Here is a 56,153-nt window from a genome sequence, read left to right as displayed (position 1 = left end):
TTCCGCGACCACGGTCTGCCAGCCACTGACGTCTATGCCATGGCGCAGGTCGAAGGCGCCGGCAAACCATTAAGCACCTTGCAAAGTGGACAAACGGTGCAAATTCGCCAGAACGCCAACGGCGTCGTCACCGGCCTCACTATCGATACCGGCAACGGCCAGCAGGTGCTGTTCACCCGCCAGTCGAACGGCAGCTTCGTGCGCGCGCGATAAACACTTCGCTTAGGTCGGGTCGAACACCCGGCCTAACGCGCCTGGTTTTTGTTCACCCAGCGGATCCCTACGCATACCAACACCAGTGCGATCGCGTACTTCCACTCAAAAATATTCTCGCCAAGAAAGATCGCCGACAGCACCGTCCCGGCCACCGGGATAACAAAGTTAAACGGCGCAATCATACTGACGCGGTTGTGCTTGAGCAGCACGCTCCATAGTGCGAAAGCTATCGACGACAGCAGAGTTAAATAGCCAAGGATCATCGCTGCGGTCAGGCTGTGCATCCGTAGCTCCCCGCCGGTCAAATACCCGCCCGCCACCAGCACCAGGCCGCCGAAGGCCAGTTGCCAGCCGGTCATCACCGTTGGGTCGACGGTTTGCGAGATGCGTTTGCCGTAGAGCGTCGCCGCCGAGAGGATGAACGCCGCCAGCACGACAAATCCATCCCCCTGCCAGACAAAATTAAAATCGCCCAATGAGGTGTTGAAGTTCACCAACATCACGCCGACGAAGCCCAGCACACAGCCGATAGTTTTGTTATAGCTGAGCCGGTCATTCTGGTAGATAAAATGCGCCAGCAGAACGCTGAAGAACGTCCCGGTGGCATTCATAATCGATCCCTTCACTCCGGTGGTGAATGCCAGGCCAACGTAGAAGAAGGCGTACTGGATAGCGGTCTGCGTCAGCCCCAGCATCGCCAGCTGCCCGCACTGGCGGCCATTGAGCCGGGCGATGGGTTTGCGCTGCGCGAGCGCAAACAGCAGCAACAATAAGCCCGCAAACAGGAAGCGATATCCGGCAAAAACAATTTTTGAGGGAACATCATCGGTGGCGATGTGCAGAAGCTCATAGCCGTTTTTAATCGCCGGATAAGAACTGCCCCACAGCAGACAGCATAGGGTCGCGCAGACATAAGCTACTTTTTTATTGGCAAAAATCGAGGGGGTCGGAAAGGAAGCGTCCATTAACTTTACCGGAAATAAAATCGTGTTTTATTTTATCATCCAGAAAGTGGAGAGAATAGCTACCATACCAGATAAAAATCAGGCTGGCGCTAAAAAGCAAAACGCCGGCACAAGGCCGGCGCATCGACGTGAGTTGAGTAAAAAATTACTCAGCTACAACGTTAACAACCAGTTTAGCGAAGACTTCGCTGTGAACCTGGAAGTCTACTTCGTGCTCACCGGTGGTGCGCAGAACGCCGTTCGGCAGGCGAACTTCGCTCTTCGCAACGGCAACGCCAGCTGCAGAAACAGCGTCAGCGATGTCGCGAGTACCGATGGAACCGAACAGTTTACCTTCGTCGCCAGATTTGGACGCGATGGTAACGGTGCCCAGTGCGTTGATTGCTTCAGCACGTGCGTTAGCAGCGGCCAGAACGTCAGCCAGTTTGGCTTCCAGTTCAGCGCGGCGCGCTTCGAAGAACTCAACATTTTTCTTGGTAGCTGGAACAGCTTTACCCTGTGGTACCAGGAAGTTACGAGCATAGCCCGCTTTAACGTTTACCTGATCACCCAGGCTACCCAGGTTTGCTACTTTATCAAGCAGAATAACTTGCATTACCTTATCCTCTCAAAGTCGTATTAATGGACCGTGACCGATTACTGATGACGATCAGTGTACGGCAGCAGGGACAGGTAGCGTGCGCGTTTGATAGCGCGAGCCAGCTGACGCTGATATTTTGCACGGGTACCGGTGATACGGCTTGGGACAATCTTACCGCTTTCGGTGATGTAGTTTTTCAGCGTAGCGATATCTTTATAGTCGATCTCTTGAACGCCTTCCGCGGTGAAACGGCAGAACTTGCGACGACGGAAATAACGTGCCATATGGCTAGTCTCCAGAATCTATCAATTCAATCTGCTCGGCATGCAGAACCATTTTACTCAAGCCGTTCTTTGCCTTATGGCAACTAATGAACCCTTGAACGGTGACTGCGCTACCGACCGTTATACTGTGAGTAATGGCCTGGTTCTCGTGTCCGCTAATAATAACGGGCATTTGGCACCACGCCTGCCGGTGAAAACCGGCTTCCTCCTGCACAGAACGATGCTCAAGCACGAACTGGCAATGAGGAATTCCTGACGGGCTGACCTTTCGAAGGGGCATCCTGCACACGGTGCCGGACAACACCAGACGGTTGGTCATCAGGATTACTCTTCAGAATCCCCAGCTTCAGAATCATCTGCGGTTTCGTTAGCGAAATCTTCACGACGCTCACGGCGCTCGTCTTTCGCTTTAACCATCGGAGATGCTTCGGTAACAGCGTGCTTAGTACGCATTACCATGCTGCGGATAACGGCGTCGTTGAAGCGGAAGTTAGTTTCCAGCTCATCGATCGCTTCCTGCGGCGCTTCAACGTTCAGCAGAACGTAGTGAGCTTTGTGCAGTTTGTTGATCGGATAAGCCAGCTGACGGCGGCCCCAGTCTTCCAGACGGTGGATCGTACCTTCTGCTGCAGTGATTGCACCAGTGTAACGTTCGATCATGCCCGGAACCTGTTCGCTCTGGTCAGGATGGACCATAAAAACGATTTCGTAATGACGCATCGAATTGCTCCTTACGGATTATTCAGCCTCCTGTCTGGGTCAGCCGCGGCCCATGGAGGCAAGGAACGTGTTAAAGGGCGGCTGAAAAATTGACGCGTCATTCTAATTGCGCCCCCCCAGGAACACAAGCGCATTTGCACAAATAATTCGCACTAAGCGCCAAGCTGGGCTAAGTGGGTGATTTAAAATTAACCAATAACGAACGCGGCATTTTTTTGAACAACTGCATCAGAAAAGGTCGCTATCAGGCGACGCGCCAGCGATTACAATTTAATCAATGGCCAGACACCAGCAAGAGGAGTCCAGCGTTTTACCCGTACTGTCAGTAAGGAGCGTTCTATGAAAAGCATTATCATCGCCGTTATGGCTGCGCTACTCCTTAGCGCCAACGCGCTGGCAGCCATCAAAATCGATGGGCGTCAGGCTCGCAACATGGACGATGTGCAGAGTCTGGGCGTAATTTATATCAACCATAATATGGCTAGCGAGCAAGAGGCCGACCAGGCCCTGAACCAGGAAAGTGATGCCCTGGGAGCGAAGTACTTCCAGCCAATCCTGATTCACGAACCGCAGAGCAATGGCCTTATTCATGCCAGCGCCGCTATTTACCGCTAACCCAGGTCGATGCTTCGCCTCTCCTCACGAGGGGCGAAGCGATAGCCGATGTAAACGCAATTGAGAATTATTTTCCAAACTGACTTACCAGCGTCATCGCAACCTGATTTAATCATCAATTCACCGTTTGTTAATCAGGAGTGATTGATGGTCCCGCGTTTCGCGACGTTAGGTCGCATCCCGAAAGGAGTTTGGGTGCTCGGCGGCGTCAGCCTGCTAATGGATGTCTCATCCGAGATGATCCACAGCCTGCTCCCGCTGTTTATGGCCACCACGCTCGGCGCCAGCGTCATTATTATCGGTCTTATCGAAGGGCTGGCCGAAGCCACTGCCTTAATTCTCAAAGTCTTCTCCGGCGTCATTAGCGACTACGTTGGCAAACGCAAAGGGCTGGCGCTGCTTGGCTACGGGCTGGGGGCGCTGAGTAAACCGCTGTTTGCCCTCGCGCCGAGCGCCGGGGTGGTATTTAGCGCCCGCATGATCGACCGCGTCGGAAAAGGTATCCGCGGAGCGCCGCGCGATGCGCTGGTCGCCGACGTAACACCGCCGGAGATCCGTGGCGCTGCCTACGGGTTACGCCAGGCGCTGGATACCGTCGGCGCCTTTCTCGGCCCGCTGCTGGCGGTGCTGCTGATGTTCATCTGGGCCAACGATTTTCACGCTATCTTCTGGGTGGCGGTCATTCCCGCCGTGCTATCCATTGCTCTACTGGGCTTTGGCTTGCAGGAGCCGAAATCCGCCATCGCGCACAAACGTAGCAACCCGCTGAAGCGCGAAAACCTGAAAAAGCTCTCCGCCGCCTACTGGTGGGTGGTGGCGATCGGCAGTATTTTCACCCTCGCCCGCTTCAGCGAAGCCTTTTTGGTACTGCGCGCCCAGCAGATGGAGATCCCGCTGTTTACTATTCCGCTGGTCATGGTCGCGATGAACCTGGTCTACAGCCTCACGGCTTACCCGTTCGGTAAGCTCTCTGACAGCATGAGCCACAGTAAACTGCTGCAATGGGGGCTGCTGGTGCTGATCCTCGCCGATATCGTGCTGGCGCTCAGCGGCCACTGGAGCACGCTGCTGATCGGCGTCGCGCTGTGGGGGATTCACATGGGGATGACTCAAGGCCTACTGGCGGCCATGGTTGCGCATACCGCGCCTCCGGAACTACGCGGTACGGCATTCGGCATGTTCAACCTGATGAGCGGGCTGGCGCTGCTGCTGGCCAGTACCGGCGCGGGGATACTCTGGGAAAGCTTCGGCGCCGCATCGACGTTTTACGCCGGCGCGGTTATCTGTCTGCTGACGCTCATCGGCATGCGCTGTATGCCATCGGCCTATCGTCAGGGTTAAAAACGGCTCCGGGGCCAGACCAGTTGCTTCACCCTGAGGTGAAAGCCCCGGAGCGCGTAACTTACTTCTGCCCGTAGTAGGCGTCAGGCCCGTGTTTACGCAGAAAATGTTTCTCCATTAGCCAGCTGTCGATGGGCTGTAGCTGCGGATTAATGCCGCGGGCGATCCACGCCATTCGCGCCACTTCTTCCATCACCACCGCATTGTGCACCGCCTCGTGGGCATCTTTCCCCCAGGAGAAGGGACCGTGCTGGTAGACAACGATTCCTGGCGTATGTAACGGGTTAGCCTCGCCCAGCGTTTCGATAATCACCTTCCCGGTGTTCAGCTCATAGGCCTCTTTCACTTCCTGTGCGCTGAGCGCCCGGGTGCAGGGGATATCGCCGAAGAAGTAGTCCGCGTGGGTGGTGCCGAGCGCCGGGATTGCCAGCCCCGCCTGCGCCCAGGCGGTAGCGTGCGTCGAGTGGGTATGCACCACCCCGCCAAGGCCGGAATAACGGCGGTATAACGCAAGGTGGGTAGCGGTATCAGAAGAGGGACGCCAGCGCCCTTCCACCACGTTGCCCTGCAAATCGACCACCACCATATCATCGACGGTCATTGACTCGTAGGCTACGCCGCTGGGCTTAATCACCACCAGCCCACGCTGCCGGTCGATTGCGCTGACGTTGCCCCAGGTAAAGGTCACCAGCCCGTAGCGCGGCAGATCCATATTAGCTGCAAATACCTGCTGTTTAAGCTGCTGCATTATGCCGCCTCCGTCAGGCCTGCGCGGGCCATCCGCGCCTTCACCCAGTCACGGGCTTTCGCGACTTCCGCCGCCGGGTCATCGGTGGTTTCGCTCCACATCTCAATCAGATACGGACCGCAGTAGCCCGTCTGCTTGAGCGTTTTGAAGCAACGTTCAAAATCGACGACCCCTTCACCAAACGGCACGTTTTTAAAGACGCCGGGCTTCGTATCTTTGACATGTACCGCCACGATATGCCCCATGCCGGCCTGCAATTCCATCTGTACGTCGTTATCCCACGCCGATAAATTGCCAATATCCGGATAAAGCTGGAACCACGGATTGTTCAGGTAGTGGGCATAACCCAGCGCCTTACTGATCGAGTTCATCAGCGGATAGTCCATGATTTCCATCGCCAGCGTGACCTGGGCCCGGCTGGCCATCTCGACGCTCTCTTTCAGGCCTTCACGAAAACGGCGGCGCGTTTCATCATTTGCCTGCTGGTAATAAACATCGTAGCCCGCCAGTTGGATCACCCGAATCCCCACATCCTGCGCCAGCTGAATGGCTTTACGCATGATATCCAGCCCCTGCTTGCGCACCGCGTCATCTTCGCTGCCGAGCGGAAAACGACGATGGGCGCTAAGGCACATCGATGGTACCCGGACGCCGGTTTCGGCTACCGCCTTGACCAGCGCGAGGCGCTGCTCCTGGCTCCAGTCCAGCCGGGCGAGACGGGCATCGGTTTCATCAAGCGACATTTCAACAAAATCAAAACCCAGCGCTTTCGCAAGCTGTAACCGCTCCAGCCAGCACTCCCCGGCGGGGAGCGCTTTTTCATAGATACCGAGCGGAATTTGTTTCGACAACATAACCGCTCCTTAACCCCACAGCTGGGCGATAGAGCGTTTAAACTGGCGAGCCGCTTCCACCGGCGAGGCGGCATCGCGGATGCTGCGCCCGGCAATAAAGACGTGAATAGGGATACCGGCGAACAGCGGCAGGTCTTCCAGCGCCAGTCCGCCGGTCACGGTGACTTTGAAGCCCATATCGGAAAGGCGCTTAATCGCGCTGATATCCGCCTCGCTCCACGCCACGCCCGCGGCCTGCGCGTCTCGGCTGCGGTGATAGACCACCTGCTGAATACCCGCATCACGCCACGCCTGCGCCTGCTCCCAGGTCCAGAAGCCGGTCAGTTCAATTTGTACGTCGCCATTGAACTCTTTGGCGACATCCAGCGCCCCTTTGGCGGTGTTGATATCGGCGCAGCAGATCACGGTCACCCAGTCGGCGTTGGCTTCAAAGCACATCCGCGACAGGATTTTACCGGCATCGGCGATTTTGGCATCCGCCAGCACGATTTTATGCGGATACAGCGCTTTCAGATCGCGCACCGCGCGCACCCCTTCGCCGACGCAGAGAATAGTGCCGACTTCAATGATATCCACCTCTTCGGCGATCAGCCGGGTGGTCTCATAGGCGTGAGACAGGGTTTGGTTATCCAGCGCAACCTGCAACATTGGTAACTGAGACATCGTATCAACTCCCTCTTAAACAGCCGCCGCAGTGGCGTTTTCAATTAAATCCAGCACTTCCTGCTCGGTGCGGCAGGCGCGTAAACGGTCGAAATTGGCTTCGTCATCAAACAGGTTAACGATCTGCATGATGCCCACCTCCTGGTGGGTGGTGGCGTCAACTGCCGCCATGGTGATCAGAATGTCGACCGGGTCGTTATCTTCGTGATTGAAAATTAGCGGTTTTTTGAGCGTCACCAGCGCAAAGCCGGTTTTCTTAACGCCCTCTTCCGGACGGCCGTGCGGCATCGCCAGCCCCGGCGCGATAACAAAATAGGGGCCATGCTGCGCGACGCCATCGAGGATCGCCTGGTAGTAACGCGGTTCCACTACGTCGGCGGCCACCAGCAGATCGACGCCGATTTTCACCGCCTCCTGCCAGCTTTCCGCCTCCGCCTGCAGGCGTATGGAGTGGTTCTGCGCCAGAGAATCATGAAGTTTCATGGCGGCTCCTTATTTCACATCCTGCGGGAAGTGGGCTTTGATCACTTCAAGCAGTTTTGGGCCGAAATCCGCAGGCGACAGCATATTACGCACGCCAACCACATATTTATTGCCAGTGACGGTGATTTCGCCTGCGATGTGGGTCGAGGCAATAATGATATCCGCGCCGTTTAGCTCGCTTTTATACTCACCTACCGCGCAGCTGTTCACCGTGTGGTCGATGTTTGATTGCGTCAGGAACTGGTCCACCTTCATTTTCATGATCATGGAACTACCTTGCCCGTTGCCACACACAGCCAGAATACGTACGGTCATAATCAGAACTCCTTATTGAGCAGAGGCTTCTGCCAGTTGTTTTTCCGCGTCTTCCTCGGCGCGCAGCGCGCGGCCGGCGAAGAACATATAAGCCAGTGAAATCAGAATAATGACGGCCATAAACGCCAGCCCTATCGATGCGAAGCCCTGCATCATCGGCGGCGCCAGGATTGACCAATCCGCCATCCCCATCCAGGCGCTCATCCCGGTCAGCTTCACCGCCCACACGCAGCCGAAGATTTCTATCATGCCCATCACCAGACAGATCTTGAGCGCCGCGCGCCAGCCGCCGAAGTGGTTAGCAAAGACGCCAATCGTCGCGTTAGAGAAGAACATTGGGATAAAGCCCGGGATGATCAGGATGGAGGAACCAACGCCGACGAGAATACCCACGGCAATCAGTTGGCCGATGGTGCCCCACATAAAGCCCCAGACCACGGCATTCGGCGCGAAGCTATAGATAGCGGCGCAGTCAATCGCCAGCACAGCGCCGGGGATCAGGCGCTGAGAGATGCCGTTAAAGGCTTCGGACAGCTCGGCGACGAACATACGCACGCCCTGGGTAATGATGAAAATAGCCACGGCGAAGGAGAAACCGGTCTGCAGGATATAGACCGTCCAGTGGGTTTTGCCCGCCATCGCCTGTACAACGTCGATGCCAAAGGAGAGCAGAATGGCGCCAAAGAAAATGGTCATCACAATCGCGGTAGAGACGATGTTGTCGTGGAAGATATTGAGCCAGCCCGGCAGCTTGAGGTCTTCGACGCTCTCCTCTTTTTTCCCCAGATACGGCGCCACTTTATAGGCAATCCACGAGGCAAACTGCTGTTGGTGTCCGATAGAGAAGCCGCAACCGTCGGTAACCAGTTGAGTCGGCTTGAACATCATGTTGGAGGTGATCCCCCAGTACAGGGAGACCAGTACCGCGGTACAGATAATGGTCGTCCACATGGAGTAGCCGAAGATGAAGAAAGAGACCGCAATCAGCCCCGCCTGCTGAAACATGATATGGCCAGTCAGCATGATAGTGCGGATGCCGGTAATGCGGCGCAGCAGGACGTAACAGATATTTAGCGCCAGCGCCAACAGCACCGCATACCCCACCCAGCTATAGGCTTCACCCATCCGGTCGATGGTCGCCATCATTGAGGCGTAGGTGTCGGAAATCGCGCCATTGATGCCATAAACCTCTGACATTTTCGCCACCACCGGCTTAAAGGTGCTGGTAAGAATGCCGGAGCCGGCTTGTAACAGCATGAAACCTATGATGGTTTTGATCGTGCCTTTGATAATCACGCTGACGCTTTTACGCAACAAGATATAGCCAAGGCAGGTCACGATACCCAGCAGCAGCGGGGCATTAGTCATTACCTGATTAAAGAAGACGGTAAAGATGTTGTAGAGGATCTCCATAACACACTCCAGAAGAGGAAGGCTTTGAACGCGCATGACGCTCAGCAGTTGTCGTCGCCCTCACTCTAATAATCAAAAACAATCACAACAAGATTGAATTTGATTAAATGTGACGCATCACGCAAATAATCACATTTTTTATGCGTGTATTTTCCACTACGTCATATCACAACCAAACAAACCACTAATATCAACAATATACATACATCCATGATATTAAATTCAGGGTTTATCAGCGCGTTAGCGCAACGATATCAGCGCTTTTTATCGAAAATAGCCGATTGCATTCCTGAAAAAACAGTGACAATATCAATCAAAACAAATCACCAATTGATTATTTTTGAAATAAAAGAGGAAGAGATAGATGAGTAAAGTGCAAACCATCACCCGTGAATCCTGGATTTTGAGCACTTTCCCGGAATGGGGCAGCTGGCTGAATGAAGAGATCGAACAAGAGCAGGTTGCGCCGGGCACCTTTGCCATGTGGTGGCTGGGATGCACCGGTATTTGGCTTAAATCGGAAGGCGGCGCTAATATTTGCGTCGATTTCTGGTGCGGCACCGGTAAGCAGAGCCACGGTAATCCGCTGATGAAAACCGGCCACCAGATGCAGCGCATGGCCGGGGTGAAAAAACTACAGCCGAACCTGCGCACTACGCCATTCGTGCTCGATCCTTTCGCCATCCGCCAAATTGACGCCGTGCTGGCGACGCACGATCACAACGATCATATCGACGTTAACGTCGCCGCCGCGGTGATGCAAAACTGCGCCGCCGATGTGCCGTTTATCGGGCCAAAAACCTGCGTTGACCTGTGGATTGGTTGGGGCGTGCCGGCAGAACGCTGCATCGTCATGAAACCGGGCGATGTGGTGAAGATCAAAGACATTGAGATCCACGCGCTCGACGCATTCGATCGTACTGCGCTCATTACCCTGCCAGCCGAGCAAAAAGCCGCCGGCGTGCTGCCGGACGGAATGGACCAGCGCGCGGTCAACTATCTGTTTAAAACGCCGGGCGGCAACCTGTACCACAGCGGCGACTCCCATTATTCCAACTACTACGCGAAGCACGGCAACGAGCATCAGATTGACGTCGCCCTCGGTTCCTACGGGGAAAACCCGCGCGGCATCACCGACAAAATGACCAGCGCCGATATCCTGCGCATGGCGGAATCGCTGAATACCAAAGTGGTTATCCCGTTCCATCACGATATCTGGTCCAACTTCCAGGCCGATCCGCAAGAGATCCGCGTACTGTGGGAGATGAAAAAAGATCGTCTGAAATACGGCTTCAAGCCGTTTATCTGGCAGGTCGGCGGTAAATTTACCTGGCCGCTGGATAAAGACAATTTCGAGTACCACTACCCACGCGGGTTCGACGACTGCTTTACCATTGAGCCGGACCTGCCGTTCAAATCTTTCTTTTAACCGTATTCGGGCGGGCGCGCCCGCCGGAATTCCCTTTCCGCATTAGTATTTAGCGTTGATTTCAAATATCATCTTTGCTTGTCACTTTTAATCGGATTCGCTCATGACTGAAGCGCAAAGACATCAAATTTTACTGGATTTGCTGGCGCAAACGGGATTCGTTACCGTTGAACAGGTAATCTCCCGCCTCGGCATCTCTCCGGCGACGGCAAGACGCGATATCAATAAGCTGGATGAAAACGGCAAGCTGAAAAAAGTTCGTAACGGCGCGGAAGCCATCAGCGAACAGCGCCCGCGATGGTCGCCAATGAACATTCATCAGGCGCAAAACCATGATGAGAAAGTGCGGATTGCCCACGCCGCCTCGCAGCTGGTGTCGCCGGGCGAAAGCATTGTTATCAACTGTGGCTCCACCGCCTTCCTGCTCGGCCGCGAATTATGCGGCAAACCGGTGCAGATCATCACCAACTACCTGCCGCTGGCCAACTACCTGATTGACCAGGAGCATGACAGCGTGATCATTATGGGTGGGCAATATAACCACAGCCACTTCATCACCCTCAGCCCGCAGGGCAGCGAAAACAGCCTGTATGCCGGGCACTGGATGTTCACCAGCGGCAAAGGGTTAACCGCCGAGGGATTGTACAAAACCGATATGTTGACCGCGATGGCTGAACAGAAAATGCTTAACGTCGTTGGCAAACTGGCGGTACTGGTCGATAGCAGCAAAGTCGGCGAACGCGCCGGGATGCTGTTCAGCCAGGCCAGCCAAATCGACCTGGTCATTACCGGCAAGCAGGCCGATGAAACGATCCTCAAGCAGCTTGAGGATCAGGGCGTGCAGGTTATCCGTGTTTAAAGGTGCTGTAGAAAAAAGGCGGTGGTCGCGTCCAGCGCTTCCGGGGTGATGCGGTGACGCACGCCCTTTTGCCAGTGGCAGGTCAGGTTAGTTGCCAGACCGCTCTGCGTTAACGCCTGCTGCAGGCGAAATGTGTCGCCGGGCGGAACCACGTCGTCTGCGTCGCCGTGCCACAGCAGCAGCGGCTTGTCGGCTAGCGCCGCTAACTGATGAGTCACGTCCCACTCCGCCAGGCTTGCCGTATCAAATCCGGGCGACGGAAACAGCGTCTGTGCGAGGGTGCTGAAATAGCCCGAGCCCATCAGACAGGCGACACATTTAAGCTCAGGATGATGAGTCATGATGCCGAGCGCGGTCATGCCGCCCATTGATGCGCCGGCCACCGCCAGCCGCTCGTCTTCCAGCCACCCCTCAGCGATAATCGCTTCCCGCAGTGCGGCAAACTCAACAAAGTTTTGTCGCAGGATCGGCCAAAAGCGCTGCATTCGCCCGGCATCATCGCCGTGAAAACGCGCGCCATGTTCGGCGGCATCCGGCATAATCACCCGGAAGCCGGCTTCGGCCAGCGCGACGGCAAAGTAGCTGTAGACCAGTTTGGAAGAGGTAAAACCGTGATAGAAGACGATAATCGGCAGCGGTTTCTCCGCCATCCCAGCCGGACAGGCGTGAATCACTTCACCGCCCGCCAGATTGCGCATTTCGAGTGTTATCATTTATCGTCTCCTTCTTTATAGTGGCATCACGCAATGCGCAAAAAGCAACCACCAAAATTCTGCTTTTGCCGTGAATTATAATGTTGAGAGCTCGGTTACGCTTTCATAACATTTTCATTCGAAAATCGCGCGATAGATAACAATTCGGGAACATTCCCCAGAAATGATGTTCAGGCTACCACTACACTATCACTATCAGGAAACGAGATATGGTCATGCGTAGGTTTACACCGTGGTTACTGGCTCTCGCCTTAAGCGGATGTAGCGTCCTGCAGGGTACGCCGGAGGCGCCGCCGCCGGCAAGCGATCATCCGCAGGAGATTCGTCGCAATCAGACTGAGGGCCTGCAAAAGATAGGTACCGTCAGCGTGCTGATGTACGGTTCGCCGATGGATGTCGAGACCGCGTTGAAAGCCAAAGCAGAAGCCGCCAAAGCGGATTACTACGTCATCGTCATGATCGATGACACCATGGTTCCCGGCCAGTGGTATTCGCAAGCGATTCTGTATCATAAATAGCAGCGTGATGCGTTTTTAATCAGCTTTACACTGCTTTGCGTCCATTCACGTTCTCCTGCGCATAATAACGTTCGGCCAGCCTTTTTGGCAGAACGTTAGCAAACGGACTGCCCTCGGGATTACGTGAAATGGAGCTGACGATGAAACGATCACTGACCTTACCCAGCCTGTTGCTGACCACCGCGACGGCCAATACTTCCGCTCAGTCAGCCGAATTCGCCAGTGCGGATTGCGTCACCGGCCTGAACGAAATTGGTCTGATTTCCGTCAATAATATCTCCGGCAGTCAGCAGGATGTCGAGCACGCCATTGCTGTAAAAGCCGATGAGCAGGGCGCTTCCTGGTATCGAATCGTTCAAATGTATGAAGAGCCGCAGCCGGATAGCTGGCGAGTGCAGGCCATTCTTTACGCCTGAGACGGCTGTCGTCCGCGCCCCATTGCTCGCAGCAGCGCATCGTCAAGCAGTTGAGCGTCCAGGCGGACACTTCCTCGCGTATCCAGCATCATTCGGCACCATGCCTGGGCCAGCGGCGGCGACGCAAAGCGCAGCATCTGCGCACCCGCCCCCAGGCAATACACCAGACGCGCTATTTCTCGTCCCTGCGCCTCAACCGGCCGCCGTAAAAGTTGCTGAAGCTGTCGCCACGCGCGATCGTAATGGCGATTTTGCCCTTTGACTTCCGCACACTCCGCCGCCAGCATTTCTAGCGCCGCAGGCTGCTTGCTAAGTACCCGCATCACGTCGAGACACATAATATTGCCGGAGCCTTCCCAGATACTATTAACCGGCATCTCACGGTATAAACGCGGGAGTTCGCTCTCTTCGCAATAACCGATACCGCCCAGCGCTTCCATCGCCTCGGCGACAAACGGTATACCGGCGCGACAGATAGCAAACTTGGCGGCTGGGGTAAATAACCGGGCCCATAGCACTTCATGTGCATCGTCGCGCCGATCCCAGGCGCGAGCCAGACGGAACAGAAAAGCGGTTTGTCCTTCAAGACGCAGCGCCATCTGTCCCAGCACCTGACGCATCATCGGCTGATCGGCCAGATTCTTGCCGAACGCCTGGCGCTGCAGCGCGTGGTACAGCGCCACCGAGTATGCGCGGCGCATCAGAGCATGGCTACCGGCCGCGCAGTCAAAGCGGGTCAGCGCGCCCATCTTGAGAATTTGCCGCACGCCGTCACCTTCTTCGCCCACCAGCCATCCGCAGGCGTCAAAGAACTCCACTTCGCTGCTGGCGTTGGAGCGATTGCCTAATTTATCTTTCAGCCTCTCCAGGCGCACGCCATTACGCTGGCCATCGGGCAGAAAGCGCGGCACAAAGAAGCAGGAGAGCCCACCCGACGCCTGGGCCAGGACCAGATGCGCATCGCTCTGCGGCACCGAGAAGAACCATTTATGGCCCACCAGCCGATAGAATCCTTCCGCCGTTTTTTCCGCCCGGGTGGTATTACTGAGCACATCGGAACCGCCCTGTTTTTCGGTCATTCCCATACCAATCAGCAACCCACGCTTCTGATCGCCGGGCGCCAGATGCGGGTCATAGCGGTCGCTGAGCAACGGCGGCAGCCAGTCGCTAAAGCCGGTAGGCAGCGCGCGCTGCAGCAGCGGCGTAGCGGCGAAGGTCATAGTTATCGGGCATAACGTTCCCGCCTCCACCTGAGCATGCAGCATAAAGCGGGCAGTACGGGCAACAAATGAACCCGCGCGGGCATCCTCCTGCCAGGCAAGATTATGCACCCGGTTGGCGCATAGTCCCTGCATTAGCAAATGCCAGGCGGGATGAAACCGGACGTCATCCAACCGGGCGCCGGTGGCGTCGTAGCGTAGCAGTTCCGGCGGATTACTATTGGCCAGACGCCCCAACTCCAGCGATTCCGCCGTGCCTAACTGCTGGCCGATGCTGGCGAGCAGATCGCTATCCCAGCCGGCGCCTTCACGCGTCACTGCCTCACAAAGCGCGGTATCGGACAAAAACAGATTGCTGTTACACAGCGGCGTCGGTTGATTGAATACGGTATGCGTTTGCCAGTGCATGATGTCTCCCTCCGTCAATGGCTCTGACAGTAAGTATGGTCGGCCGCTTAGACGCTCACAAAAAAACCGCTCCGCCTTCGTGAAGCCCATCACAGGCATAAGAATTTAAAATTTTCTCATTAAAAATGTATGGAATAATTTATTCATTCGTTACTGTTTTGTATCAGTCGGGGCTTCCTATGCACACCGCCAGCACAACATTGGCAGCGCAAAAACGCGCGCTGATCGCCGGTTCTATCGGTAACTTTATTGAATGGTACGAGTTTGCGGTCTATGGCTTTCTGGCGACCGTGATTGCGAAAAACTTCTTCCAGTTGAATGGGGAAGCGCCGCTGACCGGGCTGATTCTGACTTACGCCTCTTTCGCGATTGCGTTTTTCTTTCGCCCGCTGGGCGCCATCGTGTTTGGCCGCCTCGGCGACCGCATCGGCCGCAAGCCGACGCTGATTATCGTATTGGTGCTGATGACGCTCGCCACCACGGCAATCGGACTGGTGCCGGTTTACGCCAGCATCGGTATTGCCGCGCCGCTGATTCTGACCGGATTACGTATTCTTCAGGGATTGTTTGCCGGCGGCGAATACGGAGGTGCGGTATCGCTGATGACCGAGTTCGCCCCTAAAGGGAAGCGTGGTCTGTATGGCGCATGGCAATCTTTTACCGTCGCGCTGGGGCTGCTGGCAGGCGCAGGCGTGGTCGCGCTGATTTCCGCCGTACTGAGCCCCGAAGCGCTGCATGACTGGGGCTGGCGCATCCCCTTCTTCCTCGCCATACCGATGGGCATCGTCGCGCTGTGGCTACGCGTTAAAATGGAAGAGACGCCGGGCTTTTTACGCCAGCAGCAGGCTACGCCGCCCGCGGAAACCCGCGCCAGTTTGCGCCAGACGCTCAAAGCGATTCTCACCGGTATTGGCCGGCTGATGGTATGGTCGGCGGCGGGTTATACCTACCTGGTGATCATGCCCTCATACCTTCAGTCCGCGCTGCACACCGGTTTTAATCAGGCGCTGCTGATTGCGGTGATCTCCAACATTGGCTTCGCCATCACCATCTTGCCTGCCGGGATGCTCAGCGATAAGTGGGGGCGTCGGCGGGTGATGGTCGCGGCTGCGGTATTGCTGCTGGTACTGGCGCTACCGCTGCTGAAAATATTGCAGGCGGAAAGCAGTACGCTGCTGGTGAAAGGTATCGTGGTGCTGATTGCGGGTGGCCTGGTGGGGATTCTGGCCGGGCCTGGGCCGGCGATGCTGGCGGAGATGTTCCCAACCAGAGTGCGTTATACCGGGCTGGGTTTAGCCTATTCGCTTTCGAATGCTGTCTTCTCCGGCTGTGCCGGGTTGATTATTACCGGCCTGATTAAACAGACCGGTAATCTGGATATTCCGGCGTACTACGTGATGGCGACGGCCGTCGTCAGTATTGCCGCGCTGATGACGCTCAATAAGAACGATCATTTGCGGGCGCTGGACGACTAACCTACCGCGCCCGCGGCGGCTTAGCTGCGCTGGCGCACCGCTTCAAACAGGCAAATACCGGTGGCGACGGAGACGTTCAGCGAAGAGACGCTACCTGCCATCGGGATACTGATCAGTTCATCACAATGTTCGCGGGTCAGACGACGCATACCTTCGCCTTCCGCGCCCATCACCAGCGCCATCGGGCCGGTCATTTTGCTCTGGAACAGCGTATGGTCGGCTTCGCCGGCGGTACCAACGATCCACACGTTTTCTTCCTGCAGCAGACGCATGGTCCGCGCCAGGTTAGTGACGCGGATCAGCGGCACGCTTTCCGCCGCGCCGCAGGCGACTTTCTTCGCCGTAGCGTTGAGCTGAGCGGAACGATCGCGCGGCACGATCACCGCATGCACGCCGGCGGCGTCGGCGCTACGCAGGCAGGCGCCGAGGTTGTGCGGATCGGTGACGCCGTCGAGGATCAGCAGGAACGGTTGATCGAACTGCGCCAGCAGATCCGGCAGATCGTTTTCCTGATACTGACGTCCCGGCTTCACTCGAGCAATAATGCCCTGGTGCACCGCGCCTTCGCTTTTCTCATCGAGAAACTGGCGGCTGGCAACCTGAATCACCACGCCCTGCGCTTCAAGGGCATGAATCAGCGGCAGCAGACGCTTATCCTCACGGCCTTTCAGAATAAAAACTTCCTGAAAACGCTCAGGTGCGCGTTCCAGCAGTGCCTGCACCGCATGGATGCCGTAAATCATTTCACTCATTGATGTACTCGTTTTAGGTTCTGTTATCCGTCCCCATCACCCCGCCCCGCGCCAGCAGGCTTCAGGGTAAAGGGACGTCAATCACTCGGCGTTCTTCTTTTTCGCCGCGCGCTTGGCTTTGGTTGCCGCGGCGATTTTCTGCGTTTTCGCCGACGGCTTTTTCGCTTTCTTCTCGCCTTTCGGTTTGGCTTTAGCTTTCTCTTTTTCCTTGCGGAAGGCGCTATCCGGCTCGAAGTTTACCTGCTTGCCAACCTGGCGACGACGGCCGCCGCCGTTTTTACCCGGCGCGCCCTTCTTCGCTTTTTCGCGTGCAGTTTTGCCGACATTACGCGGGCCGCGTTCACTGGAAATCAGGCTGAAATCAATCTTACGCTCATCCATATTGACCGCTTCGACGCGCACTTCCACGCGGTCGCCCAGGCGGTAAGTCTGGCCGCCGGACTCGCCGATCAGGCGCTGCCCGACCTGGTCGAAGCGATAGTAGTCATTATCCAGCGAGGAGACATGTACCAGACCATCGATAAACAGATCGTTCAGGCGGACGAAGAAGCCAAAGCCGGTGACGCTGGCGATCACGCCGGAGAAGGTGTTGCCCACCTGATCCTGCATGAAGTCGCACTTCAGCCAGTCTGACACTTCGCGCGTTGCTTCATCGGCGCGGCGCTCGGTCATCGAGCAGTGCTCGCCCAGCTGCAGCATCTCTTCCATGCTGTAGTGCCAGCCGCCGGTCTCGGTGCTATTGCCTTTATGTCCCTGCTCTTTCGCCAGTAAATACTTAATAGCGCGATGCAGCGACAGGTCAGGATAACGACGGATCGGCGAGGTGAAGTGGGCGTATGACTGCAGCGCCAGGCCGAAGTGGCCGCGGTTTTCCGGATCGTAGACCGCCTGCTTCATGGAGCGCAGCAGCATCGTTTGCAGCATTTCCGCATCCGGGCGATCGGCGATGGAAGTCAGCAGCTCGGCGTAATCGCGCGGCTCCGGCTTGTTGCCGCCCGGTAGTTCCAGCCCCAGCTCCGCCAGCACGGTACGGAAAGCGGTAATCGCTTCGGTACTTGGCTTATCGTGAATACGGAACAGCGCAGGCTCTTGCGCTTTCTCAACGAAACGCGCCGCGGAGATGTTCGCCAGGATCATGCACTCTTCAATCAGCTTGTGCGCATCGTTACGCTGAGTCTGTTCAATACGCTCGATACGGCGCTCGGCGTTGAAGATGAATTTAGCTTCTTCACTTTCAAATGAGATACCGCCGCGCTCTTCACGGGCGCCATCCAGCACCTTGTAGAGGTTATGCAGCTCTTCAATATGCTTCACCAACGGCGCATAGTGCTCGCGTAGCTCCTGATCGCCCTGCAGCATATGCCATACCTTGGTGTAGGTCAGACGGGCGTGAGAGCTCATCACCGCTTCATAGAATTTAAAGCCGGTCAGCCGGCCTTTTGACGAGATCGTCATTTCGCAGACCATACACAGGCGATCGACCTGTGGGTTCAGCGAACACAGGCCGTTGGACAGCACCTCTGGCAGCATCGGTACGACCTGCGAAGGGAAATAGACTGACGTCCCGCGGCTGCGCGCTTCGCCGTCCAGCGGTGTACCGGGGCGCACGTAGTAGCTCACGTCGGCGATAGCCACCCACAGTCGCCAACCGCCACCGCGTTTTTTCTCGCAATACACCGCGTCATCGAAGTCGCGGGCATCTTCGCCGTCAATAGTGACCAGCGGCAGAGAGCGCAAATCGACGCGCCCGGCTTTTGCTTCTTCGGGCACCTGCTCTTTGAGGCCGGAAACCTGTTTTTCCACCGCCGGCGGCCAGACGTAAGGGATCTCATGGGTACGCAGCGCCATATCAACGGCCATGCCGGTGCCCATGTTGTCGCCCAGCACTTCAACTATTTTGCCGACCGCTTTGGTACGGCGGGTTGGACGCTGGGTCAGCTCGACCACCACCACGTAGCCCATACGCGCGCCCATGATCTCTTCAGGCGGGATCAGGATATCGAAGCTAAGACGGCTGTCATCCGGCACCACGAAGCCTACACCGGCATCGGTGAAATAACGGCCGACGATCTGGCTGGTTTTCGGCACCAGCACGCGAACGATGCGCGCTTCGCGACGCCCCTTACGATCGGCGCCCAACGGCTGGGCCAGCACCTGATCGCCATGGATACACATTTTCATCTGCTCAGATGAAAGATACAGGTCGTCTTTGCGCCCTTCGACGCGTAAAAAGCCGTAGCCGTCGCGGTGGCCAATAACGACGCCTTTGACTAAATCGAGACGTTCCGGCAGCGCATAGCACTGACGACGAGTGAAGACCAACTGGCCATCGCGTTCCATTGCACGCAGGCGACGACGCAGCGCTTCGGTTTGTTCTTCGCCCTCGATATTTAACTCAATCGCCAGCTCATCACGGCTGGCCGGTTTTTCGCGTTTGGTTAAATGTTCGAGGATAAATTCCCGGCTCGGGATTGGATTCGCGTACTTCTCAGCTTCGCGTTCCTGGAATGGATCTTGTGACATATCGGTTCCTCCGTTGTCATCTCCGATGAAAGTCTCTGGGTGGCGCACGCCGCCGCTTTGTGAGTTCTCTTTACGCTGCGGCGCGAATCACTCAGCGCTTTTCTTCCACCAGTAATAATTTATATAGCGGTTGATTCTTTTCAACCAAATCGGCCAGCGTGTAGTTATCCAGTTCCTTCAGGAAACTTTGCGCGGCTTCGGCAAGTGCCTGTTTCAGGCGGCAAGCGGGAGTAATGTGGCAAAATTCGCTGCTGCAATTCACCAGCGATAGCGGCTCAAGATCGCGCACAACATCACCCACGCGAATCATTTTAGCTGGCTTGCCAAGGCGAATCCCCCCATTCTTTCCCCGCACGGCCGTCACGTAGCCAGCACGGCTTAACTGATTGATTATTTTGACCATATGATTACGGGAAACGCCATAGACATCCGTCACCTCGGAAATACTGGTCATTCGGTCATCCGGCAACGACGCCATATAAATCAGCGCACGTAATCCATAATCGGTGAAACTCGTTAACTGCACATCAACCTCAGGGTAAGGGGAAAGCGGTGAATCCGCGGGTATTAACTCTATTGATGATAAACCAGCCAGCGCTCAGGCCGCTAATTTATTTGAAATGGGGCGGGCGAACTGCAAAAACAAGGGCGCCCGAACGGCGCCCCTGGATGATGATTACGCGTCGAACGGGTCGCGCAGAATCATAGTCTCAGTACGGTCAGGACCGGTAGAGATGATATCAACCGGCACGCCGGTCAGCTCTTCAATACGCTGGATATAGTTCAGCGCTGCCTGCGGCAGACCGCTGCGCTCTTTCACGCCGAAGGTGGTTTCGGACCAACCCGGCATGGTTTCGTAGATAGGCTCGATACCTTCCCAGTTGTCGGCAGCCAGCGGAGTGGTGGTCACTTCACGGCCGTCCGGCATACGGTAGCCGACGCAGATTTTCACTTCTTTCAGGCCGTCCAGGACGTCCAGTTTGGTCAGGCAGAAGCCGGACAGGGAGTTAATCTGCACCGCGCGGCGTACCGCGACAGCGTCCAGCCAGCCGGTACGACGACGACGGCCGGTAGTGGCGCCGAATTCGTTACCCTGCTTGCACAGGAACTCGCCGGTTTCATCAAACAGCTCGGTCGGGAACGGACCCGCGCCTACACGAGTAGAGTAAGCTTTGATGATACCCAGAACGTAATCCACATAACGCGGGCCCAGGCCGGAGCCGGTCGCCACGCCACCAGCAGTGGTGTTGGAGGAAGTTACATACGGATAGGTACCGTGGTCGATATCCAGCAGCGTGCCCTGCGCGCCTTCGAACATCACGAAGTCGCCGCGCTGACGCGCCTGATCCAGCAGATCGGAGACGTCAACGACCATGCTGGTCAGGATGTCGGCAATCGCCATCACATCGTCCAGCACTTTTTGGTAGTCGACCGCTTCTGCTTTATAGAAGTTCACCAACTGGAAGTTGTGATATTCCATCACTTCTTTCAGTTTGTCAGCGAAGGTGGCTTTATCAAACAGGTCGCCAACGCGCAGGCCGCGACGGGCGACTTTATCTTCGTAAGCCGGGCCGATACCGCGACCGGTTGTACCGATAGCTTTCGCACCGCGTGCTTTCTCACGCGCAACATCCAGCGCAACGTGATAGTCGAGAATAAGCGGACAGGCTTCGGACAGCAGCAGACGCTCACGAACAGGGATACCACGGTCTTCCAGACCTTTCATCTCTTTCATCAGCGCAGCCGGAGACAGCACAACACCGTTACCGATGATGCTGGTTACATTCTCACGGAGAATACCTGATGGAATAAGATGGAGGACGGTTTTTTCACCGTTGATTACGAGAGTATGGCCTGCGTTATGGCCACCCTGGTAGCGCACAACATATTTAGCCCGTTCAGTCAGGAGATCGACGATCTTCCCTTTACCTTCGTCACCCCATTGGGTGCCCAGTACGACGACGTTGTTACCCATTTTTTCAAAATCACCGTTTGCTTAAAAATGGATTCTACCATCGCTTTTTCAGAGTTACAGCACTTTTTGCACTCAAAATGAGGGTAATACGATTGTTTTTTGATCAGCCAATCGATTTCCTCAACATGTAGTAGATGACGATACCAGCTACCACAAGACCGCCGCCAAAGCGACGCAATAAATTGTCCGGCAGTTGGCTCATAGTCGCTACCATCTTGCGCCAGGCGCGGGGATAAAGCAGTGGGCCAAGACCTTCGAGAACTAAAACCAGCGCCAGTGCCAGCCAAATTGTTGCATTCATTATTGATGACCCTTATAGAAAAACAAAACCGCCGCCAGTTTGGCGCCGGTGAGTATTACCGCAAAACCCTTTTCTTTCTTCACATTCTCCGGCATTTCACAGGCAATATGAAACCACTAGCTGAGAGAAAAATCACAATCTATGGCATGAAAAAAGGCGCCTCTTGCAAGGCGCCTTCTGATTTCACACTGACCCGGCTTATTTACGCACAGAATCCGGTGACTTCATGTAACGGAAGAAATCGCTATCCGGGCTGAGGACCATCACGTCCTGGTTGCTCTGGAAGCTCTTCTCATAGGCGCGCAGGCTACGGATAAAGGCATAGAAGCCCGGATCCTGACTGAATGCATCGGCAAACAGTTTTGCCGACTCGGCATCGCCTTCACCGCGCAGAATACGCCCTTGACGCTCGGCTTCCGCCAGGGTCTTGGTCACTTCATAGTCCGCGGTCGCGCGCAGTTTTTCCGCTTCTTCCTGACCTTGTGAACGATGGCGACGAGCAACCGCTTCACGCTCGGCGCGCATACGGTTGTAAATCGCTTCAGACACTTCAGCCGGCAGGTTGATCTGCTTGATACGTACGTCAACGACTTCAATACCCAGCGCCGCCATACTGTTCGGGTTGATTACCTGAACCTTACCGTTAGTTTCAGCTTCTACCCGTTCTGCCGCTTTAGCGATAGCGTCATCGGCTGCCGGCGTCGAGACTTCATCTTCTGTACCTGCAGAACCGGAGTTCAGCGCATCACGCACTTCCAGGGTCAAACGACCGCGGGAATCAGTCACGATGTCTTTCACGTCCAGACGACCAATCTCAGAGCGCAGACGGTCAGAGAACTTACGCTTCAGCAGAACTTCGGCCTGGGAGACGTCGCCGCCGCCGGTCGCCAGATAGTAACGACTGAAGTCACTGATGCGCCACTTGATATAGGAGTCGACGATCAGGTCTTTCTTCTCTTTGGTAACAAAGCGGTCAGCCTGGTTGTCCATGGTCTGGATACGCGCATCCAGCATTTTCACGGATTCAATGAACGGGATCTTGAAGTGCAGACCCGGCGCATACACCAGCGGCTTGTTCTCATCGTCGCGCAGAACTTTGCCAAAGCGCAGCGTAATGCCACGCTCGCCTTCTTTCACCACGAAGACAGACATGTAGAGCACTACCAGCACGACGACAATGATCGCGATAACAGATTTACGCATCGTTATTCCCCCTGACGCTGGTAGTCGTTACGCTGCGCGTTGGCGCGGCGTTGGTCCATAATGGTACCCCCGGTTGAACTCGAGGTTGATGAGGTGCTGGCGCTGCTTGAGCTGGACGCAGGCGGCAGGCGCAGCAGATCGCTTGCGCCACTACTATCGCTCTTTGCCGGCGCACCAGTGGCGCCTTTCAGCATCTGATCCAACGGCAGAACCATCAGGTTGCCGCCCTTGCTGTCATTAACCAGCACTTTGCGGGTATGGCTCAGCACTTTTTCCATGGTTTCGATATACAGACGCTCGCGGGTAATTTCCGGCGCGGCTTTATATTCCGGCAGGATCTTCGCAAAGCGAGCGACTTCACCCTGTGCTTCCAGTACGGTCTGGGTTTTATACGCACGCGCCTCTTCGAGGATACGCTGCGCCTGACCGTTCGCACGCGGCTGAACTTCGTTGGTATAAGCTTCCGCTTCGCGGATGTACTGCTGCTCGTTCTCACGCGCGGCAATGGCATCATCAAACGCGGCCTTCACCTCTTCCGGCGGACGCGCCGTCTGGAAGTTGACGTCCAGCAGGGTAATACCCATGTTGTACGGACGAATGGTCTCTTCCAGCTCGCGCTGGGTATCGCTACGGATAACGGTACGACCTTCGGTCAGGATACGGTCCATGGTGTACTTACCGATGACGCCGCGCAGGGCGCTGTCGGTGGCCTGACGCAGACTATCGTCGGCGCTGGTCACGCTAAACAGGTAGCGCTCCGGATCGGTCACCCGGTACTGTACGTTCATCTCAACGCGCACGACGTTCTCATCGGAAGTCAGCATCACACCAGATGCGGCCAGTTCGCGAACCGACTCGACGTTCACCGCTTGCACATTATCGACAAAGGTTGGCTTCCAGTTCAGACCTGGCTCAACCAGATGGCTGAACTTGCCAAAGCGTGTCACCACACCACGTTCCGCTTCCTTGATGGTATAGAAACCGCTGGCTGCCCAGATAATCACCGCCGCTGCAGCAACGATGCCGACAATGCGCCCGCCCATCGGGCCACGCGGCCCCTGCGTCACATTACCGCCACCCTGGCCGCCTTTACCGCCGCCGAGACCGCCAAGTTTTTTGCTTAACTTGCGGAAGATATCATCCAGATCGGGCGGCCCCTGATCGCGACCGCCTTTGTTGCCATTTCCCTCAGAGTTGCCGCCATTCTTGCTGCTTCCCCACGGGTCGCGGTCCTGTCCGTTATTACCGGGCTGATTCCACGCCATGTATATGCTCCATATTTGTTTTTGATATCCCCACAGGGGTTAATATCTTCAGGCCAGGTCAAACCACGTAGTCGACCAACGCAGGCTCTTGTTTGCAGAGGCGACGCCAGTCCACGATGGGCATGCGCACTTGCAGGCTTACGCTGCCGTCATCCTCCATCCACTCTTTTTCTATCGCCTGAAGCTGATAGAACCGGCTTCTCAGACGACCTTCCTGCGGCGGTAAACGCAGCGTATGCTGAGCCACTTCGCCGGAAAGACGTTCTGTTAACGCCTGAAAAAGCAGTGGTACGCCAACTCCGGTCTGGGCGGAGAGCCAGACCCGAATCGGTTTATTCTCTTCGTCCCGATCGATGCGCGGTTCAAAATCGTCAAGCACATCGATTTTGTTCATCACCAGCAATGACGGGATTTCATCGGCCTCGATTTCAGCAAGGACCGTATTTACTGCATCAATATTTTCCTGCACGCGGACATCCGCCGCGTCGATAACGTGCAGCAGCAGCGTCGCCTGACGCGTCTCCTGCAGCGTCGCTTTAAACGCCGCCACCAAATCGTGCGGCAGATGACGAATAAAGCCTACGGTATCAGCCAGTACCGTTTCGCCGACGTCGGTGACGTTAATACGGCGCAGCGTTGGGTCCAGGGTGGCGAACAGTTGGTCCGCGGCATAGACTTCCGCTTCGGTTATCTGGTTGAACAGCGTTGATTTTCCGGCGTTGGTATATCCCACCAGCGAGACGGTAGGGATATCGGCCTTAGCGCGTGACCGCCGACCTTGCTCGCGCTGCTTTTCTACTTTTTCCAGTCGCGACAGGATCTGCATAATACGGTTACGCAGCAATCGACGGTCGGTTTCGAGCTGGGTTTCACCCGGTCCGCGCAAACCAATCCCGCCCTTCTGCCTTTCAAGGTGGGTCCAGCCGCGTACCAGACGGGTGGCCAGATGGCGCAGCTGCGCCAGCTCAACCTGCAGTTTCCCTTCGTGGGTACGCGCTCGCTGGGCAAAAATATCTAAAATCAGACCGGTGCGATCGATAACCCGGCATTCGCAAAGCTGCTCCAGGTTACGTTCCTGGGCCGGACTCAAGGCATGATCGAACAGCACGACCGAGGCGCCGGTCGCTTTTACGGCTTCCGCAATTTCAACAGCCTTACCTTCACCAACAAAATACTTCGGGTGCGGTGCTTTACGGCTACCGGTAATCACCTGCATTGCTTCGACACCGGCGGAAGAGACCAGGGATTCAAACTCCTGGAGATCCTCCATATCTTTGTCTTGCGAAAAATAGATGTGTACCAGTACCGCCTGCTCACCGGCATCATAACGGTCAAACAAGCGTAAACCCCTTATAAAATACCAGCGGGGAACGCAGAAAACCTGGCTCCCCGACGTGGAAAAACAGCATTAGCCTTATTCGGCGTCGTCGCTGTCTTGCTGCGGCGCAGAAGAACCTTGCGCGCTACCACCGTGGTGATAGTTGTTTGCACCGCCGCCAGCATTATTGCTGTGGTGAGACACCGGACGGGACGGAACAACAGTAGAAATTGCGTGCTTATAGACCATCTGGCTGACCGTGTTCTTCAACAGGATCACGAACTGATCGAAAGACTCAATTTGCCCTTGCAGCTTAATACCATTCACCAAATAAATAGAAACCGGAACACGTTCCCGACGCAAAGCGTTCAGGAACGGATCTTGTAAAGATTGCCCCTTAGCCATTCTCTCTTTTCCTTATATGTATGCTTGTTTTGTACTCAGAACCTTACGATTCTTAAAAAAAATTACGCACGATACCATTCAATTGTACACGTTCAGTTCTGGCTAGCACCAACAACCTGTAATACTTTGTTGAGCGCTTGTTCAGGTTGCTCACTGTCTAACCAGTGAACATCTTCCCAACCACGCAGCCAGGTGACCTGACGTTTAGCTAACTGTCTCGTCGCGCAAACACCTCGATAAACCATTTCATCATACGGGACCTCGCCTTCAAGGTATGACCACATCTGGCGGTATCCGACACAACGAATGGAAGGCATATCCGTATGCAAATCTCCACGGGCAAATAGCGCCCGCACTTCTGCTTCAAAACCTGAAGCCAACATCTGATGAAAACGCTGCTCAATGCGTTGATGTAGCAGTTCACGGCTCGCCGGGGCGATGGCGAACTGATGCACCTGATACGGCAGAGCCTCTCCTGACGTTTGCGTCATTTCCGTTAAAGTTTTACCCGAAATGAAAAAAACTTCCAGTGCTCGGGAAAGTCTTTGCGGATCATTTGGATGAATACGCGCGGCGGCCACGGGATCGATGTCCTGTAACTGCCGGTGCAATGCGTGCCACCCCTGCTCTGCTGCTTGTTGCTCAATTCTGGCCCTGACTGCGGGATCCGCCGAAGGCAGCGGCGATAACCCTTCCAACAACGCTTTGAAGTACAACATTGTTCCGCCGACCAGCAGCGGGATGCGCCCGGCGGCGACGATATCCGCCATTTCCGCCAACGCATCGCGGCGAAAATCCGCCGCCGAGTACGACTCTGCCGGATCAAGGATATCCAGCAACCGATGCGGCGCAGCGCTAAGCTCCGCGGCATCGGGTTTGGCCGTGCCGATATCCATTCCTCGATAGATGAGGGCGGAATCGACGCTAATCAACTCTACGGGCAAAACTTTACGCAAGGCGATAGCTAATGCGGTTTTACCGGAGGCCGTCGGCCCCATTAAAAAAATTGCCTTAGGCAGGCTCGCCTCAGTTACATCACTCATCTTTCAGGGCTGTCATCGCCGAATGTAAATCAACAGGTTGTAACAGACCACCCGGCGGCGCTTTAATCAGCTGCGGACATAAACGCTCAACGTCCGCCAGCACGGAAATCGCCTGCGCCATACTCCACTGCGCGTGCTCGCTCGTCAGATTACGCGCCGTCCACTGGGCAATGTCGCCGACGTCGAATGCCGTTAGCTGCGCCAGGTAGCCTATCAGTTCAGGAATCAAGATTTGTAAATTTTGTTGTCTTAAGGGTAAAGGCACCGCGCGAACCGTCACGTGCTGAGCATCTGCTTGTAAATCGATACCCAATTGCGCCAGCGCCGACTGCGCCTTTTCCAGCGCCTTACGTTCTGCTTCACTCACTTTAAGACGCAGCGGGATCAGCAGCGGCTGCGCGCAAACCGCTTCCGCGCCCGGCGTTAGCTGCGCCTGACGCAGCCAGCGCTCCGCCACCGGCAGCGCCAGCAACGCCAATGTGCCGCCGCGCTCGAGCAGCGCGCAATCGCTGCCGATAATAGTCAGCACCCGGCCAAAGCTTTGGCTATGGGCTGCCAGGCTTTCCGCAGGCGCCGGCGCAACGGGTGGCTTTTCCGCCGCCGGGGTTTGCAGCAGTTGACGGTAAAGCGCCCCCTGCTGTTTTTGATAGCCTGGCTGCGCGTGGGGCCAGTTGGCGCCGCCTGCGCTATAGCCGCCGCCGGCGGCGGCAGGTTCCCGCGGCGCGCGGGTATCATAACCCGCCGCCGGTTCCCGGGCAGGCGATGGGCGAGCGAAATGGTTAGCGCCCGCCGCTACGCGATTTTCCGGCACCGGCCGCGACGCGGGCGCTTCGTCTTCTTCCGCCAACGGCGCATCCAGTTGCTGCTGCAGCACGCTCAGTACGCCTTGATAGATAAAATCATGCACCAGCCGCGATTGATGGAAACGTACTTCGTGCTTCGCCGGATGCACGTTGACATCAACCTGATGCGGGTCAATCTCCAGATACAGCACAAACGCCGGCTGCTGGTCAGCGCCCAGCTTGTCTTCACAGGCCTGGCGAATGGCATGGTTGATCAGCCGGTCGCGCATCATACGCCCGTTGACGTAGCAGTACTGGATTTCCGCTAATGCCGGATTGGTATGCAACGGATCGGCAACCCAGCCGCGCAGCGCCAGATCGCCATGCTGCCACTCAATGGCCAACGCGTGTTCCAGAAACGCCGCGCCGCAAATCGAGCCGAGGCGGCGTTCACGCGGGCCGCCTTCCGCCACTGCGCGATACTGGCGCATCATTTTGCCGTTATGGCTGAGATTAATCGTTACATCGAAACGCGCCAGCGCGATGCGGCGGACGATTTCATCAATATGATTAAACTCGGTTTTTTCGGTACGCATGAACTTGCGCCGCGCGGGGGTGTTGTAAAACAGATCCAGGACTTCCAGCGTGGTGCCTATCGGATGCGCCGCCGGTTTCACCGTCACTGCCTGGTCGCGCCCTTCAGCATAAGCCTGCCATGCCTCGTGCTGCTCCGCGGTACGCGAAGTCAGCGTCAGGCGGGCGACGGAACTGATACTGGCCAACGCTTCGCCGCGAAAGCCAAGGCTGATGATCGCCTCAAGGTCATCCAGCGAGGCGATTTTACTGGTGGCGTGACGAGCCAGCGCCAGCGCCAGCTCATCTTTTTTGATCCCACAGCCGTTATCGCGAATACGGATAAGCTTCGCGCCCCCGCGTTCGATATCAATGTCGATACGGGTTGCGCCGGCATCAAGGCTGTTCTCAACCAGCTCCTTCACTACCGACGCCGGACGTTCCACCACCTCGCCAGCGGCAATCTGGTTGGCGAGCTGCGGCGGTAGAACCTGAATCGGCATGACCTTCTCCTTAGTTAATCAACGTCCCGCCAGGCGAACTGGCGCTGGCGGTTTGCGCGGCCGTGCCGCGCGGCGCTGATTGCAGCGGGTGCTGCATATAATAGTTACGCAGCCCTTTATAAATCGCCTCTGCAATCTGCTGTTGGTAATCATCACTACCCAGCAGGCGCTCTTCGCCGTTATTACTGATAAAGCCGGTTTCGACGAGGATCGACGGAATATCCGGCGAGCGCAGAACGCCAAGGCTGGCATGCTCCGGGCGGCGTTTATGGAGATTACCGACCCGCTGCAGCTGGCTTAGTACATCCGTCGCCACATCATAACCGACGCGCTGGGAATGGCCGAACTGTAAATCCAGCACCGCCTGGCTCAGATAAGGATCCGACTGGCTATTTGCCAGCACGTCGCCCGCTCCGCCCAAAAGTTCGGATTGTTTCTCATGCTGTTCTAGCCAGCCGGCCATCTCACTATTCGCGCGGCGGTTAGAGAGCACCCACACCGATGCGCCGGTCGCGTCGCGGTTCGGAGCCGCATCGGCATGGATAGAGACAAGGAAATTGGCGTTTTGTTTGCGCGCCACGTCCGAACGCCCCATAACCGAGATGAAGTAGTCGCCGTTGCGGGTTAGCACCGGTTTAAACTGCGGATCGTCGTTGAGCAACGCCCGTAGTTTATGGGCGATAGCAATCGTGACGTTTTTCTCTTTGGTGCCGCCCGGTCCGATGGCGCCAGGATCCTGGCCGCCGTGACCGGCATCAATGGCGATAATAATTTTATCGTCAGAAGAGACGGTACGCGCCGCCGGACGGCTGATGGTCTGGTTGTTGGTCATCGCCGGCTGACTGCTGGTCACCACCGTGGTTCTGTCGCTGCCAGAGTTTTTAAACGGATTGCGCGGCGGCGTGCTCGGACGCGACGCCACTACCGGCGCTTCGACCCGTTTCGCTATCACTGGCGGCGGCGGAGGTGGCGGCGGCACATCGGCGTTAATGGTAAAGACGACGGTATAGTTGGCGCCATTTTGCTGCTTCACCGCCCGCGTTTTACCATCTTCCGTCAGATCGACCAACAGACGCAGCGATTGCGTATCCTGAGGCGAGCCGGAACGAATGCTCTTGACCAGATTATTACCGCTAAACTGCAGCGGCAGCCCCTGAAGTACGCCGGTTTGTTTGATATCCAACGCCACCGCCCGCTTACCTTGCGGGGTGAAAGAATATTCAGGATCGCCGACAAAACTTAGCGTGATGCGGGCCTGCCGATCGCCGTTTGAGACCTGGATATCGGATAAACTTGCCGCGGATGCCTGAGTGCCGAGCAGCATCAGAGCGGCGGCCAGCCAACTGGTTATACGATACTTCATCCCGTCATCCTTTAGGCTAAATGGCTAAACGCGCCAATAAAGACTCACCCAATGAAGAGACCGCCGTTACGCGCGCCTCACGCCCTTGCGCCTGATAATCCAGGTGAATTTCGACATCCGGGTCAGGCAGTACACCCGCGCCTTGTTGCGGCCATTCTACCAGGCAGATGGCATCGTTAGCGAAGTAATCGCGGATCCCCATAAATTCGAGCTCCTCAGGATCCGCCAGCCGGTAGAGGTCGAAGTGATACACCATCAGATTGTCGAGGGTGTAAGGCTCCACCAGCGTATACGTTGGGCTTTTGACATTGCCGCGGTGGCCAAGGGCCTGCAGAAAACCGCGGCTGAAGGTGGTTTTACCCGCGCCTAAATCGCCATACAGATAGATAACCGTCGCGCCGCTACAGGCCTGCGCTACGCGGTTGCCAAGGTCTAATGTCGCCTGCTCGTCGGGTAAAGGAATCACACGGTTAATCATGGTCTAGGTCAATCACATCCGGGTTAACAACACGCCTCAGCGTGCAAAAAAGATCGGTCGCCAGCATCCCGCGGGCGCCATCTCTGGCGGCCAGCCGGTCTGCGGCTTCGCCGTGCGCCACGCAGCCTGCGCAAGCGGCATCATACTGGGTCAGCCCCTGTCCCAACAGCGCGGCGATAATGCCGGTGAGCACATCGCCCATCCCGCCGCTGGCCATTCCGGGATTACCGGCATCAATGATACCGATTTCGCCCGCGTCATTCGCCACTACGGTTCCTGCGCCTTTTAGCACCACCACGCCGCCATACCGTTTTACCAGACGCTGTACAGAATGTAAGCGATCGCTTTCAACTTCTGCCACGCTGATATTCAATAAACGGGCGGCTTCGCCAGGATGAGGGGTTAACACGCGATTGTGACGTTTATCGGGATTGATTGCCAGCAGGTTCAACGCGTCGGCATCCCAGACCATCGGTTTGCGAAAATTCTCTACCTGCCGCAGCGCCGCTTTACCCCACTCGCTTAGCCCAAGACCGGGACCAATCGCTACGACATCTGCCCACTCCAGGCTTTCGGTAAGAGAGTCACCGTTCAGCTCATGGACCATCAATTCCGGTCTGGCAGTCACAATGCCCGCGATATTTTCCGCCCTGGTCAGCACGCGTACTAAACCCGCGCCGGCACGCAGCGCGGCCTCACCTGCCATACGAATGGCGCCAGCGGTGCCGCGATCGCCGCCGATAATCACCAGCCGACCATGCGAGCCTTTATGCGACGTCGGGCGACGCGGCGGCAACCAGCCTGCCAGTTGCGCTGCGAAAAAACGGCGAATAGCGGTGTTTTGCCCGGCAAGCCAGCGCTCCAGCCCGAGCGCATGATGATGTAAGCGCCCAACGACGTCGCGGGCGTTGCCGGTCAGTAGTCCGGGTTTTAGCGCGATAAACGTCAGGGTATGGGCGGCGTGGATTACCGCGCCAGGCGTCGCGCCGGTTTGCGCGTTCAACCCGGAGGGGATATCAAGCGCAATAACCGGCGCGGGATAGGCATTCGCCAGTTCAATCAGCCCGGCGACGTTAGCGCGCGGCGCGCTATGCAGGCCGGTGCCGAGCAGCCCGTCAATAATCAATGAGATATCATCCGGCCAGCCGCTATCGGCGGCGTGGATGACGCCGCCGGCATTGAGCCACTCTTCCCGCGCGGCCTGCGCCTCTTCCGGCAGCGGCTTATCGCTTTCCAACGCCAGTAGCGTTACCGCGATGCCCTGCGCCTGCGCCAGTCGCGCGACGACATAGCCGTCGCCGCCGTTATTGCCGTGGCCGCAAAGAATCAACCAGTGCTGGCTGGCGGGATAAAGGCTTCGGGCCAGTTGAAACGCCGCCTCGCCGGCACGCCGCATCAATTCAAAAAGCGTCAGCCCGAGACTATCCGCCGCCTCTCTTTCCGCCTGGCGCAGCGTCTCCGCTGGCCACACGATGTGTGGTATACTGTCAGGGTTTTTCGTCATTGTATGGTCCATCATGTCACAGCCCCTCGATCTCAATCATTTAGCGCAACAAATCAAACAATGGGGCACCGAGCTTGGCTTCCAGCAGGTCGGTATTACCGATACCGATCTCAGCGCCAGCGAACCTAAACTACAGGCATGGCTGGATAAACAATACCATGGCGAAATGGAATGGATGGCTCGCCACGGCATGATGCGCGCCCGGCCGCATGAACTGCTGCCCGGTACGCTACGCGTGATTAGCGTGCGCATGAACTACCTGCCCGCCAATGCTGCTTTCGCCAGCACTCTGAAAGATCCCACGCTGGGTTACGTCAGCCGTTATGCCCTGGGGCGTGATTATCATAAGCTGCTACGTAACCGACTGAAAAAACTCGGCGAGATGATTCAGGAACAGTGTGCTTCGCTCAATTTTAGACCGTTTGTCGATTCCGCGCCTATCCTGGAGCGGCCAATCGCTGAAAAAGCGGGGCTTGGCTGGACAGGTAAGCACTCACTTATCTTAAGCCGCGACGCCGGATCGTTTTTCTTCCTCGGCGAGTTGCTTATCGATCTGCCACTGCCTGTAGACCAGCCGGTTGCCGAAGAGTGCGGACGTTGTGTCGCCTGTATGACTATCTGCCCCACCGGCGCCATCGTCGAGCCCTATACCGTCGACGCGCGACGCTGCATCTCCTATCTGACCATCGAGCTGGAAGGCGCCATCCCGGAAGAATTTCGTCCGCTTATCGGCAACCGTATTTACGGCTGCGATGATTGCCAGTTGATATGTCCGTGGAACCGTTTTTCGCAGCTCACCGATGAAGAGGACTTCAGCCCGCGTAAAACGCTACATGCACCGCAGCTGATTGAGCTGTTCGCCTGGAGCGAAGCCTGGTTCCTGAAAGTCACTGAGGGATCGGCGATACGCCGTATCGGTCACTTACGCTGGTTACGCAATATCGCCGTCGCGCTCGGTAATGCCCCGTGGAATGAAGCCAATCTGGTCGCGCTGGAAAGTCGCCGAGGTGAGCACCCACTTCTCGATGAACACATTGAATGGGCGGTTGCGCAGCAGATCGAAAAGCGAAACGCCAACGTTGTCGAAGTGCAGTTGCCGCAGAAATTACGCCTGGTCAGGGTGGTCGAGAAAGGATTACCGCGCGACGCCTGATTCATTCACAGGCTGTGAATAAAAACAAAAACACATTGCGTTTCAACGGGCAGACGTACGTCAAGTGATCGAATTAACAGTTTGAAATGAAATTTAAATGTTAAATTTCAATCAGATACGACAATACTATTTACAAAGTGAAGCATTTATCGCGCCGTCAGCCAAACGACAGCCTGTGGATAACTCTGTTTACAGTATTTTTGGATAGGCAATGAAAATCATCCCCGGCGCGATTTCGCACTGTGGATAAACTAGATAAAGGAAGAAATTTGGAGCGGGAAACGAGACTCGAACTCGCGACCCCGACCTTGGCAAGGTCGTGCTCTACCAACTGAGCTATTCCCGCTTACATTGGTTTTCAATCTACCTTCCGGCAACCTGAAAACTATGTTTTGGTATGGTGCTGCTTTCAAATTTTGGAGCGGGAAACGAGACTCGAACTCGCGACCCCGACCTTGGCAAGGTCGTGCTCTACCAACTGAGCTATTCCCGCGTTACTGCTTTTTTGCCATATTTCGATGGCGTCGTAATTTGCATTTCTGCGTCGTTACGGGAGGCGCATTATACGAGAATTCGATTCACCTGCAACCCCCTGGCGAGCACTTTTTTTCGTTTTTTGTTTGAATGGACATTTTCTCGCCACACAGCCCTCTAAATTGTATAAATAACCGCCATAATTAGCAAAATATCTTTTTACCCCCGCGCGAATGGCGCAAAATCGCCCGCATGACACCGCGGAGGTTATCCGCGAAAAGGTCCACCATGACGACAATCAGGGATTCAGAATGAAAAAAGCGCTTACCGTCCTGCTGCTGACCACATCCTTCATCGGAACGGCTTCTGCCGAGGCTCTCCATTTTGGCACCACAACCGCCAATCCGCCGTTTGAGACCGTCAAAGGCAAAGGCCAGGCAACGGGTTTCGACATTGATTTGGCCAATGCGCTGTGTAAGCAGATGCAAGCGGAATGCAAATTCACGCCGCAGCGCTTTGATACCCTCATTCCGGCGCTGCGCTTTAAAAAGTTCGACGCCATAATCGCCGGCATTGAAGTGTTGCCGATGCGTGAAAAGCAGGTCGCCTTCAGCCAACCTTATCGCCAGGAGCTATCCGGCGTGGTAGTCACGGCAAAAGACGCCGCTCACGGGTTTGCCGACCTGCAGGGTAAAAAGCTCGCCGTGGTCAAAGGCAGCGTTCATCAGCGTTATCTACGCGATAAACAAAAAGGCATTCAAGCCGTCGCCTTTGACAGCGATAGCGACGCGCTGGCGGCGTTGAAAAGCGGCGAAGTCGACGGCGCGATCGGCGATTTAGCGACGATGGACAAGTGGCTGGCGGAGAATCCTGATTACGCCGAGATGAAAGAACGCGCCACCGACCCGGCCTACTACGGCAAACAATATGCCATCGCGGTACGCAAAGACGATCCGGAGTTGCTTAAGCAGATTAACGACGCGCTGGAGGTGGTAAAAGCGTCGCCGGAGTTCCAGCAGATGGAACAAAAGTGGTTTAAGTAACGAGGCAAAAAGAACGGGGCCATGTCGGCCCCGTTGACGCTTCAGAGCTTAATAAAATGCTCGCGATAATAGGCTAACTCGGCGACGGATTCGCGGATATCGTCCATGGCCTGGTGAGTGCCCTGCTTTTTAAACCCATCAAGGATTTCCGGCTTCCAGCGGCGCGCCAGCTCTTTTAGGGTGCTGACGTCGAGATAGCGATAATGGAAGTAAGCTTCCAGTTCCGGCATATATTTGAACAGGAAGCGGCGGTCCTGACCGATGCTGTTGCCACAAATTGGCGATTTCCCTGCCGGCACCCACTGCTTGAGAAACTCAATAGTGGCCAGTTCCGCTTCGCGGTCGCCCACGGTACTGGCCTTCACGCGATCGACCAGCCCGCTGCCGGTATGAGTACGCACGTTCCATTCGTCCATCAGAGCCAGCTGAGCATCAGACTGGTGCACGGCAATGGTTGGGCCTTCTGCCAGAATATTCAGATTCGCGTCGGTGACCAGGGTGGCGATTTCGATAATGCGATCGCGCTCGGGATCCAGCCCCGTCATCTCAAGATCGATCCAAATCAGGTTGTTTTCATCTGCACTCATGCTATTTTCCACCCTTCTTGCGTGACTATATTCATCTAAAATAGCGTGTATCATAGAGGTTTTGCCCCATCAGGGCGACCAGGAGCCAGTTCGATTGAGTAAAAATAAGCTCTCCAAAGGCCAGCAGCGCCGCGTCAAGGCCAACCACCAGCGCCGCCTGAAAACGACTTCGGAGAAGGCCGACTACGATGACAACCTGTTTGGCGAGCCTTCAGAAGGCATCGTCATCAGCCGTTTTGGTATGCATGCCGATGTCGAATCCGCGGATGGCACGACCCACCGCTGCAACATTCGCCGGACCATTCGTTCCCTGGTGACCGGCGACCGCGTGGTCTGGCGGCCAGGTAAAGACGCAGCCGACGGGGTCAACGTCAAAGGTATCGTCGAAGCGGTACATGAACGCGCCTCGGTGCTGACACGCCCGGACTTTTACGACGGCGTGAAGCCTATCGCGGCAAATATCGACCAAATCGTGGTGGTTTCGGCCATTTTACCCGAACTGTCGCTCAATATTATCGACCGCTATCTGGTGGCCTGCGAAGCGCAGAATATCGAACCGCTGTTGGTACTGAATAAGATAGACCTGCTGGACGATGACGGCATGGCCTTCGTCAACGAGCAGATGGATATCTATCGCCAGATCGGTTATCCGGTATTGATGGTGTCCAGCCATACTCAGGACGGCCTGAAGCCGCTTGAAGAGGCGCTGACCGGGCGCATCAGTATTTTTGCCGGCCAGTCCGGGGTGGGTAAATCCAGCCTGCTGAACACGCTGCTGGGACTGCGGGATGAGCAAATCCTGACGAACGACGTCTCCGATGTGTCAGGGCTCGGCCAGCACACCACCACCGCCGCTCGTCTTTATCACTTCCCGCACGGCGGCGATGTGATCGACTCCCCGGGCGTCCGCGAGTTTGGCCTGTGGCATCTTGATGCGGAACAAATCACCAACGGCTTTGTCGAATTCCATGATTATTTAGGCCATTGCAAGTATCGCGACTGCAAGCACGACACCGATCCAGGCTGCGCCATTCGCGAAGCGGTAGAAAAAGGCGCTATCGCCGAAAGCCGTTTCGCCAACTATCACCGCATCCTGGAAAGTATGGAACAGGTGCAGGTAAAAACGCGTAAAAGCTTTTCATCAACCGACGACTGACATTTAAGCTGTCGTCGCTATACGTACTCGCTTTGCCAGCACAACGGCGCGGATACAATTCGCTGAAGTTTACGTATAGAATCGTCCCCCTTTTCAGTACCCCGCGCCAAAGCGGGGTCAGGAACGACAATTAACGGCCTGGAGGCTACCTTGTTAAACTCGTTTAAACTCTCGCTACAATATATTCTGCCTAAACTGTGGCTCACCCGCCTCGCAGGCTGGGGGGCAAGTAAACGAGCAGGCTGGCTGACTAAACTGGTTATCGATCTGTTCGTCAAATACTACAAGGTCGATATGAAAGAGGCGCAGAAGCCAGATACCGCCGCTTACCGCACCTTTAACGACTTCTTCGTTCGCCCGCTGCGTGACGATGTTCGCCCGCTCAACACCGATCCTAACGTGCTGGTGATGCCGGCTGACGGCGTTATCAGCCAGCTTGGCGCTATCGAAGATGACAAAATTCTGCAGGCCAAAGGCCACAATTACACCCTGGAAGCCCTGCTGGCGGGTAACTACCTGATGGCTGACCTGTTCCGTAACGGTAGCTTCGCCACCACCTACCTGTCACCGCGCGACTATCACCGCGTGCATATGCCGTGCAACGGTATCCTGCGTGAGATGATCTATGTCCCGGGCGATCTGTTCTCGGTAAACCACCTGACCGCGCAAAACGTACCGAACCTGTTTGCTCGCAACGAGCGCGTCATCTGCCTGTTCGATACTGAATTCGGCCCGATGGCGCAGATTCTGGTCGGCGCAACGATTGTTGGCAGCATCGAGACCGTCTGGTCCGGCACCGTGACGCCGCCGCGCGAAGGCATTATCAAGCGCTGGACCTGGCCTGCAGGCGAAAGCGAAGGCTCCGTTGCGCTGCTGAAGGGCCAGGAGATGGGTCGCTTTAAACTGGGCTCAACGGTGATTAACCTGTTTGCGCCGGGCCAGGTGAAGCTGGTTGAACAACTGCAAAGCCTGTCAGTCACCAAAATCGGCGAACCGCTGGCCACGGCCGTAGAAACGGATATCTCCGTGGAACCTGCGCCGTTGCCGGAAGAAGAGATCCGCGCCGAACACCGCGCCAGCCCGCTGGTTGACGATAAACAAGACGAAGGTTAATTCCTGACGACAAAGGGTTACTCCGTGCGCCTGATATACACTTTTCTGTTGGCCTTGAGCCTCAGCTTCGGGGCGTACGCAGCGACGGCCCCGGACGTCAAGCAAATTACCCAGGAACTGGAACAGGCGAAGGCGGCGAAACCCGCCCAGCCTGAAACCGTCGAAGTCCTGCAAGCCGCGCTGAATGCGCTTGAGGAGCGCAATGCCTCCGTTGAGCGTGCTCGCCAGTACCAGGATGTCATCGATAATTTTCCCAAACTGTTTCAAACTCTCCGCGCCCAGTTAGCGAATGTCAGCGAAACGCCGCACCAGGTGCCTACCGCCCTCACCGCCGACGCGCTGAATCAGGAGATCCTGCAGGTCAGCAGCCAACTGCTGGAAGCCAGCCGCCAGGCGCAGCAGGAGCAGGATCGGGCGCGGGAAATCGCCGACTCCCTTAATCAATTACCGCAGCAGCAAACCGACGCCCGCCGCAAGCTTAATGAGATTGAACGTCGCGTCGGCGCGCAGCCCGGCAATACGCCGCTGGCGCAGGCGCAAAATCTCGGTCTGCAGGCGGAATCCGCGCGTCTGAAAGCGCTGGTCGACGAGTTGGATCTGGCCCAACTCTCCGCTAACAACCGCCAGGAACTGTCGCGCATCCGCTCTGAGCTGGCGCAGAAACAGAGCGAACAACTCGATGCCTACCTGCAGGCGCTGCGCAATCAGCAGAACAGCCAGCGCCAACGTGAAGCGGAAAAGGCGCTGGAGAGTACCGAGCTGTTGGCGGAAAACAGCGAAAACCTGCCGCCGGGGATCATCGACCAGTTCAAAATTAACCGCGAGCTGTCGCAGGCGCTCAACCAGCAGGTCCAGCGCCTTGATCTGGTTGCCTCGCAGCAGCGACAAGCCACCAATCAAACGCTCCAGGTGCGCCAGGCGCTGAACACCCTGCGCGAACAGTCGCAGTGGCTGGGATCATCGAATCTACTGGGCGAAGCGCTGCGCGCTCAGGTCGCCCGTCTGCCCGAGCGCCCGCGCCCACAGCAGTTAGATACTGAAACGGCCCAGTTGCGCGTGCAGCGCTTGCATTACGAAGACCTGCTCAGCAAGCAGGCGCAGCTACGGCTGATTCGCCAGGCCGACGGCGAACCGCTCACCGCGGAACAAAACCGCATCCTGCAGGCGCAACTGCGCACCCAGAGCGAGCTGCTTAACTCGCTGCTGCGCGGCGGCGATACCTTGCTGCTCGAACTGACGAAACTGAAAGTCGCCAACGGCCAGTTAGAAGACGCGCTGAAAGAGATTAACGAAGCAACCCACCGCTATCTGTTCTGGACCTCGGACGTCAGCCCAATTGGCTTCTCCTGGCCGCTGGAAGTGGTGCAGGATCTGCGTCGTCTGATCTCGCTTGATACCATCAACCAGCTCGGCAAGGCCAGCGTCATGATGCTGACCAGCAAAGAGACGCTGTTCCCGCTGTTTGGCGCGCTGGTGCTGGTGGGCTTCAGTATCTATTCGCGCCGCCACTTTACCCGCTTCCTTGAGCGCTCCAGCGCGCGGATTGGCAAGGTGACTCAGGATCATTTCTGGCTGACGCTGCGTACCGTGTTCTGGTCAATTCTGGTGGCTTCGCCGCTGCCGGTATTGTGGATGACGCTCGGCTACGGATTGCAGGCGGCCTGGCCCTTCCCGCTGGCGGTCGCCATTGGCGACGGCGTGACCGCCACCGTGCCGCTGCTGTGGGTAGTGATGATTTGCGCTACCTTCGCCCGGCCAAATGGATTGTTCATCGCCCACTTCGGTTGGCCGCGTAACCGCGTCGCCAAAGCCATGCGCTACTACCTGATGAGCATTGGCCTGATCGTGCCGCTGATAATGGCGCTGATCATGTTTGATAACCTCAACGACCGCGAATTCTCCGCTTCGCTGGGCCGCTTGTGCTTCATGCTGATATGCGGCGCGCTGGCGCTGGTTACGCTGAGCCTGAAACACGCCGGGATCCCGCTGTATCTTGATAAAGCGGGCGACGGCGAGAACATGGTGAACCGTCTGCTGTGGAACCTGCTGCTCGGCGCGCCGCTAATCGCGATGCTGGCGGCGGCGGTGGGCTATCTTGCCACCTCGCAGGCGCTACTGGCGCGACTGGAAACCTCGGTCGCCATCTGGTTCCTGCTGTTGGTGGTTTACCATATTATTCGCCGTTGGATGTTGATTCAGCGTCGGCGTCTGGCCTTCGATCGCGCCAAACACCGCCGTGCGGAAATCCTCGCCCAGCGCGCCCGCGGCGAAGAAGATACCGCCCACTCCACCAGCACCGAAGGCTCGGTCGAAGCGGAAGTCAGCGAAGTCGACCTCGACGCCATCAGTACCCAGTCCCTGCGCCTGGTCCGCTCGCTGCTGATGCTGATAGCCCTGCTGTCGGTGATTATTCTGTGGTCGGAAATTCACTCGGCATTCGGCTTCCTCGAAAATATCTCGCTATGGGATGTGACCTCCACGGTACAGGGCGTCGAAAGTCTTGAGCCTATTACCCTCGGCGCCGTACTGATTGCCATTCTGGTGCTGATTATCACCACCCAACTGGTGCGCAATCTCCCGGCACTGCTGGAGCTGGCGATTCTGCAACATCTGGATTTGACGCCGGGTACCGGCTACGCCATCACCACCATCACCAAATATCTGTTGATGCTAATTGGCGGGCTGGTCGGCTTCTCGATGATTGGTATTGAGTGGTCGAAACTGCAGTGGCTGGTGGCGGCGCTCAGCGTCGGTCTTGGTTTTGGTCTACAGGAAATTTTCGCCAACTTTATCTCCGGCCTGATCATCCTGTTTGAGAAACCGATCCGTATCGGCGATACGGTCACTATCCGCAGCCTGACCGGTAGCGTGACGAAAATAAATACCCGCGCCACCACCATCAGCGACTGGGACCGCAAAGAGATCATTGTGCCGAACAAAGCGTTCATCACCGAACAGTTCATCAACTGGTCGCTGTCGGATTCGGTCACTCGTGTGGTGTTGACTATCCCGGCACCCGCGGAGGCCAACACGGAAGAGGTCACGCAGATTCTGTTGACCGCCGCTCATCGCTGCTCGCTAGTGATTGATACCCCGGCGCCGGAAGCGTTTCTCGTTGACCTGCAGCAGGGGATTCAGATTTTCGAGCTGCGTATTTACGCCGCCGAGATGGGACACCGTATGCCGCTGCGTCATGAGCTACATCAGCTGATTCTGGCGGGTTACCGCGCGCATGGCATCGACATGCCGTTCCCGCCGTTCCAGATGCGTCTGGAAAGCCTGGATGGCCTACGCAGCAGCCAGCCGCTGAACTCAGCGGGTAAAAGCAGCCGTACGCCAGGAAGTTTGTAAGCACTAACTAGCCCGGTGAGCGCTTCACCGGGCATTCTCTTTCTTAACCCTCCGCCAGCGCTACCTGTACCGCCGTTCTCTGACGATAGTTCTCGTAGATCCCTAGCGCCAGTAGCGAGAAGAAAATCGGCCCGCCGACCATCCACAGCGTACTGTTCCAGTCGCCGGAATCCATCACCGGCTGAATAACGGTGAAGATATTGGCGAACGCTACCACCAATACCACTATCGTCGTCGCCAGCAGCGTACTTATGCGGCTTTTGAACATCACAAATGGACGATCGAGATCGGCTTTGGCCTTAAAGAACGGGAAAGCGATCGCCAGGAACAGATACGGCAAGGTCATCGAGACGTTCGCCATCAGCGTCAGCTTGTTATAAAACGCCGAGGCGGTATCGCCGCCGAAGGAGACCAGCAGAATAAACAGACTCACCAGCAGACACTGCAGCCACATGGCGTTAGCCGGCATGCCGTTGGCGTTGACTTTGGTCATCATCGTCGGCCACAGCGCTTTCGGCGTCCCCTGAATAATCGCCTTCAGCGGCGAATAGCTCAGGGTGAAGAATGCGCCGGTATAGGCCAGGAACATCGACAGCCCGGTAATGCGTGCAAACCATACGCCGGTCAGCGCCGCCGCCTGCGGCGACAGATGAAGCGCTTGCCCAAGCGTTGCGCCAAGGCTGGTCATCAACACATAGGTGATATTGCCGAGGTTGGTACTGTGGTTGCTCAATACCTTCTGCCAGTTGGCGCTGACGCCCCACAGCACGATGGCCAGCGAGTAGCCGATCGAAATCACCAGCGCGGCGATAATAATACCTTTGGCAAAGTTCTTTTCCGGCTTCTCGGTTTTATCCACCAGCCCGCCGACCGCTTCAATTCCGCCGTAGGCGAAAATGGCGAACACCACGAAAGAGAGCATCGCCAGCCCGGATTGATATCCTGGGTTCGGCGACGCCGTGAAATCCAGCGGTTGTGCGAAATGGCCGCCGTTCAGCAACAGAATCGCCCCGCTCACCAGCAGCAGTACCAGATTCAGGCACATCACCGCGATACCGCCGACGGCGGTAATTTTGGCAATCTTATTTATCCCTTTCGCCGCTACCAGCGTCACCAGCACCATCCAGCAGGCGGCCAGCACGCCGACGGTTTGCGTCGAGGTTAAGCTGGCAAAAGCCCAGCTCTGGGTTTTATCCGCGCCGAAGAGAAAGGTCGAAAAAGGGACCCAAATTTTCGCCGCGGTGCTGACCATCCACACCACATAAGAGGAAAACCACATAAAGGTGCCGATAAACGCAAAGCGCGGCCCGACGCTGCGGTTCATCCACGAATAGATCCCGCCCTCTTCCTTCCGATAGGCCGAACCCATCTCCGCCATCATTAAGGCGAAAGGAATAAAGAAAAACAGCGCCGAGAAAAGATAAAACGGCATCGCGCTATAACCCATCAGATAAAACGCCGAAGGGCTGTTGGCAAAGCCAAACACCGAAGTAAAGATCATTAATATCAGCCCAATCAGGCTCATCTTCTTGATTTGTTGAGGCATAAATCGATCCAAACGTGAGCGTCGCCGAACGGCGTCGCCAGGTAAGCAGAAATTGAACGCGGATCCTAGCAATAATCCAGTTTGAAATTGTGGTTATTAGGGCTAATGCAGCGGGGAGAACTGTAAAAATCTTTGAATGAAGGGGAAAACGCTAACGGCGGGAAACGGCTTCCCTCTCCTCATGAAAGGGAAGCGCAGTTAATCAGGCGCGATCGACGGTGAATGAGATCACTTCGCCGATGGTCTCTACACCTAACGCCAGCATCACCAGGCGATCGACGCCCAGCGCGACGCCGGAACAATCCGGCAGGCCGGCTTCCAGCGCAGCCAGCAGATTATAGTCGATGGGCTGCTCCGGCAGGCCGCGGGCCGCACGTTTGCGGTTGTCCTGCTCAAAACGCTGCTGCTGTTCGCGCGCGTCGGTCAATTCATGGAAACCGTTCGCCAGCTCCATCCCCTTATAGTAGACCTCGAAGCGCTCGGCGACGCGGTGATCTTCGGTGCTGATCTGCGCCAGCGAAGCCTGGCTTGCCGGGAAGTGATAGACGAACGTCGGGCGTTCTTTACCGATGTGCGGCTCTACGCCCATGGCGAACAGCAACTGCAGCAGCGTATCGCGATCTTCTTCCGTATCAGCGATATTACTGAGATCGAGCTTTGCCGCCACTTCGCGCAGCTGGCTTTTATCTGCCGAGAGCGGATCGATCTCCAGATAGCGCTGGAAGGCCTGTTGATAAGAGAGGCTTTCCGCGGGTTGGCACTCAAGCACCTGCTGCAGTAAATCGTCAACTTCGTTAATCAGACGATACATGTCGTAGCACGGACGGTACCACTCCAGCATGGTGAACTCTGGATTGTGGTGACGGCCCATCTCTTCATTACGGAAGCTTCGGCACAGCTGAAATACCGGCCCACACCCGGCGGCCAGCAGCCGCTTCATGTGGTATTCCGGGCTGGTCATCAGATACAGATTCAGACCCTGAGAGTGGCCGGGGCCGACGAAACGGGTTTCAAACGGGAACATGTGGATATCGGTCACCGTTGCCTGACTCATACAAGGCGTTTCCACCTCCAGCACGCCGCGGTCGGTAAAGAAACGGCGAATTTCCGCCATTACAGCCGCACGTTTTAACAGATTTGGAATGGATGCGCTCGGCTGCCAGGTTGCCGTCTCGCTCATGGTACTTTTCTCCGATTTCATACAAGGGCACGAAGTCTACTCGCAACCGTCGAGTGAAACAAATTTTGTGCAATCCGGCGGCGATATTACATCCTGATAATTTATTGCTAACTTAATTGCATAAATAAAATTGATAAATTAGCGCACGGATTGATAAAAAAATCGAACGCGTCAATTTTCCCCACCATCCCTATGGCTATACTCATTTACCTATAAAGGAGCAGTGATACTTTTTCGCCAGCCCGGCGGCGAAATACACAAAAACTGGAGGAATGTCGTGCAAACTTTTCAAGCCGATCTTGTCGTCATTGGCGCAGGCGGAGCAGGTCTTCGCGCAGCCATCGCCGCTGCGCAGGCTAATCCAAAAGCCAAAATCGCACTGATTTCAAAAGTCTATCCAATGCGTAGCCATACCGTCGCCGCCGAAGGCGGTTCCGCGGCGGTCGCGCAGGATCACGATAGCTTTGAATACCATTTTCACGACACCGTCGCCGGCGGCGACTGGCTCTGTGAACAGGATGTTGTAGACTATTTCGTACACCACTGCCCCACGGAAATGACTCAGCTTGAGCTGTGGGGCTGCCCGTGGAGCCGCCGCCCGGACGGCAGCGTCAACGTTCGCCGCTTCGGCGGGATGAAAATCGAACGTACTTGGTTCGCCGCCGATAAAACCGGCTTCCATATGCTGCATACCCTCTTCCAGACCTCCCTCCAGTTCCCGCAAATTCAACGTTTCGACGAGCACTTCGTGCTGGATATTCTCGTCGATGACGGCCAGGCCCGCGGCCTGGTGGCAATGAATATGATGGAAGGCACACTGGTGCAAATTCGCGCCAATGCGGTCGTCATGGCTACCGGCGGCGCTGGCCGCGTCTATCGCTATAACACCAACGGTGGCATCGTCACCGGCGATGGCATGGGCATGGCGCTGGGCCACGGCGTCCCGCTGCGCGACATGGAGTTTGTCCAGTATCACCCAACCGGCCTGCCGGGATCGGGGATCCTGATGACCGAAGGCTGCCGCGGCGAAGGCGGTATTCTGGTGAATAAAAACGGCTATCGCTACCTGCAGGATTACGGTATGGGGCCGGAAACGCCGCTCGGCGAGCCGAAAAACAAATATATGGAACTCGGCCCGCGCGATAAAGTCTCTCAGGCCTTCTGGCACGAGTGGCGCAAAGGCAACACCATTCCGACGCCGCGCGGCGATGTGGTTTATCTCGACCTGCGCCATCTTGGCGAGAAGAAACTGCTTGAACGCCTACCGTTCATCTGCGAGCTGGCGAAAGCCTATGTCGGCGTCGATCCGGTGAAAGAGCCCATTCCGGTGCGCCCGACCGCCCACTACACCATGGGGGGTATCGAGACCGACCAGCAGTGCGAAACCCGCATCAAGGGCCTGTTCGCCGTGGGTGAATGTTCCTCCGTCGGCCTGCACGGCGCCAACCGTCTGGGATCCAACTCGCTCGCCGAGCTGGTGGTCTTTGGCCGCCTTGCCGGTGAGCAAGCTATGCAGCGCGCAATGGCCGCGGGCGAAGCCAACAACGCGGCGCTGGATGCGCAGGTCAACGACGTTGAAAACCGTCTGAAAGACCTCGTCAACCAACAAGGCAATGAGAGCTGGGCCAAAATCCGCGACGAAATGGGTATGTCGATGGAAGAAGGCTGCGGTATTTATCGCACGCCGGAGCTGATGCAAAAAACCATCGATAAGCTGGCCGAGCTGCAGGAGCGCTTTAAGCGCGTGCGTATCACCGACACCTCCAGCGTGTTCAATACCGACCTGCTCTACACCATTGAGCTGGGCCATGGTCTCAACGTCGCCGAATGCATGGCGCACTCCGCTATCGCGCGTAAAGAGTCTCGCGGCGCCCATCAGCGTCTCGATGAAGGCTGCACTGAACGCGACGACGTCAATTTCCTCAAGCATACGCTTGCCTTCCGTGAGGCTGACGGCAGCACGCGCCTGGAGTATGGCGATGTGAAGATCACCACTCTGCCGCCGGCTAAACGCGTGTATGGCGCCGAAGCGGAAGCCGCTGAGAAGAAGGAGACGACCCATGGCTGAGATGAAAAAACTGAAAATTGAAGTGGTGCGCTACAACCCGGAAGTCGACACCGCGCCGCACAGCGCTTTCTATGAGGTCCCTTACGACGAACAAACCTCGCTGCTCGACGCGCTGGGCTATATCAAAGATAACCTCGCGCCGGACTTAAGCTACCGCTGGTCGTGCCGCATGGCGATCTGCGGCTCCTGCGGCATGATGGTCAACAAGGTGCCAAAACTGGCCTGTAAAACCTTCCTGCGCGATTACAGCAAGGGTCTGAAGGTTGAAGCGCTGGCTAACTTCCCGATTGAGCGCGATCTGGTGGTCGATATGACACACTTTATCGAAAGTCTGGAAGCGATTAAGCCGTATATCATCGGAAATAACCGCACGCCGGATCAGGGGCCAAATAAACAGACCCCGGCGCAGATGGCGAAATACCATCAGTTCTCCGGCTGCATCAACTGCGGTCTGTGCTATGCCGCCTGTCCGCAGTTTGGTCTGAACCCGGAGTTCATTGGCCCGGCGGCGATCACCCTCGCCCATCGCTACAACGAAGACAGCCGCGACCACGGCAAAAAGGAACGTATGGCGCAGCTCAATGGCCAGAACGGCGTGTGGAGTTGTACTTTCGTCGGCTTCTGCTCCGAAGTTTGTCCGAAGCATGTCGATCCGGCGGCCGCCATTCAGCAGGGCAAGGTAGAAAGTTCGAAAGACTTCCTGATCGCCACCCTGAAACCACGCTAAGGAGTGCACTATGACAACTAAACGCAAACCCTACGTGCGGCCCATGACCTCAACCTGGTGGAAGAAGCTGCCGTTTTATCGCTTCTATATGCTGCGTGAAGGGACAGCGGTGCCAACGGTCTGGTTCAGCATCGTGCTGATTTACGGCTTGTTCGCCCTCAAGCACGGCGCCGAAAGTTGGGAGGGCTATGTGGCATTCCTGCAAAACCCGATTGTGGTGATCCTCAACCTGATCACTCTTGCAGCGGCGCTGCTGCACACCAAAACCTGGTTTGAGCTGGCGCCGAAAGCCGCCAACATCATTATTAAAGGCGAGAAAATGGGGCCTGAGCCGCTGATTAAAGGGCTGTGGGCGGTTACGGCGCTGGTTAGCATCGTGATCCTGTTTGTCGCGCTGTTCTGGTAAGGAGGCTGATATGATTAATCCCAATCCAAAACGTTCCGATGAACCGGTGTTCTGGGGGCTGTTTGGCGCAGGCGGTATGTGGGGGGCGATTATCGCGCCGGTGATGGTGCTGCTGGTCGGCATTCTACTGCCGCTGGGGCTCGCGCCTGGCGATGCTTTCAGCTACGAACGCGTTTACGCCTTCGCCCATAGCTTCATCGGTCGCCTCTTTATCTTCCTGATGATTGTTTTGCCGCTGTGGTGCGGCCTGCACCGTATCCACCATGCGATGCACGACCTGAAAATCCACGTGCCGAACGGCAAATGGGTCTTCTATGGCCTGGCGGCGATTTTAACCGTCGTCACCCTGGTCGGCGTGTTATTTATCTGATGCAACATCTCGCCCGGTAGCAATCTGTTACCGGGCTCGCTTATCGACAAAATCGCCCTACTTTTTTCCTGCCGCTATCTACACTTAGAGAAAAAGCGGTAAGGAAGATACCTATGCGTCTGCTGCCAGTGTTAACCGTGGTTATCGCGTCATTGCTGAGCGTTGCGTGCAGCAATCCCGTTCCTCCCGCTGGCGTGACCGTCGTCAGCCCATTTGAAAGCCAACGCTTCCTTGGCACCTGGTATGAAATCGCCCGCTTCGATCATCATTTCGAAAGCGGGCTGGAAAAGGTCACCGCGACTTACAGTCTGCGCGGCGATGGCGGCATTGATGTGGTTAATAAAGGTTATAACTCCGAGCGTGGGATCTGGCAGAAAACAGACGGCGTTGCCTGGTTCACCGGCGATCCCAACCGCGCGGCGCTGAAGATCTCTTTCTTCGGCCCCTTCTATGGCGGCTACAACGTGATTGCGCTGGATAAAGAGTACCGCCATGCGCTGGTTTGCGGGCCGGATCGCGATTACCTGTGGCTACTGGCGCGCACGCCGAAGATTTCGCCGCAGGTGAAACAGCAGATGCTGGATATCGCCACCCGGCAGGGCTTCGACGTAAGCAAACTGATTTGGGTTAACCAGCGCTATTAATGCGCGCTGATTTTCAGCCCGATAATGCCGATCACAATACAGGCGAGGCTCGCGATACGCATCGGGCTTGCGGATTCGCCCAGCAGTACGATGCCGGTTATCGCTGCGCCAACGGCGCCGATCCCGGTCCACACCGCATAGGCGGTACCCACCGGCAGTGATTTCATCGCCCACGATAACAGCGCCATACTGATGACCATAGCGGCTATGGTAATCACACTTGGCAGCAGGCGGCTAAATCCATGGGTATATTTGAGGCCGACGGCCCACACGACTTCCAGCAAACCGGCGATAAAGAGAATGATCCAGGACATAAGGCTCCAGTAATGGGGCCGTCCCCGGATGAGATACGCTCACGGGTCGTCCCGCAAGGTGGTTGAAAACGTCGGGATTATAAACAACGGCGCCGGCAATGTGAAGACCGGTACGGCGTGAGGCCGTACCGGTAATGTTTAATTCTGAGCTTTGGTCGCCGCACCAGAGATAGCGCTGCCGCCGTCAGAAATGTCTTCACCGATACCACGCGTGGTGTTACATGCGGTGAGCACAGAAGAAAGGACCAAAACAGTAAAGAACGCCGCAATCGTTTTTTTCACCATAATATCATCCTTATAAACAGTTTTTGTTTTCTTGCCCTATAAGCATAGCCAAACTGATTCAGAATGAAGGGATAGTCGCGTTTTTTAAGAGAAAAAGAGGTTCAGGCGAAACTTAGCAAGATGAATTCAGAGAATGAGAATGATCTAATGAAATGAGATTAGCTAACGGCGTGAGAAATGGCATGCCCCAACCCCTGGATATCTTCGCCAAAACCGCGGGCGGTATTGCATCCAGTAAGCAACGCGCCGCTGAGCAGCAGCAAGGCAAGAAGTTTGAGCGTCTGGTTCATGTTAGTCCCGGCGTGAAACTGAAGGCGCAGCAACCAGGCTGCGCCCACCGTCTCAAAGCATGAATTACTTCACGCGAGATACGTATTCGCCGGAGCGGGTATCTACTTTGATGACTTCGCCGATCTGAACGAACAGCGGAACTTTAACCACTGCGCCAGTGGACAGAGTCGCCGGCTTGCCGCCAGTACCTGCGGTATCGCCTTTCAGACCTGGATCGGTTTCAACGATTTCCAGTTCAACGAAGTTCGGCGGCGTGACAGCGATAGGCTGACCGTTCCACAGGGTAACGATGCACTCAGCCTGATCCAGCAGCCATTTCGCGTTGTCGCCGATAGCTTTAGCATCAGCAGACAGCTGTTCGAAGGTTTCGTTGTTCATGAAGTGCCAGAACTCACCGTCGTTGTACAGGTAAGTCAGGTTCATATCGACAACGTCCGCGCCTTCTGCAGAGTCGGTGGACTTGAAGGTTTTTTCTACACGGGTGCCGGTCAGCAGGCGGCGCAGCTTAACGCGTGCGAATGCCTGACCTTTACCTGGTTTAACGAATTCGCTGGCTTCAACCGCATACGGTTCGCCATCCATCATGATTTTAAGACCAGCACGAAAATCGTTGCTATAGTAAGTCGCCATAAGGCCCTCTGAAATTGTTTAACTTGGTAGCTAAGCCACAAAATGGCGCATATTGTAACCCTAAATACCCCATCCAGAGAAGATTGGATCACGCAACTTGCCGATGTTGTGACCAGTCCCGATGAACTATTGCATCTTTTAGATCTGGAAACAGATGCAAACCTATTGGCGGGACGCGATGCGAAGCGTCTCTTCGCGCTGCGCGTACCGCGCGCGTTTATCGCGCGTATGGAAAAAGGTAATCCAAACGATCCTCTTCTTCGTCAGGTACTTACCGCACAAGAAGAGTTTGTTGCCGCCCCAGGTTTCTCCACCGATCCGCTGGAAGAACAACACAGCGTTGTACCAGGCCTACTGCATAAATATAGCAACCGTGCGCTATTGCTGGTGAAAGGCGGTTGCGCGGTCAATTGTCGCTACTGCTTCCGCCGCCACTTCCCTTATGCCGAGAACCAGGGCAACAAACGCAACTGGCAGGCGGCGCTCGAGTACATAGCCGCCAATCCGCAGCTTGATGAAATTATTTTTTCCGGCGGCGATCCGCTCATGGCCAAAGACCATGAGCTTGACTGGTTGCTGACGGAACTGGAAGCGATCCCGCATATTAAACGGTTACGCATCCATAGCCGCTTGCCGATTGTCATTCCGGCGCGGATCACCGAAGGGCTGGCGGCTCGCTTTAACACCTCGTCGCTGCAGATACTGTTGGTCAACCATATTAATCATGCCAACGAGATCGGCCCGGAGTTCCGGGCAGCGATGGCGCGGCTGCGGCAAGCGCGCGTAACACTACTCAACCAAAGTGTTCTGTTACGCGGAGTTAACGACAATGCGCCAACCCTGGCGGACCTCAGCAATGCATTGTTCGACGCCGGGGTAATGCCCTACTACCTGCACGTGCTCGATAAAGTCCAGGGCGCAGCCCACTTCATGGTAGAAGATGAGGAAGCACGGGCGATCATGCGTGAGCTATTAACGCTGGTATCTGGTTATATGGTGCCAAGACTGGCACGTGAAATCGGCGGCGAACCGAGTAAAACGCCGCTGGATTTAGGTTTGAAACAACAGCCCTAGGCCCCTCTCTGCCGGCCCTGTCCGGCAGATATTTTTCAAAACTATATTTGTCTGGAAAATAAAAAATATACCATTAGCTCGCCAACGTTAGTCTGTAGGCGCTTTTTGCTTGATATTTATAGTTATATATAATGAAAATATTTAAATGATGTAGTAATAATCTTTCTAGAACAGTAATGAAAGTATATTAGTTGCTGCCATAATAACGAACATAAGGATAAACCACGTAGGTAATTTAAATGACCCTTCTCTTCGGCTTGCATTTTCATTCTGACGTTCATTTGTTTTTATCTCTTGTACGTCAGCTTCTGTTCGTTTTTCCTCTTGAGCAACGGTTGCTACCGGTTGTGTAGATGCTTCCTCCTCAGTTTTGGCGACCGCAGTAATCACAGAATCAGTAGCGAGAATAAACCCACGCTGCCTGACAGTAATAATGATATCCTTCGACAGTCCGGCTTTGAGCAGCGACTTCCTCAGCAGTGAAATATTTTGATAAAACGTATTTTGCGCAACAACGACCCCCCTTGTTTTCCAGACTGTTTCCAAAAACTCTTCTCGTGAAATGATTCGCCCATTACTTTCAATTAACAATTGCAGACAACGCGCGGTAGGTCCATTTAAGTTAATGGTTTCACCACTTCCATTAACAGACCGTAACTCACTCATATTCACATCGAATATAACTTCATCATTAATGATGAATTCGCTAAATGCCATAATGCTTTTCCTTTTTTCATTAGTCATGTGAAATGAACATGAAGTTAATGAGATTCCATCTTTGAAGTTGAGCAAATAGCCCTAAGCAGGCCCGCCATTAGATAGTTTCACATATCAATCATTGGCTCTCCATTTTTGAGCGGCGATAAGACTATCATGATATTTAAACCAAAAGGAAGCCAGACATATTGTTCAACATTCATCACGTTAACGCTACCACTATTCCCAGTGATTAAAATGTGAATCGTTTCTCCCATCATTAAAAAGGTTATTCAATTAAAATTCACATGCAATTTACCCGCTTGTTAATTAGATTCCTCAGTGCTCCCGTCTTAAGCTAAATGCGGGCCAGCGCCTGCATATTAGAAGGGACGCCGAAGGAGTAAAGAACGGGATAGTGTTAAGGCTCAGGTCGATTATGGATTATTCAGTGATTCATTAATTAAAGCTGAGCAACATCTATTTCAGGGATTACGTATTTATACATGGACAAATAAATGAAAAAAACAATCGTAGCTGTAATGGTTGCTGCATCTGCAGTTCTGAGCGCTCAGGCAATGGCAGCTAACACTGCTGAAGTGACCGTTCTGGGTGAAGTCAACGACTCCTCTTCTTCTTGCGTAGTCACCCCGACTGGTACTCTGAACAACGGCATCGTTCGTCTGACTTCTGTTACCACCAGCGAAGCGAATGCACAGACTGCTAACGTCCTGTTCAAAAGCCAGAAGTTTGGTTTTGACGTTTCTGATTGCGCCAAAGGCAGCGAAAAACCAGCAACCGGCCTGACTGTTGCAGTTACTGGTACCACCAGCGCCAACGCAACAATTCTGGACAACACCGCTGACGACGGCGCTGCCGGCATCGGTATCGGCATCGCGAAAGTCAGCGATGGTTCTCGTGTAGCCTTCGATGGTTCCCAAACCATGGCTGAAACCTACACTGACGGTTCCGTCACTTCTCTGAACTACTACGCGGGTTATGTGAAAGTAAACGAAGCTACCACCGTAACCGAAGGTCCGGTTAAAGGCGTAGCAACCTTTACTATCGACTATACCACTGGCGCTTAATTTTACCCAGAAGGGCTCGCTGTCTGGCGAGCCCTTTTTTCGTTTAGAGAAATGCTATGTTCAGGACTTTATTTAAACTTGTCTTTCCCTGTTTTTTACTGATAAGCGGCATTGCGCATGCCGGTATCGTCATTGAGTCTACCCGCTATCTTTACAAAGAAGGCTCCCGTGAAGTAACGGCACAAATAGAGAACAAAGACGGTATCCCCTATTTAATCAAGTCCTGGATTGAGACCCCAAAAGGACAAACGCCGTCATTCATGGCCACGCCGCCACTGTTTCGTCTCGAAGCAAAACAACAAAATACCGTTCGCCTGTTTTCAACAGGCAATGTCGCGGCGCCAGCCGATCGCGAATCGATATTTTATTTCAACGTTATGGCTATTCCCCCCGCGGATGATACGAATGCTAAAAATAATACTATCCAGCTGGCGGTTCGCCATCGTATGCGTCTGGTATTTCGGCCAAAATCGCTGTTTGATATGACCCCGAATACCGAAGCGGCAAAACTTGAATGGCGAAAATCAGGCAATAAATTATCAATTAAGAACCCTACGCCATTTTTCTATTACTTCAATACAATAAAAATCGGTAATACCGAAATTAAAAATGAAGTGAGTTCTGTCCCCCCGATGGAGACCAAGGAAGTCACTTTAAAACAAAATGTAACCGCATCAGGTATTACATGGAAAATAGTCAACGATTATGGCGGAGCCGGAACGCTCTATTCGTCATCGTTGTAATTGGAAGTTGTTTAACCTTATAGGGATGTGTCTATGCAAAATAAAAATAAAGACCTATTCAAACTATCAGCGCCAGGAATTGCATTACTGGCCGCGTTTTTTTCTGGTTTGGATAACAAAGCGCAAGCACGTGATTTTTTCGATCCCTCATTCATAAACTCATTGAATGGTAGCGATCCTTCAAACGCCCCAGACTTATCTGTGTTTGAAGCCAGGAACGCACAGGCACCCGGTAACTACCGGGTGGACATCGTCTTTAATGGCCAATACCTGGATACCCAAACTATAAAATTTGTGATTGATAATAGCCGGGCCAGCACCGCTAGCGATGAGATCAAACTGGCGCCCTGCTTCAGTCTCAAGGACTTATCGCAATATGGCGTTAGAGTTAAAGCATTCACGAAATTGAAAGAAGATGCTAATGGTTGTACTAACCTGACGGTTATTCCAGATACCAAAGCGGATTTTGATTTTAACGCGCAGCGTTTAAATGTCTCCATCCCTCAGGCGGCATTATCCACCGTCGTGCAAGGATTTATCCCCGAGGATCAATTTGACGACGGAATTAACGCGCTACTGGTGAATTACCAGTTCAGCGGCTCGGATGATTTCGAATCCGAAGACGAATACTACAGTCTTAACCTCCAGTCCGGCTTAAACCTCGGCCCCTGGCGCATCAGGAATCTGAGCACCTGGAATAAAACAAAAGGCGACGCAGGCGACTGGGAGTCGGCGTACCTGTACATGCAGCGTAGTATACGCCCCATTAACAGTAATTTGGTGATGGGCGAAAGCTCCTCGCTTTCCGGGATCTTTGACAGCGTACCTTTTACTGGGATCCAACTCGCGACAGATACCTCCATGCTGCCAGAGAGCCTGCGCGGCTATGCGCCAATTATCCGAGGGATTGCAAAAACCAACGCCAGGGTGATCGTTAAGCAAAACGGCTATCAGGTCTATCAGACCTACGTTGCCCCCGGCGCCTTTGAAATCACCGATATGTATCCCAGCGGCGGTAGCGGCGACCTGTATGTAACCGTAGAAGAATCAGATGGCTCAAAGCAAGAATTCATCGTACCGTTCGCCACGCTACCGGTCATGGTACGTGAAGGCCAGCTGCAGTATGAAATCACTTCAGGTAAATATCGCCCATATGATGACGGCGTACATGAAACGCCATTTACCCAGGCAACGGCCAGCTACGGGGTATCCAGTAGCCTGACCGCCTACGGCGGGATGCAGATGGCCTCGCATTATCAGGCGTTGTCATCCGGTCTCGGCTATAACCTCGGCGATTTCGGAGCCGCGTCAGCTGACGTCACCCAAGCCTGGTCAAAAATGCAGGATCGGGAAAAGACTTCGGGACAGTCCTGGCGAATCCGTTATGGTAAAAACATTCTTGATACCGGCACCAACATCACCATCGCTGGCTATCGATACTCTACTAAGGGATTTAACACCTTATCCGAGGTGCTGGATAGTTATGCTAATGACGGTCGCTATACCACCCGTTCATTACGCAATCGCACCAACCTGACCCTCAACCAAAGTCTGGGTAAAGGCCTCGGCAGCGTTTCTATTAGCGGGCTGGTTGAAGATTATTGGGATGATAAACGCACCAATAAATCTATCAGCGTTGGCTATAACGGCGGCTTTAGAAATGTGAACTTCTATCTGGGCTATAGCTATAGCCGCTATACCTGGAGCAACAATAGCTCCGACAGCGACGCGCAGGACGATCAGCGCATTACGTTGACCGTCACGCTGCCAATCAGCAACTGGCTCCCGGGCACCTACACCAGCTATCAGCTTACCAATAGTAACCCTGGCTCGACGGATCAATCCGTCGCTATCGGCGGCGTGGGGCTGGAAAACGATAGCCTGGACTGGAGTATCCAGCAGGGATATAGCAACCGTGAGTATTACAGCGGCGACATGCGCGCCACCTATAACGGTTCCCAGGGCAGCATCAATGCCGGTTATAGCTACGATCGTGACAGCCAGCGCGTGGATTATGGCGCCAGCGGTAGCATTATCGCCCACGCCGACGGCATTACGTTAGGCCAGGACATTACCGACGCCGCCGTGCTGGTTAAAGCTCCTGGCCTGGATAACGTCAAGCTGACCACCGATAGCACCATCTCAACCGACTACCGCGGCTATGCCATTGTGCCTTACGTCACCCCTTATCGCCGTACCGATATTACCCTTGATAGCACCACGCTCGGCGATGATATGGAGCTGCCGGAAACGACGCAAAGCGTAGTGCCTACCCGCGGCGCCATCGTCCGAGCCAACTACGAAGGCAAGATCGGGCAGCGCGCCTTTATTCATCTGAAAACTGCCAGCGGCAATGATGTTCCTTATGGCGCTATGGTCCTACTGGCTGGCGATGCGAAAAGCCAGGCCAGTATCGTGAGCGATGCCGGGATGGTCTATATGTCCGGGCTGCAGCCAACCGGAACGCTCAACGTGCAGTGGGGAAAAAGTTCTAACCAACAATGTAACGCTCCATTCACGCTGCCACCGCGGGAAGGCAAAACCGCTGGCTTAAGCCAGGTCGAAACGGTGTGTCGCTAGCCATTATTTAAGGACGAATATTGATGAAGAGAATGTTTATTCTATTAATGCTTTTAGTTACCTGTGGTGAGGCGGCTGCAAAATGTAGTTACTCAGGCAGCATCCAGCGGCAAGCATTTACTATCAGCGCTAAAATTCCAACAGATGATTCTATTCCGGTGGGAAGCATATTGTATTCAACTAAATACGGTACCGGCACATATAAAAACTTCTCATGTAGCCAGAAAACAAACGATCAGTATATTACTACTATTAGTACGCCGGAGGTTTCTGGTGTAACCGGAATTCAGGGAATGCCGGTATATGAAACCGGTATTGATGGTATTGGATTCCAGGTATCCGATCTTCTGGAAAGTAAAAATGGCGCATTGGTCCCTGCCGTGGCGGGTTCAGTACTGATACCGTTTGAGA

At 55.3% G+C, this 56,153-nt stretch carries 58 protein-coding genes and 2 tRNA genes (2 of these 60 cut by a window edge); 23 read left to right on the top strand and 37 right to left on the bottom strand.

Features of this window, described 5'->3' with window-relative positions:
• Positions 1–213, top strand: the end of a protein-coding gene (locus ABLU80_RS19535; RefSeq protein ID WP_015368604.1) for a LysM-like peptidoglycan-binding domain-containing protein. The gene continues 459 nt to the left of window position 1, outside the view; 213 of the gene's 672 nt are visible here — the last part of the coding sequence; its start codon lies off the left edge, out of view; its stop codon occupies positions 211–213.
• A 32-nt stretch (positions 214–245) separates the two neighbouring features.
• Here the strand turns inward: ABLU80_RS19535 and ABLU80_RS19530 are convergent, their stop codons facing one another.
• The 5 genes from ABLU80_RS19530 to rpsF form a co-directional block, all read right to left on the bottom strand.
• Entirely contained in the window at positions 246–1,181 is a 936-nt protein-coding gene (locus tag ABLU80_RS19530; RefSeq protein ID WP_020079808.1) for a DMT family transporter, read from the bottom strand.
• Positions 1,182–1,326: 145 nt separating this feature from the next.
• A complete protein-coding gene (gene rplI / locus ABLU80_RS19525) occupies positions 1,327–1,776 on the bottom strand; it encodes a 50S ribosomal protein L9 (RefSeq protein ID WP_015368607.1) in 450 nt (149 codons plus the stop codon).
• Between the two features lie 41 nt (positions 1,777–1,817).
• On the bottom strand, positions 1,818–2,045 hold the full coding sequence (gene rpsR / locus ABLU80_RS19520) for a 30S ribosomal protein S18 (protein WP_000135199.1): 228 nt from the start codon (positions 2,043–2,045) through the stop codon (positions 1,818–1,820).
• A gap of 4 nt (positions 2,046–2,049) precedes the next feature.
• Positions 2,050–2,364 (bottom strand): primosomal replication protein N, encoded by a 315-nt coding sequence (priB, locus tag ABLU80_RS19515; RefSeq protein ID WP_015704181.1) that lies wholly within the window; start codon positions 2,362–2,364, stop codon positions 2,050–2,052.
• A 5-nt stretch (positions 2,365–2,369) separates the two neighbouring features.
• Positions 2,370–2,765: a 30S ribosomal protein S6 gene (rpsF, locus tag ABLU80_RS19510; protein WP_004098001.1), complete on the bottom strand. Its 396-nt coding sequence runs from the start codon at positions 2,763–2,765 to the stop codon at positions 2,370–2,372.
• A gap of 339 nt (positions 2,766–3,104) precedes the next feature.
• Here rpsF and ABLU80_RS19505 point away from each other — a divergent pair, with 339 nt between their 5' ends.
• Positions 3,105–3,380 (top strand): DUF1471 domain-containing protein, encoded by a 276-nt coding sequence (locus tag ABLU80_RS19505; RefSeq protein ID WP_020079809.1) that lies wholly within the window; start codon positions 3,105–3,107, stop codon positions 3,378–3,380.
• Positions 3,381–3,527: 147 nt separating this feature from the next.
• On the top strand, positions 3,528–4,721 hold the full coding sequence (locus ABLU80_RS19500; protein ID WP_015704179.1) for an MFS transporter: 1,194 nt from the start codon (positions 3,528–3,530) through the stop codon (positions 4,719–4,721).
• Between the two features lie 61 nt (positions 4,722–4,782).
• Here the strand turns inward: ABLU80_RS19500 and ABLU80_RS19495 are convergent, their stop codons facing one another.
• Genes ABLU80_RS19495 through ulaA form a run of 6 tightly spaced genes read right to left on the bottom strand, consistent with a single transcriptional unit; the run spans position 4,783 to position 9,197 of the window.
• Positions 4,783–5,469 (bottom strand): L-ribulose-5-phosphate 4-epimerase, encoded by a 687-nt coding sequence (locus tag ABLU80_RS19495; RefSeq protein ID WP_213197973.1) that lies wholly within the window; start codon positions 5,467–5,469, stop codon positions 4,783–4,785.
• Positions 5,469–6,323 (bottom strand): L-ribulose-5-phosphate 3-epimerase, encoded by an 855-nt coding sequence (locus tag ABLU80_RS19490; RefSeq protein WP_015704177.1) that lies wholly within the window; start codon positions 6,321–6,323, stop codon positions 5,469–5,471. Before ABLU80_RS19490 ends, ABLU80_RS19495 begins: the two co-directional genes overlap by 1 nt.
• A 9-nt stretch (positions 6,324–6,332) precedes the next feature.
• Entirely contained in the window at positions 6,333–6,986 is a 654-nt protein-coding gene (gene ulaD, locus ABLU80_RS19485; protein WP_015368613.1) for a 3-keto-L-gulonate-6-phosphate decarboxylase UlaD, read from the bottom strand.
• Positions 6,987–7,001: 15 nt separating this feature from the next.
• The gene (gene ulaC / locus ABLU80_RS19480; RefSeq protein ID WP_015368614.1) at positions 7,002–7,469 is read right to left on the bottom strand and encodes a PTS ascorbate transporter subunit IIA; all 468 of its coding nucleotides are present in this window, start codon (positions 7,467–7,469) and stop codon (positions 7,002–7,004) included.
• A gap of 9 nt (positions 7,470–7,478) precedes the next feature.
• Positions 7,479–7,784, bottom strand: coding sequence for a PTS ascorbate transporter subunit IIB (ulaB, locus tag ABLU80_RS19475; RefSeq protein WP_001577590.1), 306 nt, complete (start codon positions 7,782–7,784; stop codon positions 7,479–7,481).
• Between the two features lie 12 nt (positions 7,785–7,796).
• Positions 7,797–9,197, bottom strand: coding sequence for a PTS ascorbate transporter subunit IIC (gene ulaA, locus ABLU80_RS19470; protein ID WP_015368616.1), 1,401 nt, complete (start codon positions 9,195–9,197; stop codon positions 7,797–7,799).
• Positions 9,198–9,561: 364 nt separating this feature from the next.
• Here ulaA and ulaG point away from each other — a divergent pair, with 364 nt between their 5' ends.
• Positions 9,562–10,626 carry an L-ascorbate 6-phosphate lactonase gene (gene ulaG, locus ABLU80_RS19465; RefSeq protein WP_348850343.1) on the top strand — a complete coding sequence of 355 codons (1,065 nt, stop codon included), beginning with the start codon at positions 9,562–9,564 and terminating at the stop codon, positions 10,624–10,626.
• 103 nt (positions 10,627–10,729) lie between these two features.
• Complete coding sequence (gene ulaR / locus ABLU80_RS19460) at positions 10,730–11,485, top strand: HTH-type transcriptional regulator UlaR (RefSeq protein WP_032709674.1); 756 nt, start codon at positions 10,730–10,732, stop codon at positions 11,483–11,485.
• Here the strand turns inward: ulaR and yjfP are convergent.
• Positions 11,482–12,198, bottom strand: a complete 717-nt coding sequence (gene yjfP / locus ABLU80_RS19455) for an esterase (protein ID WP_285177872.1) — start codon at positions 12,196–12,198, stop codon at positions 11,482–11,484. The genes ulaR and yjfP overlap by 4 nt on opposite strands.
• 209 nt (positions 12,199–12,407) lie before the next feature.
• Between yjfP and bsmA the strand changes: the two genes are divergently transcribed.
• Positions 12,408–12,716, top strand: coding sequence for a biofilm peroxide resistance protein BsmA (gene bsmA / locus ABLU80_RS19450; protein ID WP_015368621.1), 309 nt, complete (start codon positions 12,408–12,410; stop codon positions 12,714–12,716).
• Positions 12,717–12,856: 140 nt separating this feature from the next.
• Positions 12,857–13,132: a DUF1471 family protease activator YjfN gene (yjfN, locus tag ABLU80_RS19445; RefSeq protein WP_020079815.1), complete on the top strand. Its 276-nt coding sequence runs from the start codon at positions 12,857–12,859 to the stop codon at positions 13,130–13,132.
• Here yjfN and ABLU80_RS19440 read toward each other — a convergent pair.
• Positions 13,123–14,760 (bottom strand): isovaleryl-CoA dehydrogenase, encoded by a 1,638-nt coding sequence (locus ABLU80_RS19440; RefSeq protein WP_086630661.1) that lies wholly within the window; start codon positions 14,758–14,760, stop codon positions 13,123–13,125. The two genes, yjfN and ABLU80_RS19440, sit on opposite strands and share 10 nt — an antisense overlap.
• Positions 14,761–14,939: 179 nt before the next feature.
• On the opposite strand from ABLU80_RS19440, the gene ABLU80_RS19435 reads away from it, so the two are divergent.
• Positions 14,940–16,235, top strand: coding sequence for an MFS transporter (locus ABLU80_RS19435; protein WP_047080028.1), 1,296 nt, complete (start codon positions 14,940–14,942; stop codon positions 16,233–16,235).
• 20 nt (positions 16,236–16,255) lie between these two features.
• Here the strand turns inward: ABLU80_RS19435 and rlmB are convergent, their stop codons facing one another.
• From rlmB to nnr, 14 genes are all read right to left on the bottom strand, one after another.
• A complete protein-coding gene (gene rlmB, locus ABLU80_RS19430; protein WP_015704174.1) occupies positions 16,256–16,987 on the bottom strand; it encodes a 23S rRNA (guanosine(2251)-2'-O)-methyltransferase RlmB in 732 nt (243 codons plus the stop codon).
• Positions 16,988–17,068: 81 nt separating this feature from the next.
• Complete coding sequence (gene rnr, locus ABLU80_RS19425) at positions 17,069–19,510, bottom strand: ribonuclease R (RefSeq protein ID WP_015368626.1); 2,442 nt, start codon at positions 19,508–19,510, stop codon at positions 17,069–17,071.
• Positions 19,511–19,601: 91 nt separating this feature from the next.
• The gene (gene nsrR / locus ABLU80_RS19420) at positions 19,602–20,036 is read right to left on the bottom strand and encodes a nitric oxide-sensing transcriptional repressor NsrR (protein ID WP_015368627.1); all 435 of its coding nucleotides are present in this window, start codon (positions 20,034–20,036) and stop codon (positions 19,602–19,604) included.
• 150 nt (positions 20,037–20,186) lie between these two features.
• A complete protein-coding gene (locus ABLU80_RS19415; RefSeq protein WP_002885665.1) occupies positions 20,187–21,485 on the bottom strand; it encodes an adenylosuccinate synthase in 1,299 nt (432 codons plus the stop codon).
• 103 nt (positions 21,486–21,588) lie between these two features.
• Positions 21,589–21,786, bottom strand: a complete 198-nt coding sequence (locus tag ABLU80_RS19410; protein ID WP_015368629.1) for a DUF2065 domain-containing protein — start codon at positions 21,784–21,786, stop codon at positions 21,589–21,591.
• Positions 21,787–21,984: 198 nt separating this feature from the next.
• Positions 21,985–22,989, bottom strand: coding sequence for a protease modulator HflC (gene hflC / locus ABLU80_RS19405; RefSeq protein ID WP_015368630.1), 1,005 nt, complete (start codon positions 22,987–22,989; stop codon positions 21,985–21,987).
• 2 nt (positions 22,990–22,991) lie between these two features.
• Positions 22,992–24,254 (bottom strand): FtsH protease activity modulator HflK, encoded by a 1,263-nt coding sequence (gene hflK / locus ABLU80_RS19400; RefSeq protein ID WP_015368631.1) that lies wholly within the window; start codon positions 24,252–24,254, stop codon positions 22,992–22,994.
• A 58-nt stretch (positions 24,255–24,312) separates the two neighbouring features.
• Complete coding sequence (gene hflX, locus ABLU80_RS19395; protein ID WP_015368632.1) at positions 24,313–25,593, bottom strand: ribosome rescue GTPase HflX; 1,281 nt, start codon at positions 25,591–25,593, stop codon at positions 24,313–24,315.
• A gap of 75 nt (positions 25,594–25,668) precedes the next feature.
• Positions 25,669–25,977: an RNA chaperone Hfq gene (gene hfq / locus ABLU80_RS19390; protein WP_015368633.1), complete on the bottom strand. Its 309-nt coding sequence runs from the start codon at positions 25,975–25,977 to the stop codon at positions 25,669–25,671.
• Positions 25,978–26,069: 92 nt separating this feature from the next.
• Positions 26,070–27,020: a tRNA (adenosine(37)-N6)-dimethylallyltransferase MiaA gene (miaA, locus tag ABLU80_RS19385; protein ID WP_348850342.1), complete on the bottom strand. Its 951-nt coding sequence runs from the start codon at positions 27,018–27,020 to the stop codon at positions 26,070–26,072.
• Positions 27,013–28,878: a DNA mismatch repair endonuclease MutL gene (mutL, locus tag ABLU80_RS19380; protein ID WP_260842088.1), complete on the bottom strand. Its 1,866-nt coding sequence runs from the start codon at positions 28,876–28,878 to the stop codon at positions 27,013–27,015. The genes miaA and mutL overlap by 8 nt, the downstream gene beginning before the upstream one ends.
• 10 nt (positions 28,879–28,888) lie before the next feature.
• Positions 28,889–30,241, bottom strand: coding sequence for an N-acetylmuramoyl-L-alanine amidase AmiB (gene amiB / locus ABLU80_RS19375; RefSeq protein ID WP_015704167.1), 1,353 nt, complete (start codon positions 30,239–30,241; stop codon positions 28,889–28,891).
• Positions 30,242–30,257: 16 nt separating this feature from the next.
• Positions 30,258–30,719, bottom strand: coding sequence for a tRNA (adenosine(37)-N6)-threonylcarbamoyltransferase complex ATPase subunit type 1 TsaE (gene tsaE / locus ABLU80_RS19370; protein WP_015704166.1), 462 nt, complete (start codon positions 30,717–30,719; stop codon positions 30,258–30,260).
• Entirely contained in the window at positions 30,712–32,223 is a 1,512-nt protein-coding gene (nnr, locus tag ABLU80_RS19365) for a bifunctional ADP-dependent NAD(P)H-hydrate dehydratase/NAD(P)H-hydrate epimerase (protein ID WP_348850341.1), read from the bottom strand. Before nnr ends, tsaE begins: the two co-directional genes overlap by 8 nt.
• A gap of 13 nt (positions 32,224–32,236) precedes the next feature.
• Between nnr and queG the strand changes: the two genes are divergently transcribed.
• On the top strand, positions 32,237–33,376 hold the full coding sequence (gene queG / locus ABLU80_RS19360) for a tRNA epoxyqueuosine(34) reductase QueG (RefSeq protein WP_348850340.1): 1,140 nt from the start codon (positions 32,237–32,239) through the stop codon (positions 33,374–33,376).
• A 270-nt stretch (positions 33,377–33,646) separates the two neighbouring features.
• Here queG and ABLU80_RS19355 read toward each other — a convergent pair.
• Together ABLU80_RS19355 and ABLU80_RS19350 are read right to left on the bottom strand one after the other, a co-directional pair.
• Positions 33,647–33,722 (bottom strand) — tRNA-Gly (locus ABLU80_RS19355).
• A 71-nt stretch (positions 33,723–33,793) separates the two neighbouring features.
• Positions 33,794–33,869, bottom strand: a tRNA-Gly gene (locus ABLU80_RS19350).
• A gap of 292 nt (positions 33,870–34,161) precedes the next feature.
• Between ABLU80_RS19350 and ABLU80_RS19345 the strand changes: the two genes are divergently transcribed.
• Entirely contained in the window at positions 34,162–34,893 is a 732-nt protein-coding gene (locus ABLU80_RS19345) for an arginine ABC transporter substrate-binding protein (RefSeq protein ID WP_285177868.1), read from the top strand.
• Positions 34,894–34,934: 41 nt separating this feature from the next.
• Here ABLU80_RS19345 and orn read toward each other — a convergent pair whose 3' ends face one another.
• Positions 34,935–35,480 (bottom strand): oligoribonuclease, encoded by a 546-nt coding sequence (gene orn / locus ABLU80_RS19340; RefSeq protein ID WP_015704162.1) that lies wholly within the window; start codon positions 35,478–35,480, stop codon positions 34,935–34,937.
• 94 nt (positions 35,481–35,574) lie between these two features.
• Between orn and rsgA the strand changes: the two genes are divergently transcribed.
• The 3 genes from rsgA (at position 35,575) to mscM (ending at position 41,100) form a co-directional block, all read left to right on the top strand.
• Positions 35,575–36,636, top strand: a complete 1,062-nt coding sequence (gene rsgA / locus ABLU80_RS19335) for a small ribosomal subunit biogenesis GTPase RsgA (RefSeq protein WP_015368642.1) — start codon at positions 35,575–35,577, stop codon at positions 36,634–36,636.
• Between the two features lie 150 nt (positions 36,637–36,786).
• Complete coding sequence (asd, locus tag ABLU80_RS19330; protein ID WP_348850339.1) at positions 36,787–37,749, top strand: archaetidylserine decarboxylase; 963 nt, start codon at positions 36,787–36,789, stop codon at positions 37,747–37,749.
• A 24-nt stretch (positions 37,750–37,773) separates the two neighbouring features.
• Positions 37,774–41,100, top strand: coding sequence for a miniconductance mechanosensitive channel MscM (mscM, locus tag ABLU80_RS19325; protein ID WP_045367385.1), 3,327 nt, complete (start codon positions 37,774–37,776; stop codon positions 41,098–41,100).
• 43 nt (positions 41,101–41,143) lie between these two features.
• On the opposite strand, the gene yjeM is transcribed toward mscM, so the two are convergent.
• Both yjeM and epmA read right to left on the bottom strand, forming a co-directional pair.
• On the bottom strand, positions 41,144–42,646 hold the full coding sequence (yjeM, locus tag ABLU80_RS19320; protein WP_348850338.1) for a glutamate/gamma-aminobutyrate family transporter YjeM: 1,503 nt from the start codon (positions 42,644–42,646) through the stop codon (positions 41,144–41,146).
• Positions 42,647–42,848: 202 nt separating this feature from the next.
• On the bottom strand, positions 42,849–43,826 hold the full coding sequence (epmA, locus tag ABLU80_RS19315; RefSeq protein WP_047080022.1) for an elongation factor P--(R)-beta-lysine ligase: 978 nt from the start codon (positions 43,824–43,826) through the stop codon (positions 42,849–42,851).
• A gap of 277 nt (positions 43,827–44,103) precedes the next feature.
• Here epmA and frdA point away from each other — a divergent pair, with 277 nt between their 5' ends.
• The 5 genes from frdA (at position 44,104) to ABLU80_RS19290 (ending at position 48,041) form a co-directional block, all read left to right on the top strand.
• Complete coding sequence (gene frdA / locus ABLU80_RS19310) at positions 44,104–45,894, top strand: fumarate reductase (quinol) flavoprotein subunit (protein ID WP_015368647.1); 1,791 nt, start codon at positions 44,104–44,106, stop codon at positions 45,892–45,894.
• Positions 45,887–46,621, top strand: a complete 735-nt coding sequence (gene frdB / locus ABLU80_RS19305) for a fumarate reductase iron-sulfur protein (RefSeq protein WP_015704156.1) — start codon at positions 45,887–45,889, stop codon at positions 46,619–46,621. The genes frdA and frdB overlap by 8 nt, the downstream gene beginning before the upstream one ends.
• A gap of 10 nt (positions 46,622–46,631) precedes the next feature.
• Positions 46,632–47,027, top strand: a complete 396-nt coding sequence (frdC, locus tag ABLU80_RS19300; protein WP_015368649.1) for a fumarate reductase subunit FrdC — start codon at positions 46,632–46,634, stop codon at positions 47,025–47,027.
• A 10-nt stretch (positions 47,028–47,037) separates the two neighbouring features.
• On the top strand, positions 47,038–47,397 hold the full coding sequence (gene frdD / locus ABLU80_RS19295; protein ID WP_015368650.1) for a fumarate reductase subunit FrdD: 360 nt from the start codon (positions 47,038–47,040) through the stop codon (positions 47,395–47,397).
• 113 nt (positions 47,398–47,510) lie between these two features.
• Positions 47,511–48,041: a lipocalin family protein gene (locus tag ABLU80_RS19290; RefSeq protein WP_063446578.1), complete on the top strand. Its 531-nt coding sequence runs from the start codon at positions 47,511–47,513 to the stop codon at positions 48,039–48,041.
• Here the strand turns inward: ABLU80_RS19290 and sugE are convergent.
• The 4 genes from sugE to efp form a co-directional block, all read right to left on the bottom strand.
• The gene (gene sugE, locus ABLU80_RS19285; RefSeq protein WP_348850337.1) at positions 48,038–48,355 is read right to left on the bottom strand and encodes a quaternary ammonium compound efflux SMR transporter SugE; all 318 of its coding nucleotides are present in this window, start codon (positions 48,353–48,355) and stop codon (positions 48,038–48,040) included. The two genes, ABLU80_RS19290 and sugE, sit on opposite strands and share 4 nt — an antisense overlap.
• A gap of 138 nt (positions 48,356–48,493) precedes the next feature.
• Positions 48,494–48,640: a lipoprotein toxin entericidin B gene (ecnB, locus tag ABLU80_RS19280; RefSeq protein ID WP_015368653.1), complete on the bottom strand. Its 147-nt coding sequence runs from the start codon at positions 48,638–48,640 to the stop codon at positions 48,494–48,496.
• A 158-nt stretch (positions 48,641–48,798) separates the two neighbouring features.
• Positions 48,799–48,930, bottom strand: a complete 132-nt coding sequence (locus tag ABLU80_RS19275; RefSeq protein ID WP_015368654.1) for an entericidin A/B family lipoprotein — start codon at positions 48,928–48,930, stop codon at positions 48,799–48,801.
• A 64-nt stretch (positions 48,931–48,994) separates the two neighbouring features.
• Positions 48,995–49,561, bottom strand: coding sequence for an elongation factor P (efp, locus tag ABLU80_RS19270; RefSeq protein ID WP_003855940.1), 567 nt, complete (start codon positions 49,559–49,561; stop codon positions 48,995–48,997).
• Between the two features lie 42 nt (positions 49,562–49,603).
• Between efp and epmB the strand changes: the two genes are divergently transcribed.
• On the top strand, positions 49,604–50,635 hold the full coding sequence (gene epmB / locus ABLU80_RS19265) for an EF-P beta-lysylation protein EpmB (RefSeq protein WP_063446579.1): 1,032 nt from the start codon (positions 49,604–49,606) through the stop codon (positions 50,633–50,635).
• 165 nt (positions 50,636–50,800) lie between these two features.
• Here epmB and ABLU80_RS19260 read toward each other — a convergent pair whose 3' ends face one another.
• On the bottom strand, positions 50,801–51,352 hold the full coding sequence (locus ABLU80_RS19260) for a winged helix-turn-helix domain-containing protein (RefSeq protein WP_047080018.1): 552 nt from the start codon (positions 51,350–51,352) through the stop codon (positions 50,801–50,803).
• A gap of 497 nt (positions 51,353–51,849) precedes the next feature.
• Here ABLU80_RS19260 and ABLU80_RS19255 point away from each other — a divergent pair, with 497 nt between their 5' ends.
• The 4 genes in view from ABLU80_RS19255 to ABLU80_RS19240 are tightly spaced (at most 56 nt apart) and all read left to right on the top strand, a layout consistent with a single transcriptional unit that may run on beyond the window.
• Complete coding sequence (locus tag ABLU80_RS19255; RefSeq protein WP_047080017.1) at positions 51,850–52,419, top strand: fimbrial protein; 570 nt, start codon at positions 51,850–51,852, stop codon at positions 52,417–52,419.
• 56 nt (positions 52,420–52,475) lie between these two features.
• A complete protein-coding gene (locus ABLU80_RS19250) occupies positions 52,476–53,162 on the top strand; it encodes a molecular chaperone (protein WP_015368658.1) in 687 nt (228 codons plus the stop codon).
• Positions 53,163–53,195: 33 nt separating this feature from the next.
• A complete protein-coding gene (locus ABLU80_RS19245) occupies positions 53,196–55,742 on the top strand; it encodes a fimbria/pilus outer membrane usher protein (protein WP_047080016.1) in 2,547 nt (848 codons plus the stop codon).
• Between the two features lie 23 nt (positions 55,743–55,765).
• Positions 55,766–56,153: the 5' portion of a fimbrial protein gene (locus ABLU80_RS19240; protein WP_047080015.1), read on the top strand. Its footprint extends 629 nt past the window's final position; the window shows 388 of its 1,017 coding nt (coding positions 1–388); it begins with the start codon at positions 55,766–55,768; the stop codon falls past the right edge of the window.

The sequence above is a fragment of the Klebsiella sp. CN_Kp104 genome (assembly GCF_040064515.1).
Taxonomy (GTDB): domain Bacteria; phylum Pseudomonadota; class Gammaproteobacteria; order Enterobacterales; family Enterobacteriaceae; genus Klebsiella; species Klebsiella aerogenes.
Note: the sequence above shows the minus strand (reverse complement) of the source record. Positions and strands in the feature narration are given on the sequence as shown.

Excerpts from the sequence above, each read along its gene's own strand:
- ABLU80_RS19495 (WP_213197973.1), bottom strand. The coding sequence starts at position 5,469 with ATGCAGCAGCTTAAACAGCAGGTATTTGCAGCTAATATGGATCTGCCG.
- miaA (WP_348850342.1), bottom strand. The coding sequence starts at position 27,020 with ATGAGTGATGTAACTGAGGCGAGCCTGCCTAAGGCAATTTTTTTAATG.
- frdC (WP_015368649.1), top strand. The coding sequence starts at position 46,632 with ATGACAACTAAACGCAAACCCTACGTGCGGCCCATGACCTCAACCTGG.
- ABLU80_RS19260 (WP_047080018.1), bottom strand. The coding sequence starts at position 51,352 with ATGGCATTTAGCGAATTCATCATTAATGATGAAGTTATATTCGATGTG.
- hfq (WP_015368633.1), bottom strand. The coding sequence starts at position 25,977 with ATGGCTAAGGGGCAATCTTTACAAGATCCGTTCCTGAACGCTTTGCGT.
- hflC (WP_015368630.1), bottom strand. The coding sequence starts at position 22,989 with ATGCGTAAATCTGTTATCGCGATCATTGTCGTCGTGCTGGTAGTGCTC.
- ABLU80_RS19505 (WP_020079809.1), top strand. The coding sequence starts at position 3,105 with ATGAAAAGCATTATCATCGCCGTTATGGCTGCGCTACTCCTTAGCGCC.
- bsmA (WP_015368621.1), top strand. The coding sequence starts at position 12,408 with ATGGTCATGCGTAGGTTTACACCGTGGTTACTGGCTCTCGCCTTAAGC.
- frdD (WP_015368650.1), top strand. The coding sequence starts at position 47,038 with ATGATTAATCCCAATCCAAAACGTTCCGATGAACCGGTGTTCTGGGGG.
- rlmB (WP_015704174.1), bottom strand. The coding sequence starts at position 16,987 with ATGAGTGAAATGATTTACGGCATCCATGCGGTGCAGGCACTGCTGGAA.
- rpsR (WP_000135199.1), bottom strand. The coding sequence starts at position 2,045 with ATGGCACGTTATTTCCGTCGTCGCAAGTTCTGCCGTTTCACCGCGGAA.
- ABLU80_RS19530 (WP_020079808.1), bottom strand. The coding sequence starts at position 1,181 with ATGGACGCTTCCTTTCCGACCCCCTCGATTTTTGCCAATAAAAAAGTA.
- ulaA (WP_015368616.1), bottom strand. The coding sequence starts at position 9,197 with ATGGAGATCCTCTACAACATCTTTACCGTCTTCTTTAATCAGGTAATG.
- tsaE (WP_015704166.1), bottom strand. The coding sequence starts at position 30,719 with ATGATTAACCGTGTGATTCCTTTACCCGACGAGCAGGCGACATTAGAC.
- rplI (WP_015368607.1), bottom strand. The coding sequence starts at position 1,776 with ATGCAAGTTATTCTGCTTGATAAAGTAGCAAACCTGGGTAGCCTGGGT.
- sugE (WP_348850337.1), bottom strand. The coding sequence starts at position 48,355 with ATGTCCTGGATCATTCTCTTTATCGCCGGTTTGCTGGAAGTCGTGTGG.
- efp (WP_003855940.1), bottom strand. The coding sequence starts at position 49,561 with ATGGCGACTTACTATAGCAACGATTTTCGTGCTGGTCTTAAAATCATG.
- hflK (WP_015368631.1), bottom strand. The coding sequence starts at position 24,254 with ATGGCGTGGAATCAGCCCGGTAATAACGGACAGGACCGCGACCCGTGG.
- amiB (WP_015704167.1), bottom strand. The coding sequence starts at position 30,241 with ATGAAGTATCGTATAACCAGTTGGCTGGCCGCCGCTCTGATGCTGCTC.
- priB (WP_015704181.1), bottom strand. The coding sequence starts at position 2,364 with ATGACCAACCGTCTGGTGTTGTCCGGCACCGTGTGCAGGATGCCCCTT.
- ABLU80_RS19500 (WP_015704179.1), top strand. The coding sequence starts at position 3,528 with ATGGTCCCGCGTTTCGCGACGTTAGGTCGCATCCCGAAAGGAGTTTGG.
- mutL (WP_260842088.1), bottom strand. The coding sequence starts at position 28,878 with ATGCCGATTCAGGTTCTACCGCCGCAGCTCGCCAACCAGATTGCCGCT.
- rnr (WP_015368626.1), bottom strand. The coding sequence starts at position 19,510 with ATGTCACAAGATCCATTCCAGGAACGCGAAGCTGAGAAGTACGCGAAT.
- ABLU80_RS19290 (WP_063446578.1), top strand. The coding sequence starts at position 47,511 with ATGCGTCTGCTGCCAGTGTTAACCGTGGTTATCGCGTCATTGCTGAGC.
- ulaG (WP_348850343.1), top strand. The coding sequence starts at position 9,562 with ATGAGTAAAGTGCAAACCATCACCCGTGAATCCTGGATTTTGAGCACT.
- epmA (WP_047080022.1), bottom strand. The coding sequence starts at position 43,826 with ATGAGCGAGACGGCAACCTGGCAGCCGAGCGCATCCATTCCAAATCTG.
- orn (WP_015704162.1), bottom strand. The coding sequence starts at position 35,480 with ATGAGTGCAGATGAAAACAACCTGATTTGGATCGATCTTGAGATGACG.
- yjfN (WP_020079815.1), top strand. The coding sequence starts at position 12,857 with ATGAAACGATCACTGACCTTACCCAGCCTGTTGCTGACCACCGCGACG.
- yjfP (WP_285177872.1), bottom strand. The coding sequence starts at position 12,198 with ATGATAACACTCGAAATGCGCAATCTGGCGGGCGGTGAAGTGATTCAC.
- ecnB (WP_015368653.1), bottom strand. The coding sequence starts at position 48,640 with ATGGTGAAAAAAACGATTGCGGCGTTCTTTACTGTTTTGGTCCTTTCT.
- ABLU80_RS19275 (WP_015368654.1), bottom strand. The coding sequence starts at position 48,930 with ATGAACCAGACGCTCAAACTTCTTGCCTTGCTGCTGCTCAGCGGCGCG.
- ABLU80_RS19440 (WP_086630661.1), bottom strand. The coding sequence starts at position 14,760 with ATGCACTGGCAAACGCATACCGTATTCAATCAACCGACGCCGCTGTGT.
- ABLU80_RS19345 (WP_285177868.1), top strand. The coding sequence starts at position 34,162 with ATGAAAAAAGCGCTTACCGTCCTGCTGCTGACCACATCCTTCATCGGA.
- frdB (WP_015704156.1), top strand. The coding sequence starts at position 45,887 with ATGGCTGAGATGAAAAAACTGAAAATTGAAGTGGTGCGCTACAACCCG.
- yjeM (WP_348850338.1), bottom strand. The coding sequence starts at position 42,646 with ATGCCTCAACAAATCAAGAAGATGAGCCTGATTGGGCTGATATTAATG.
- ulaC (WP_015368614.1), bottom strand. The coding sequence starts at position 7,469 with ATGAAACTTCATGATTCTCTGGCGCAGAACCACTCCATACGCCTGCAG.
- ABLU80_RS19415 (WP_002885665.1), bottom strand. The coding sequence starts at position 21,485 with ATGGGTAACAACGTCGTCGTACTGGGCACCCAATGGGGTGACGAAGGT.
- ABLU80_RS19255 (WP_047080017.1), top strand. The coding sequence starts at position 51,850 with ATGAAAAAAACAATCGTAGCTGTAATGGTTGCTGCATCTGCAGTTCTG.
- ABLU80_RS19245 (WP_047080016.1), top strand. The coding sequence starts at position 53,196 with ATGCAAAATAAAAATAAAGACCTATTCAAACTATCAGCGCCAGGAATT.
- ABLU80_RS19250 (WP_015368658.1), top strand. The coding sequence starts at position 52,476 with ATGTTCAGGACTTTATTTAAACTTGTCTTTCCCTGTTTTTTACTGATA.
- ABLU80_RS19410 (WP_015368629.1), bottom strand. The coding sequence starts at position 21,786 with ATGAATGCAACAATTTGGCTGGCACTGGCGCTGGTTTTAGTTCTCGAA.
- ulaD (WP_015368613.1), bottom strand. The coding sequence starts at position 6,986 with ATGTCTCAGTTACCAATGTTGCAGGTTGCGCTGGATAACCAAACCCTG.
- nnr (WP_348850341.1), bottom strand. The coding sequence starts at position 32,223 with ATGACGAAAAACCCTGACAGTATACCACACATCGTGTGGCCAGCGGAG.
- epmB (WP_063446579.1), top strand. The coding sequence starts at position 49,604 with ATGGCGCATATTGTAACCCTAAATACCCCATCCAGAGAAGATTGGATC.
- ABLU80_RS19435 (WP_047080028.1), top strand. The coding sequence starts at position 14,940 with ATGCACACCGCCAGCACAACATTGGCAGCGCAAAAACGCGCGCTGATC.
- ulaR (WP_032709674.1), top strand. The coding sequence starts at position 10,730 with ATGACTGAAGCGCAAAGACATCAAATTTTACTGGATTTGCTGGCGCAA.
- rpsF (WP_004098001.1), bottom strand. The coding sequence starts at position 2,765 with ATGCGTCATTACGAAATCGTTTTTATGGTCCATCCTGACCAGAGCGAA.
- queG (WP_348850340.1), top strand. The coding sequence starts at position 32,237 with ATGTCACAGCCCCTCGATCTCAATCATTTAGCGCAACAAATCAAACAA.
- ABLU80_RS19490 (WP_015704177.1), bottom strand. The coding sequence starts at position 6,323 with ATGTTGTCGAAACAAATTCCGCTCGGTATCTATGAAAAAGCGCTCCCC.
- ulaB (WP_001577590.1), bottom strand. The coding sequence starts at position 7,784 with ATGACCGTACGTATTCTGGCTGTGTGTGGCAACGGGCAAGGTAGTTCC.